Annotated in this window: 54 protein-coding genes and 1 tRNA gene (1 of these 55 running past the window's edge); 26 read left to right on the top strand and 29 right to left on the bottom strand. The window is 60.2% G+C overall.

What is annotated here, in order from left to right; translation table 11 throughout:
* A protein-coding gene (tatC, locus tag HMPREF3171_RS09655) for a twin-arginine translocase subunit TatC (protein ID WP_224212712.1) crosses the window boundary here: on the top strand, positions 1–354 show its final stretch. The gene continues 666 nt to the left of window position 1, outside the view; only the last 354 of its 1,020 coding nucleotides appear in the window; the start codon falls outside the window, past its left edge; the stop codon is at positions 352–354.
* A 5-nt stretch (positions 355–359) separates the two neighbouring features.
* Positions 360–3,122, top strand: coding sequence for a DEAD/DEAH box helicase (locus tag HMPREF3171_RS09650; RefSeq protein WP_070484784.1), 2,763 nt, complete (start codon positions 360–362; stop codon positions 3,120–3,122).
* On the opposite strand, the gene HMPREF3171_RS09645 is transcribed toward HMPREF3171_RS09650, so the two are convergent.
* Positions 3,109–3,660: a S1 family peptidase gene (locus HMPREF3171_RS09645; RefSeq protein WP_246815365.1), complete on the bottom strand. Its 552-nt coding sequence runs from the start codon at positions 3,658–3,660 to the stop codon at positions 3,109–3,111. The two genes, HMPREF3171_RS09650 and HMPREF3171_RS09645, sit on opposite strands and share 14 nt — an antisense overlap.
* A 23-nt stretch (positions 3,661–3,683) precedes the next feature.
* On the opposite strand from HMPREF3171_RS09645, the gene HMPREF3171_RS09640 reads away from it, so the two are divergent.
* The 6 genes from HMPREF3171_RS09640 to HMPREF3171_RS09615 are packed head-to-tail and all read left to right on the top strand — an operon-like array spanning position 3,684 to position 9,821.
* The gene (locus tag HMPREF3171_RS09640) at positions 3,684–4,796 is read left to right on the top strand and encodes a M24 family metallopeptidase (protein WP_070484782.1); all 1,113 of its coding nucleotides are present in this window, start codon (positions 3,684–3,686) and stop codon (positions 4,794–4,796) included.
* A complete protein-coding gene (locus tag HMPREF3171_RS09635) occupies positions 4,789–5,514 on the top strand; it encodes an SDR family oxidoreductase (protein ID WP_371327146.1) in 726 nt (241 codons plus the stop codon). The genes HMPREF3171_RS09640 and HMPREF3171_RS09635 overlap by 8 nt, the downstream gene beginning before the upstream one ends.
* A gap of 2 nt (positions 5,515–5,516) precedes the next feature.
* Positions 5,517–6,728 carry a lipase family protein gene (locus HMPREF3171_RS09630; RefSeq protein WP_070484780.1) on the top strand — a complete coding sequence of 404 codons (1,212 nt, stop codon included), beginning with the start codon at positions 5,517–5,519 and terminating at the stop codon, positions 6,726–6,728.
* A gap of 10 nt (positions 6,729–6,738) precedes the next feature.
* A complete protein-coding gene (locus HMPREF3171_RS09625) occupies positions 6,739–7,263 on the top strand; it encodes an FxsA family protein (protein WP_070484779.1) in 525 nt (174 codons plus the stop codon).
* Positions 7,264–8,808 carry an apolipoprotein N-acyltransferase gene (gene lnt / locus HMPREF3171_RS09620; RefSeq protein ID WP_070484778.1) on the top strand — a complete coding sequence of 515 codons (1,545 nt, stop codon included), beginning with the start codon at positions 7,264–7,266 and terminating at the stop codon, positions 8,806–8,808. It begins immediately after the preceding gene.
* Positions 8,809–8,834: 26 nt separating this feature from the next.
* A complete protein-coding gene (locus HMPREF3171_RS09615) occupies positions 8,835–9,821 on the top strand; it encodes a polyprenol monophosphomannose synthase (protein ID WP_070484777.1) in 987 nt (328 codons plus the stop codon).
* A gap of 4 nt (positions 9,822–9,825) precedes the next feature.
* Here the strand turns inward: HMPREF3171_RS09615 and HMPREF3171_RS09610 are convergent, their stop codons facing one another.
* A complete protein-coding gene (locus HMPREF3171_RS09610; protein WP_070423193.1) occupies positions 9,826–10,203 on the bottom strand; it encodes an RNA polymerase-binding protein RbpA in 378 nt (125 codons plus the stop codon).
* Positions 10,204–10,327: 124 nt separating this feature from the next.
* Between HMPREF3171_RS09610 and HMPREF3171_RS09605 the strand changes: the two genes are divergently transcribed.
* The 3 genes from HMPREF3171_RS09605 to HMPREF3171_RS09595 all read left to right on the top strand — a co-directional run bounded on the left by HMPREF3171_RS09605 (position 10,328) and on the right by HMPREF3171_RS09595 (position 14,400).
* A complete protein-coding gene (locus HMPREF3171_RS09605; protein WP_244268723.1) occupies positions 10,328–10,675 on the top strand; it encodes a hypothetical protein in 348 nt (115 codons plus the stop codon).
* 38 nt (positions 10,676–10,713) lie between these two features.
* Positions 10,714–11,379 (top strand): YceI family protein, encoded by a 666-nt coding sequence (locus tag HMPREF3171_RS09600; RefSeq protein ID WP_083292066.1) that lies wholly within the window; start codon positions 10,714–10,716, stop codon positions 11,377–11,379.
* A gap of 99 nt (positions 11,380–11,478) precedes the next feature.
* Complete coding sequence (locus HMPREF3171_RS09595) at positions 11,479–14,400, top strand: FAD-binding and (Fe-S)-binding domain-containing protein (protein WP_070484775.1); 2,922 nt, start codon at positions 11,479–11,481, stop codon at positions 14,398–14,400.
* Here the strand turns inward: HMPREF3171_RS09595 and HMPREF3171_RS09590 are convergent.
* On the bottom strand, positions 14,397–15,731 hold the full coding sequence (locus HMPREF3171_RS09590; RefSeq protein ID WP_070484774.1) for a class I SAM-dependent methyltransferase: 1,335 nt from the start codon (positions 15,729–15,731) through the stop codon (positions 14,397–14,399). The two genes, HMPREF3171_RS09595 and HMPREF3171_RS09590, sit on opposite strands and share 4 nt — an antisense overlap.
* A gap of 116 nt (positions 15,732–15,847) precedes the next feature.
* Between HMPREF3171_RS09590 and HMPREF3171_RS09585 the strand changes: the two genes are divergently transcribed.
* From HMPREF3171_RS09585 to HMPREF3171_RS09565, 5 genes are all read left to right on the top strand, one after another.
* Complete coding sequence (locus tag HMPREF3171_RS09585; protein WP_070484773.1) at positions 15,848–17,188, top strand: NAD(P)/FAD-dependent oxidoreductase; 1,341 nt, start codon at positions 15,848–15,850, stop codon at positions 17,186–17,188.
* Between the two features lie 245 nt (positions 17,189–17,433).
* Positions 17,434–19,551: a pyruvate formate lyase family protein gene (locus tag HMPREF3171_RS09580; RefSeq protein WP_070484772.1), complete on the top strand. Its 2,118-nt coding sequence runs from the start codon at positions 17,434–17,436 to the stop codon at positions 19,549–19,551.
* A 44-nt stretch (positions 19,552–19,595) separates the two neighbouring features.
* Positions 19,596–19,847: an autonomous glycyl radical cofactor GrcA2 gene (gene grcA2, locus HMPREF3171_RS12405; RefSeq protein ID WP_034999039.1), complete on the top strand. Its 252-nt coding sequence runs from the start codon at positions 19,596–19,598 to the stop codon at positions 19,845–19,847.
* Positions 19,848–19,850: 3 nt separating this feature from the next.
* Positions 19,851–20,726: a pyruvate formate-lyase-activating protein gene (gene pflA / locus HMPREF3171_RS09570; protein WP_070484771.1), complete on the top strand. Its 876-nt coding sequence runs from the start codon at positions 19,851–19,853 to the stop codon at positions 20,724–20,726.
* Positions 20,727–20,869: 143 nt separating this feature from the next.
* The gene (locus HMPREF3171_RS09565; RefSeq protein WP_070451536.1) at positions 20,870–21,943 is read left to right on the top strand and encodes a magnesium and cobalt transport protein CorA; all 1,074 of its coding nucleotides are present in this window, start codon (positions 20,870–20,872) and stop codon (positions 21,941–21,943) included.
* Positions 21,944–21,950: 7 nt separating this feature from the next.
* Here the strand turns inward: HMPREF3171_RS09565 and HMPREF3171_RS09560 are convergent, their stop codons facing one another.
* Positions 21,951–22,400 carry a PaaI family thioesterase gene (locus HMPREF3171_RS09560; protein ID WP_070484770.1) on the bottom strand — a complete coding sequence of 150 codons (450 nt, stop codon included), beginning with the start codon at positions 22,398–22,400 and terminating at the stop codon, positions 21,951–21,953.
* A gap of 50 nt (positions 22,401–22,450) precedes the next feature.
* Between HMPREF3171_RS09560 and gndA the strand changes: the two genes are divergently transcribed.
* From gndA to HMPREF3171_RS09530, 6 genes are read left to right on the top strand one after another with little or no spacing between them, the layout of a single operon-like run.
* Positions 22,451–23,917: an NADP-dependent phosphogluconate dehydrogenase gene (gndA, locus tag HMPREF3171_RS09555; protein WP_070451540.1), complete on the top strand. Its 1,467-nt coding sequence runs from the start codon at positions 22,451–22,453 to the stop codon at positions 23,915–23,917.
* Between the two features lie 27 nt (positions 23,918–23,944).
* Complete coding sequence (locus HMPREF3171_RS09550) at positions 23,945–25,294, top strand: DEAD/DEAH box helicase (protein ID WP_070484769.1); 1,350 nt, start codon at positions 23,945–23,947, stop codon at positions 25,292–25,294.
* Positions 25,295–25,311: 17 nt separating this feature from the next.
* Positions 25,312–26,685 carry a hemolysin family protein gene (locus tag HMPREF3171_RS09545; RefSeq protein ID WP_070484768.1) on the top strand — a complete coding sequence of 458 codons (1,374 nt, stop codon included), beginning with the start codon at positions 25,312–25,314 and terminating at the stop codon, positions 26,683–26,685.
* Entirely contained in the window at positions 26,682–27,734 is a 1,053-nt protein-coding gene (locus tag HMPREF3171_RS09540; protein ID WP_070484767.1) for a hemolysin family protein, read from the top strand. The genes HMPREF3171_RS09545 and HMPREF3171_RS09540 overlap by 4 nt, the downstream gene beginning before the upstream one ends.
* Positions 27,735–27,745: 11 nt before the next feature.
* The gene (locus HMPREF3171_RS09535; protein WP_070451546.1) at positions 27,746–28,609 is read left to right on the top strand and encodes a 3-methyladenine DNA glycosylase; all 864 of its coding nucleotides are present in this window, start codon (positions 27,746–27,748) and stop codon (positions 28,607–28,609) included.
* Positions 28,610–28,660: 51 nt separating this feature from the next.
* Positions 28,661–30,043 carry a vWA domain-containing protein gene (locus HMPREF3171_RS09530; RefSeq protein ID WP_070484766.1) on the top strand — a complete coding sequence of 461 codons (1,383 nt, stop codon included), beginning with the start codon at positions 28,661–28,663 and terminating at the stop codon, positions 30,041–30,043.
* A 74-nt stretch (positions 30,044–30,117) separates the two neighbouring features.
* Here HMPREF3171_RS09530 and HMPREF3171_RS09525 read toward each other — a convergent pair whose 3' ends face one another.
* From HMPREF3171_RS09525 to secA2, 5 genes are all read right to left on the bottom strand, one after another.
* Positions 30,118–30,693 (bottom strand): MerR family transcriptional regulator, encoded by a 576-nt coding sequence (locus HMPREF3171_RS09525; protein ID WP_070423253.1) that lies wholly within the window; start codon positions 30,691–30,693, stop codon positions 30,118–30,120.
* A 128-nt stretch (positions 30,694–30,821) separates the two neighbouring features.
* On the bottom strand, positions 30,822–31,403 hold the full coding sequence (locus HMPREF3171_RS09520; protein ID WP_070423208.1) for a bifunctional nuclease domain-containing protein: 582 nt from the start codon (positions 31,401–31,403) through the stop codon (positions 30,822–30,824).
* A gap of 5 nt (positions 31,404–31,408) precedes the next feature.
* Positions 31,409–32,161, bottom strand: a complete 753-nt coding sequence (gene ftsR / locus HMPREF3171_RS09515) for a transcriptional regulator FtsR (RefSeq protein WP_070423209.1) — start codon at positions 32,159–32,161, stop codon at positions 31,409–31,411.
* 52 nt (positions 32,162–32,213) lie between these two features.
* On the bottom strand, positions 32,214–32,639 hold the full coding sequence (gene odhI / locus HMPREF3171_RS09510) for an oxoglutarate dehydrogenase inhibitor Odhl (protein WP_070423210.1): 426 nt from the start codon (positions 32,637–32,639) through the stop codon (positions 32,214–32,216).
* Positions 32,640–32,722: 83 nt separating this feature from the next.
* Positions 32,723–35,014, bottom strand: a complete 2,292-nt coding sequence (gene secA2, locus HMPREF3171_RS09505; protein WP_070484765.1) for an accessory Sec system translocase SecA2 — start codon at positions 35,012–35,014, stop codon at positions 32,723–32,725.
* Between the two features lie 116 nt (positions 35,015–35,130).
* Between secA2 and HMPREF3171_RS09500 the strand changes: the two genes are divergently transcribed.
* From HMPREF3171_RS09500 to HMPREF3171_RS09490, 3 genes are all read left to right on the top strand, one after another.
* Positions 35,131–36,357: a bifunctional alpha/beta hydrolase/OsmC family protein gene (locus tag HMPREF3171_RS09500; RefSeq protein ID WP_083292057.1), complete on the top strand. Its 1,227-nt coding sequence runs from the start codon at positions 35,131–35,133 to the stop codon at positions 36,355–36,357.
* Positions 36,358–36,443: 86 nt separating this feature from the next.
* Complete coding sequence (locus HMPREF3171_RS09495; protein ID WP_070451554.1) at positions 36,444–36,785, top strand: YchJ family protein; 342 nt, start codon at positions 36,444–36,446, stop codon at positions 36,783–36,785.
* An 81-nt stretch (positions 36,786–36,866) separates the two neighbouring features.
* Positions 36,867–36,940, top strand: a tRNA-Pro gene (locus tag HMPREF3171_RS09490).
* Positions 36,941–37,001: 61 nt separating this feature from the next.
* Here the strand turns inward: HMPREF3171_RS09490 and HMPREF3171_RS09485 are convergent.
* From HMPREF3171_RS09485 to HMPREF3171_RS09475, 3 genes are all read right to left on the bottom strand, one after another.
* Entirely contained in the window at positions 37,002–37,892 is an 891-nt protein-coding gene (locus HMPREF3171_RS09485; RefSeq protein ID WP_342027963.1) for a 3-hydroxyacyl-CoA dehydrogenase, read from the bottom strand.
* A 46-nt stretch (positions 37,893–37,938) separates the two neighbouring features.
* Entirely contained in the window at positions 37,939–38,475 is a 537-nt protein-coding gene (locus tag HMPREF3171_RS09480; protein ID WP_070451558.1) for a gamma carbonic anhydrase family protein, read from the bottom strand.
* A gap of 87 nt (positions 38,476–38,562) precedes the next feature.
* Positions 38,563–39,507, bottom strand: coding sequence for a CE1 family esterase (locus HMPREF3171_RS09475; RefSeq protein WP_083292056.1), 945 nt, complete (start codon positions 39,505–39,507; stop codon positions 38,563–38,565).
* A gap of 46 nt (positions 39,508–39,553) precedes the next feature.
* On the opposite strand from HMPREF3171_RS09475, the gene HMPREF3171_RS09470 reads away from it, so the two are divergent.
* Entirely contained in the window at positions 39,554–40,336 is a 783-nt protein-coding gene (locus HMPREF3171_RS09470; protein ID WP_070484764.1) for a class I SAM-dependent methyltransferase, read from the top strand.
* 9 nt (positions 40,337–40,345) lie between these two features.
* On the opposite strand, the gene HMPREF3171_RS09465 is transcribed toward HMPREF3171_RS09470, so the two are convergent.
* From HMPREF3171_RS09465 to HMPREF3171_RS09385, 17 genes are all read right to left on the bottom strand, one after another.
* On the bottom strand, positions 40,346–41,032 hold the full coding sequence (locus HMPREF3171_RS09465) for a CE1 family esterase (RefSeq protein WP_070484763.1): 687 nt from the start codon (positions 41,030–41,032) through the stop codon (positions 40,346–40,348).
* An 8-nt stretch (positions 41,033–41,040) separates the two neighbouring features.
* The gene (gene der, locus HMPREF3171_RS09460) at positions 41,041–42,639 is read right to left on the bottom strand and encodes a ribosome biogenesis GTPase Der (protein ID WP_070484762.1); all 1,599 of its coding nucleotides are present in this window, start codon (positions 42,637–42,639) and stop codon (positions 41,041–41,043) included.
* Positions 42,636–43,340, bottom strand: a complete 705-nt coding sequence (cmk, locus tag HMPREF3171_RS09455) for a (d)CMP kinase (protein ID WP_070484761.1) — start codon at positions 43,338–43,340, stop codon at positions 42,636–42,638. The genes der and cmk overlap by 4 nt, the downstream gene beginning before the upstream one ends.
* On the bottom strand, positions 43,340–44,269 hold the full coding sequence (locus HMPREF3171_RS09450; protein ID WP_070423219.1) for a pseudouridine synthase: 930 nt from the start codon (positions 44,267–44,269) through the stop codon (positions 43,340–43,342). The genes cmk and HMPREF3171_RS09450 overlap by 1 nt, the downstream gene beginning before the upstream one ends.
* Before the next feature lie 45 nt (positions 44,270–44,314).
* Positions 44,315–44,869 carry an SMC-Scp complex subunit ScpB gene (gene scpB / locus HMPREF3171_RS09445; protein ID WP_070423220.1) on the bottom strand — a complete coding sequence of 185 codons (555 nt, stop codon included), beginning with the start codon at positions 44,867–44,869 and terminating at the stop codon, positions 44,315–44,317.
* Between the two features lie 36 nt (positions 44,870–44,905).
* The gene (locus tag HMPREF3171_RS09440; protein ID WP_070423221.1) at positions 44,906–45,724 is read right to left on the bottom strand and encodes a segregation and condensation protein A; all 819 of its coding nucleotides are present in this window, start codon (positions 45,722–45,724) and stop codon (positions 44,906–44,908) included.
* The gene (locus tag HMPREF3171_RS09435; protein WP_070423222.1) at positions 45,724–46,593 is read right to left on the bottom strand and encodes a ParA family protein; all 870 of its coding nucleotides are present in this window, start codon (positions 46,591–46,593) and stop codon (positions 45,724–45,726) included. The genes HMPREF3171_RS09440 and HMPREF3171_RS09435 overlap by 1 nt, the downstream gene beginning before the upstream one ends.
* Before the next feature lie 61 nt (positions 46,594–46,654).
* Positions 46,655–47,740 carry a hypothetical protein gene (locus tag HMPREF3171_RS09430; protein ID WP_246815362.1) on the bottom strand — a complete coding sequence of 362 codons (1,086 nt, stop codon included), beginning with the start codon at positions 47,738–47,740 and terminating at the stop codon, positions 46,655–46,657.
* Positions 47,741–47,752: 12 nt separating this feature from the next.
* Positions 47,753–48,673: a site-specific tyrosine recombinase XerD gene (gene xerD, locus HMPREF3171_RS09425; protein WP_070423223.1), complete on the bottom strand. Its 921-nt coding sequence runs from the start codon at positions 48,671–48,673 to the stop codon at positions 47,753–47,755.
* Complete coding sequence (locus HMPREF3171_RS09420) at positions 48,674–49,321, bottom strand: NUDIX domain-containing protein (RefSeq protein ID WP_070484760.1); 648 nt, start codon at positions 49,319–49,321, stop codon at positions 48,674–48,676.
* Complete coding sequence (locus HMPREF3171_RS09415; RefSeq protein ID WP_083279531.1) at positions 49,318–50,172, bottom strand: copper transporter; 855 nt, start codon at positions 50,170–50,172, stop codon at positions 49,318–49,320. The genes HMPREF3171_RS09420 and HMPREF3171_RS09415 overlap by 4 nt, the downstream gene beginning before the upstream one ends.
* 3 nt (positions 50,173–50,175) lie before the next feature.
* Positions 50,176–51,384 carry a putative cytokinetic ring protein SteA gene (steA, locus tag HMPREF3171_RS09410; protein WP_141743397.1) on the bottom strand — a complete coding sequence of 403 codons (1,209 nt, stop codon included), beginning with the start codon at positions 51,382–51,384 and terminating at the stop codon, positions 50,176–50,178.
* Between the two features lie 40 nt (positions 51,385–51,424).
* Positions 51,425–53,155 (bottom strand): DNA repair protein RecN, encoded by a 1,731-nt coding sequence (gene recN / locus HMPREF3171_RS09405; protein WP_070484758.1) that lies wholly within the window; start codon positions 53,153–53,155, stop codon positions 51,425–51,427.
* 9 nt (positions 53,156–53,164) lie between these two features.
* Positions 53,165–54,103: an NAD kinase gene (locus HMPREF3171_RS09400; RefSeq protein ID WP_070484752.1), complete on the bottom strand. Its 939-nt coding sequence runs from the start codon at positions 54,101–54,103 to the stop codon at positions 53,165–53,167.
* Complete coding sequence (locus HMPREF3171_RS09395) at positions 54,100–54,924, bottom strand: TlyA family RNA methyltransferase (RefSeq protein WP_070423228.1); 825 nt, start codon at positions 54,922–54,924, stop codon at positions 54,100–54,102. Before HMPREF3171_RS09395 ends, HMPREF3171_RS09400 begins: the two co-directional genes overlap by 4 nt.
* Positions 54,925–55,098: 174 nt before the next feature.
* Positions 55,099–56,082, bottom strand: a complete 984-nt coding sequence (locus HMPREF3171_RS09390; protein WP_070484750.1) for an HAD-IIA family hydrolase — start codon at positions 56,080–56,082, stop codon at positions 55,099–55,101.
* Positions 56,083–56,085: 3 nt separating this feature from the next.
* Positions 56,086–57,066, bottom strand: a complete 981-nt coding sequence (locus HMPREF3171_RS09385) for a hypothetical protein (protein WP_083292055.1) — start codon at positions 57,064–57,066, stop codon at positions 56,086–56,088.
* Positions 57,067–57,671 lie beyond the last annotated feature (605 nt).

Below are 57,671 nucleotides of genomic sequence, written 5' to 3'. Positions count from 1 at the left end.
TTGATCTTCATCTTCGCGGCCGTCATGACTCCGACACAGGATCCATTTTCCATGACGATCCTCGGTCTTTCTATAACGTTTTTGGTCGAGCTCGCGTTCCAGTTCTGCCGTTTCAACGACCGCAAGCGCAAGCGTGAGCGTCCAGACTGGATGGATCTTGACGACGAGCAGGGTTCCGGCCCGATCGACGCTCCGACTCCGGTTGGGTCTGCGAGCCCGATTGGCTCGTCGACAAGCATTAGGGCTGCACCAATCGAGCGCCCACAACCGGTACACCGTGCCCCGGCGACAAAGTCGAGCACCTCGCAGAAGCGAGGCTTCGAAAACGACATTGACTTTGGGGACGTACTGTAGGGGGCATGCTTTCCCCCGAGAACTCCACGCCGTTTCTGCAGGAATTCGCCGCAGCGAAGCCTTTCGATCTCGACGACTTCCAGATTGAGGCCTGCAAAGCCGTCGAGGAAGATCGTGGCGTGCTGGTTTGCGCGCCAACCGGCTCGGGCAAAACCATTGTTGGCGAGTTCGCCGTGTCCCTCGCCCTGCACCGTGGGACGAAGTGTTTCTACACCACGCCGATCAAGGCGCTGAGCAACCAGAAGTACAACGACCTCGTTGCCGAGCATGGCGAAGAGGCTGTCGGTCTGCTCACCGGGGACACCAGCATCAACGGCTCGGCTGAGATCGTCGTCATGACCACTGAGGTGCTTCGTAACATGCTCTACGCCGAGTCACCACAGTTGGATCGCCTGACCCATGTGGTGATGGATGAGATCCACTTTCTGGCAGATCGGGACCGTGGTGCCGTGTGGGAGGAGATCATCCTCAACTTGAGCGACTCGGTCAGCCTCATTGGTCTTTCAGCTACGGTGTCAAACTCCGAGGAGTTCGGCGAATGGCTGTCTACCGTCCGTGGCGATACAGAGGTGATCGTCTCTGAGCACCGCCCGATCCCGCTGAGCCAGTACATGATGGTGGGGCGCAAGATGTTCCCGCTGTTCGAACCCGGCACCGACGGGCGAGTCAACCGCTCCCTCGAGCACGCCATTGAGCGCATCGAGTCCGGCCATTCCAATGAGGGTCGCCGCGACTTCGAAGAAGGCCGTGGCTTCCGTTCGCGCTCCCGCAGCGGCCGTACCCGCGGCCAGGACAAAGTGCGTCCAGTAGGGCGCCCGGAGGTCGTCTCCGTCCTGCAGGGCCAGGACATGCTGCCCGCGATCGTGTTCATCTTTTCCCGCGCCGGCTGCGACGGCGCACTGTTCCAGTGCCTGCGTTCCCGCAAGGAACTGACGACTCCGGAGGAGCGCTCCGAAATCGAGCAGATTATCGACGACGGCGTGGAAGGCATTCCCGGCGAAGACCTTGAAGTGCTCAACTTCAAACAGTTGCGCACCGCTTGGATGCGTGGCTTTGCCTCCCACCACGCAGGTCTGCTGCCAGCGTTTAAGCACATCGTCGAGCAGCTCTTTGTACGCGGTTTGGTCAAGGTGGTCTTCGCCACCGAAACGCTTGCGTTGGGCATCAACATGCCGGCGCGCACGGTCGTGCTGGAGAAGATGGTCAAGTTCAATGGCGAGGCCCATGTCGATCTGACTCCTGGCCAGTACACGCAGCTGACCGGGCGTGCGGGGCGCCGCGGCATCGACCACATCGGCAACGCCGTAGTGCAATGGGCACCGGCGCTGGACCCCCATGCGGTTGCCGGGTTGGCCTCGACCCGCACATACCCGCTGATTTCGCAATTTCAGCCTGGCTACAACATGGCCATCAACATGCTGGCCATGAATGGGTTCGACGATTCGATTCGGCTTATCGAGCAGTCCTTCGCCCAGTTCCAAACGGACCGCTCCGTGGTGGGCGAGGTCCGTGACATTGAGCGCCTGCAGGCTAAGGTGCGGACGTTGCGCGAGAAGTTGGAGCGCGACATCTCCGCGTTCGCGCCGCCGTCCGAAGATCCCGCAGCGGAGCTTGTGGAGTACTCGCGGTTGCGTCGAGACCTCAACGATGCGGAGAAGAAAGCGCGCCGCGAAGCGATTGAGAACCGTCACACGGAGACGGTGAAAATCCTTGCCCGCCTTCAAGTCGGCGAGGTGATCGCGCTGCCAGGCAAGCGGAAGCCGGAACTGGCCGCTGTGGTGCAACCCGCGGCGAAGCAGCACGACCCGCGTCCCTGGGTGACCACAGAGCGCGGCTGGTCGGCGCGTATCGACGCCGCCTCGTTCCGCAACCCACCCATGGTCGTCGGCCGCATCAAGGTGCCACGTCACATGCAGCAACAGCCACGAAAACACGCGCGCAAGGTGGCAGACATGCTGCACCGTGGCCACTTCAACGCGCCGAAGCGACTGCGTGAGAAGGCAAGGACCCGTCCGAACAAGCAGGTGCTGGCGATTCAAGAGGCGCTTCGCAACCACCCGGTTCATCACTGGCCAACCCACGACCGCGAGCTTCTTGCCCGGACCGCTGAAGACATCGTGCGCGACGAACGCAAACTTGCCTCACTTGAACGCCGGGTCGACTCGTCGACTGATTCCCTCGGCCGAACCTTTGAGCGCATCATCGGGCTGCTCACGGAGATGGACTACGTCGAACTTGTCGACGGCGAACCGAACGTCACCGACGAGGGCGAGCGTCTATCGCGTATTCACAACGTCTCAGACCTTCTGGTCGCACAGTGTCTCAAGCGCGGCATCTGGGACGAGCTAGATCCAGCGGAACTCGCCGGTGTCGCATCCATGGTGGTGTTCGAAAACCGTCGTGCGACCCAGGGTTCACCGGAGGCGGCAACCGACGCGATGGCTGATGCGATGAACGACACCATGCGCATCTACGGCGAACTGGTGTCTGATGAGCAGCGCCATAATCTTCCCGCAACACGCCTTCCGGATGCCGGGTTTAGCCTGTCCATGCATCAGTGGACCGCGGGTGCTCCCTTGGGCTACGCACTCGCAGCTGCGGCAGAATCCGGCGCGGAACTGACACCTGGCGACTTCGTGCGCTGGTGCCGCCAAGTCATCGACCTGCTCGAGCAGATTAAGAAGACCGGCTACTCGGACCAGATTCGTGATAACGCCAACCGTGCGGTCGACGCGATCCGCCGCGGTGTGGTGGCTATCGGTAACTAGCGGGCAATAGCGACACGGTGGCGATTCGCAGGTTTCGGTTCATCGGATCCATGATGAGCGACTGCACTGCGAACAGCTTGCCGTGTGCAAAGACCGGCCCGCCAGAGTCTCCTTTGATCGCCGGGGGAGAGGCGTAGACTAAGCCCGCGGGGCGGATACGCGTGGCAAAGGACCGTGACGCGGAAAACGGCAGCTTGCCCAGGTAGAGGCCTGGCTTTCCCTGAGGAGTTTTCGCACGTCCGCCGAAGCCAACCGTCAGCGTCGATGCGCCGATCTTCGGAGGAGCCCCAATCTCAAGCAGCGGAGCCGATGAGCGTTCGGTGAGCCTTGCCAATGCAATATCAGTACCGGGAATCGGTGCGGCGGATTTGAGGCGGTACGTGGTGTCGTCGATACGCACACGCACCTTCGATTCATCCACACCGCGAAAGAAATGCGCACACGTGAGCACCGTATCGGGCGTGATCAGCGCGCCTGAACAGTAACTACGTCCAGGCATACTGATGCGGGCGATTGATCGTGCGAGGGATTCAGACACAGCAGCGATGGTATCGATCTACCATGGCCAGCATGACGTTTGATGCAAGTGTGTATGCGAAGCGCCGACAAATGGCTGCCGACTTGGTAAAGCAACGTGGCTTGAGCGGATTGGTGATCGGGACTGGTGCAGAGTTTGCCTACCTCACCGGCTCCTGGGCGTCCTCCCACGAACGCCTCACCGCCCTCGTCATCTCCGCCGATGGCGCGCGTGTCGTCGCACCGATGACAGACCTGCTTTCGTTGGGGCTCGACGGCGCGGACGACGTCGAGGTGATTGGCTGGCGCGATGGTGAGAACCCGTACCGCCTCGTTGCTGACTCGCTTCCGGATGGCCCGGTCGGTCTCGGCTCCTCTTTGACCGCCGACCACGTGTTCGCACTGCAGGCCCTGCTGCCACGTACAGATCTGGCTGAGACTGAGGTCGCGGAATTGTTCATGGTGAAAGACGCTGCAGAGCTTGAACAACTCGAGGCCGCAGGCAGGGCAATCGACCGTGTGCACGAACGTGCTGCGGAGCTGCTTCAGCCGGGCCGTACGGAACGCGAGGTCGCTGCAGAACTGAACGCGCTGATCCTCGAAGAGCACGAAACGGTCGCGTTCGTCATCGTCGGTTCGGGACCAAACGGCTCGAACCCGCACCACGACTTTTCGGACCGTGTGCTCGAGGAGGGCGACCCCGTGGTCGTAGACCTCGGCGGTGCGCTGCCATCTGGCTACCAATCGGACTGCACCCGTACTCACGTCGTGGGTGGTAGGAACAAGGCGAAGCCAGACTTCCTGGAGGCGTACGACGCGCTTCAGCGTGCGTTCCAGGCGGCCTGCGACGCAGCCCGACCCGGCATTACCGCAGGTGAACTCGATGCCGTCGCGCGAGGCGTACTGGAGGAGGCCGGCTACGGCGAGTGGTTTACCCACCGTCTTGGACACGGTATCGGATTGTCGGGCCATGAGCAGCCGTTCATCATCGCAGGTAGCGACGTCATCTTGCGCGAGGGAATGGCCTTTTCCATCGAGCCGGGCATCTATAAGCCAGGTGAGTGGGGCATGCGCATCGAAGACATCGTGACGCTGACTGCTACCGGCATGAAGACCTTTAACACCACTCGCCGCGACCTGGATGCAGCGCGTGGATAGCCCCGGAACAGTGCTCCTGCTCGGTGCTCGCAGCGACATCGGCGGCGAGATCGCTGTGCGCATCTGCAGTGGTCGTGAAGTTGTACTCGCAGCGCGTGGCAGCGATGGCCTCGACGACGTGAAACGTCGTTTGCTTGCAGCGGGCGCGACTGTTGTCCGAGCCGTTAATTTTGACGCTACCGACCTCGACTCACATCGCCGCATCGTCCGCGAGGCGGGGGAGGTCACGTCCGCCATCGTGGCCTTCGGCATTTTGGGCGATCAGGAACTGGCAGAGCGCGAAGAACGCGAGGCCGCTCGCATTGCCACGGTGGACTACGTGGCACAGGTCAACATGCTCACCGTCCTTGCCGACGAAATGGCACGCGGCGAGATCTTCGCCTTTTCTTCCATCGCGGGCTGGCGGGCACGGCGTGCGAATTATGTCTATGGCTCGACCAAGGCAGGCCTCGACGCGTTTTGCCAAGGACTCTCCGACAGACTCCACGGTACGGGTCTAAACCTGATACTGGCGCGCCCGGGCTTTGTCATCGGTGCGATGACTGAGGGGATGAAGCCTGCCGTCATGTCGGTGACCCCGGATGTCGTCGCAGATGCTGTCGTTGAGGCCGCAGTCAAGGGACGGAGCACGACGGTGTGGATTCCGCGTCGCCTCACTGTTTTGGCCACGATTATGCGCTTGGTTCCACGTCCAATCTGGCGTCACATGCCGAGGTAGCCATGGCGTCGTTGCTCCTTCCTCGTGTGCGCTCACTCGTCGGGCTCGGCCTTGACTTAGTTCGTCCTGCTCAACGAACCGGGCCCGATTTCGGCCGAGCTACCTGGCTTATGGGCGTGACGCCGGGGTCCCTTCTCGAGGCCGTACAGATCCGACCGGTAGGGGCAAGCGGGCTGCTGAACCCCTCAGACTCCTGGCGTATCGAATACGCCACGAGCGATACTCAAGGCCGGATCTTGTCCGCGACAGGCGCAGTGTTTCGCTCTCGTACGCCGTGGACGGGGAAAGGTGAACGGCCCACGATCGCGTTTGCGCCATCGACGCAGGGCGTTGCACGGCGTTGCGACCCCTCATATTCCTGCACCGTGGGCATCGGACCACGTATCAAGCCCATAGACTTGATCGCCGCGTATGAACAACCCGTAATCAACTTGTTCCTTGCAGCCGGCGCCGACGTAGTCATCACCGATTACCCACGCGACCCCGGGGACGATGTGGAGCTCTATTGCGACCATGTTGCAGCAGCACGCTCGCTCGCCGACGCGGTTCGCGCAAGCACCCACCTGGGTGTCGGTACGTCCAAACTCGGCCTGTGGGGCTTCTCCCAGGGCGGGGGAGCCGCCGCATCGTGGCTCGAGGAACCTGAGTACGCACCCGATCTCCAACTGCTGGCAGCTGTGGTCGCAGCTCCGCCAGTGGACATGGTCAGCATGCTCCATCACGTCGATGGCGCGCTTGCCTCCGTAGTGATCCTCTACGCGGTCGCGGGTCTCATGGCCAGCGACGACGCAATTGCTGCCGAGATTGCTCCGCACTTGAGCCCAAGAGGTGTTGCGGCCATTGCGAACGGGGCGCGCACGTGTGCTTTAGGGGCGGTGCTGCATCGCCCGTGGTCGCATACTCGATCTTGGACGAGGACCGGAGTGAGCATGGCATCTCTTCTCGACGACCTCCCGTTGACCAGCAGCCACCTCGACGCAACACGCCTAGGCAGCAAACGCCCGCTAGGCATTCCGATTCGTCTGTGGAGTTCGCCATACGACGACCTTGTCCCGCACTCAGATGTCGCAGCCTTGGCAGAGAGTTGGGGAGTGGAATTCCTCTCACGTACGGCCAGGCGTATCCGTGGCAGGACTGGCACGAACCACTTCGGCCCGTATTTTCTCTACGCTGCAACTGACGTGGGTTGGTTGCTCGATCGGCTCAACGGGTAGTCTCTGCCCCATGCCTGTGCTCCTGTTGTCCTACTTCGTTGTTGAAGCGATCGCGTTCTTTCTCGTCGCCAAGTGGATTGGTGTCGGCTGGGCGCTGTTGGCAATTTTTGCACTGATGATCTTCGGTGGCTTTGCCGCCAGCATGTCGCTTCGCAGTGAACTTACGCAGATGGCTCGCGGGCGAACCAGCCTTGGCAAGTTGGCTGGCGACTCCGCACTGTTGATGGCGGGTTGGGCGCTAAGCCTCGTCCCTGGCTTCGTGAGCTCGGTCATCGGCCTGCTATTAGTGTTCGGTCCGACACGAGCAATCGCGCGTCGTTCGATGACCAAACGCGCCCGTCGCAGCATGGAAGACCTCGGCGCGCGCCTCTACGAGGCCACCCCGATGTCGCAGTTCACCACCTCCTACGGTTCGTTTACCAATCCCAATCAGCCCTATCCGCAGAAAGGAGCGGATGCTGACGACGTCGTTATTGATGCCGACGAGTTGGAGGAATGGTTCCGCAACAGCGGCAATGAGCCGGGGGAGAAGTAGGTGACGGCCCTTACCCGCTTCCTCCGGTTCGTACTCGCGGCCTGCTCTGGCTGGCTGGTGTTCTTCTCGTACGAACCGCACGGACACTGGTTCTCCGCCATCGTCGGCATGTCTGTGTTCTATCTTGCGCTCATGCCGTGGCAACGCTGGCCGGGTACTGATCGTCCTTCCGCAGCCTTCGGCGGCCTACTGGGCTTTACGCAGGCTGCGTTTTGCTACCTCTACCTGCTGCCGTGGATCGGGGAGTTTGTCGGCGCAATGCCGTATGTCGCTTTGTCGATCTTCCTCGCGCTCTACGGCATCGCTACAGGTGTGTTTGGTGTGATCGTCGCGCGTTGGCGCTTCGGCTTCCTCGCGTTTGCGCTGATCTACCTTGCGGTTGAGTTTTGCCGCTCGTCGTTTCCTTTCGGCGGGTTTAGCTGGGTACGCCTGGCGTGGGGGCAAATCAATGGTCCACTAGCCGCTCTCGCACCTTGGGGTGGTCCGGCGCTAATCTCAATTGCTGTGGCGCTGGCAGGGGCAGGTCTCACCGTGGCCATCCTGCAGCGTGGGACGCAACGCTGGGCCGGCCTTGTAGCCGCAGTACTGCCCCTCGGTCTCGGCACCGTGGCGCAGATCGGGGTCAATAGCCCTACCTCGACAGTGGGCGAAGCAACCGTTGCCGCGGTACAGGGCAACGTCCCTCGCATGGGCCTCGATTTCAACGCACAGCGCCGCGCGGTGCTGGCCAACCACGTCAACGAAACGCTTGCGCTTCGCGACGACCTCCGCGCGCAAAACATGGATGTCGACGCCGTTTTCTGGCCAGAGAATTCCTCTGACGTCAATCCGTTCACCGACTCGGAAGCACGAGCGCTTATCGACGTCGCCGTGCGCGGCATCGACGCACCGTTGCTCGTTGGCACACTCACACGTGACGACGTTGGGTCCCGCAACACCATGGTCGTCTTCGACCCAAAAGATGGGCCAGGGGAGTACCACCACAAGCGGTTCCTCCAGCCGTTCGGCGAGTACATGCCCATGCGTGACTTTTTCCGGAGGTTCTCCGACATGGTTGACCTGGCTGGCAACTTCAAACCTGGTGACGGCAACGGTGTGGTGCACCTCGGCAACATCGCGGTCGGTGTGGCGACCTGCTACGAGGTGGCGGAGGACGAGGCTTACCGGATGGCGATTCGCAACGGCGCCCAGTTGCTCAGCACACCGACGAACAACGCCACGTTTGGGTTCACCGGAATGACGTATCAACAATTGGCGATGAGCCGCATGCGTGCACTGGAGACCGATCGCGCAGTGGTTGTAGTAGCCACCTCGGGTGTCTCCGCCATCGTCCATCCCGACGGCTCAGTATCGCAGCAGACGGAAATCTTCACGGCAGATCATCTCGTCGAAAAGCTGCCGCTGCGCGATTCTGTCACCCCGGCTGTGCGATTTGGAAAGATTCTGGAGTGGTTGCTTGTCGCGGCAGGGATCATGCTGATGGCTGTGGCAGGCGTTTCCGCACGTACCCGGGCGCACGGGTATGCTGCACCAAGGAATAAATAAGTGTGACAACGAGGAGACGTAGCACCGTGGCGAATACAACCCTGGTGATTATCCCGACCTACAACGAAGTGGAAAACATCCCGCTTATCGTTGGACGCGTGCTGGATGCCAACAAGGATGTGGACGTCCTTGTGGTCGATGACAACTCGCCTGACGGCACCGGAGCAAAGGCTGACGAGCTCGCAGCTACTCATGATGAAGTTCACGTGCTCCACCGCACCGGAAAAGACGGCCTGCTGGCTGCGTACCGTGCCGGCTTCGAATGGGCCCTTGAGCGCGAGTACGAGGTCATCGTTCAAATGGATGCAGACGGCTCGCATGCCCCTGAGGAACTCGTGCGTTTGCTCGACGCAGTAGCCAACGGCGCAGATCTGGCAATCGGTTCGCGCTACGTCGACGGTGGGGAAGTAAAGAACTGGCCGCGCAGCCGCTACCTGCTGTCCAAGCTGGGCAATGAGTACATCTCGATCGCGCTTGGCGACGATGTCAAGGACATGACCGCTGGCTACCGCGCGTTCCGCCGCGAAGTCTTGGAAGAACTCGACCTGGATGCGCTGTCCAACAAGGGCTACATCTTCCAGGTGGAGATTGCCCACAAGGTCGCAGACGCTGGATTCGGGGTTGTTGAAGTCCCCATCACTTTTGAAGACCGCAAGCTTGGCGAGTCGAAGCTGGACGCAAGCTTCGCTGCCGCATCGTTTGCGGAGGTAACCAAGTGGGGAGCGAAGGAAAAGGCTTCCTTCGTGGGCAACCTGGCGAGCGAAACCTGGCGACAGATTGAGTACGCTGCCGCCAACTCAAAGCTTGCAGATCTTCCAAATCGTGCGGCCAAGGCTCCGTCGCAGGTAGCTGACTTGGCTAACGAGGTTGCTTCCTTGACCAAGTACGAGCTTTCCGGCAAGAACCTGGATAAGGTCGGCCGTCGCGTTGCAGAAGGTGCCCAGACGGCAAAAGACCTGACGACGGAAACCGTGCGTCAGGTCCTTCACGTATTCAATTCCGGTTCGAAGTAGGGAATTAGCCTTCCTTCTGCGCGGCCTGCTCCTTAGCGAGCCGGGCCGCGGTGCGACGGCGCTTCCGGAGCTGCTCTAAGCGCTCCTCAAGCAGCACGTCGAGCTCCTCAATGCTGCGACGTTCCAGCAGCATGTCCCAGTGGGTACGCGGCGGCTTCGTCGGCTTCGACTCGACACCTTCGCCCTCCATGAGCGTGCCGGTCTGGCCGTTCTTGCACATCCACTCTTCGGGGATCTCAGCCTCATCGGCGAACGGAACCTCAAACACCTCACCATTGGGTGTTTGGTACTTCGCCATGCGACGCGGCGCGAGATCATGGTCGCGGTCAGTTTCGTAGCTCACGGCACCCATGCGGCTACCGCGTAGCACTCGATCAGCCATGTTGTCTCCATCCTTGTCGTCGTTATTGCCCGGTTGCCCAGCAATCGCTCAAGTATAACGGTCCACTAATTCGTTTTGTTCCCTGACCTCACCCGGGCTTGACACCTGTAATAGACTTGCCGCCGTGAAGATCAGGAAGCGGAGAGTAAACGAGACTACAAACGTTTGCGCGTGGTGCGGTAAAGAGATTGAAATCAACCAGGGGCGTGGCCGCAAGCGGAAATATTGCAGTTCTTCGTGCAAGCAGCGTGCGTATGAGCAGCGCACACTCCTTGCAGGTACGACCGTGGACCCTGACGCTGTGATTCTGAGCCGTCAGCGCGTCGCAGAGATCCGCGATCGACTTTACGAGTTGCGCTGTGCCGCTGAGGATATCCAAACTGCAGCGGCCGAAGGCGCGACGGCGGACGAGTTGCATTCGTTGTGTGACGAATTAGTAGGCTTGGTCCAGAAACTCGAAAAACTGAGGTGAGGTACGTGAAGACCAGCTCCCGTAATACGAAGCTGCTTATGATCGCAGTTTTAGCCTTTGCCATTCTGGCGCTTGCAGTGGCGTTCATCCCGTTGGGAAGGACGCTGTTTTTTAGTCACGGTGTCAAAACTGAGGGTATCGACGAGTCCAGCCTGAAATCCGCCACAACGGAAATTGACGGCGTCTGGGAGGTAACAAACAAGCCTGGACCCAACCAAACGTCTGCAGGCTTCACATTCGCCGAGGTGCTGCCAGGTGATCGCCGGACTACGTCAGGCTCGACACAAGGCGTTCGCGGTAGCGTGACTATCGAGGCGGGCACGCTGAAGGCTGGCGAGATTGTCGTCGACATGACAAACATTCGTACCGACTCTGATGTCCGCGATGAAAGCGTGCGACGCAAAATTTTCCATACGGACGATTTCCCGGAGGCAAAGTTCGTTGTCACCGAGCCAGTGGACCTTAGCAGCGTGCCAGAGGACGGGACGATGGGCACCGTAGACCTGACGGGCAACATGACCATCCACGGCGAGACGAACACGATCACGCAGACATTCAATGTCGCGCGCTCGGGCGATCAGCTGCTCGTCGCAGCAGACATTCCGATCAACCGAGAGGACTACGGAGTGAAGACTCCGGAGCTGGTGGCCGCAAAGATCGCCGAGGACGGCGAAATTAACGTCCGTCTGGATATGCGGAAGTAGCCCTATATAACGTCACCTGACGTTATATAAAGGATATTTGTCCGATAATGTACATTATGTCAAGTAACATTTGGTGGCACCACGGCGTAATCTGTCCACATGGCAAAGCTCCTCTCTCCCGATCCCCGCAGGATCCCCAAGCCGGTTTACGACGATTCCTACCCGGACGCTGTCAGTAAGCAATTCACTGGCGGCTCCGACCCGGAACTCGTCGCGGCGCTCGCAGCAATCGTCGGCGCGGACAATGTTCAATCACGCGTCTCAGATCTCGTGCGTTACGCCTCAGACGCTTCTCCGTACCGCGACATCCCGTCCGTGGTCGTTCAGCCACGCAACGCGCAAGACCTTTCCGCGCTGATGCGCTATGCCCGCCGTGCAGGTCGGACGCTGACGTTCCGCGCCGCCGGGACGTCGCTTAACGGCCAGGCGATGACGAACGACATCCTCGTCGATGTGAAGACCCACTTCGCCGGCATGGAGGTTCTCGACGGCGGCAAACGCCTTCGTACGTTGCCGGGCGTTGTGCTTGGCGACGCTCAAGCGGTCCTGCGACGCCACGGCTACATGCTTGGACCCGATCCCGGCTCGACCGCATCTGCTTGTATCGGTGGCGTCCTCGCTGACAATGCCGGCGGCATGCGCTGCAAGATTGAGCGTGATTCCTTCCACACCATCGATCAGGCTGAGTTTGTATTAACGTCTGGCGAGATCGTCGATACGCGCAAAGGCGACGACGCCTTCCGCAAACAGTGCCCTGAACTGCACAAACAACTCTCTGATTTCCGTGATCGATTGCGTGCTAACGAGACGCTAGTCGCTCGCCTACGCGCAAAGCTCTCCATCCGCAACACCAACGGCTTGCGCATCGATGCATTCTTGGACGAGGACGAGCCGGTCCGTATCCTCATGCGCTTGCTCGTCGGCTCCGAAGGCATCCTCGGCGTGTTTACCGAGGCTGAGATTCGCACCATCGAGTTGCCAAAGAAAAAGGCTGTGACCTGGGTGGTTGTACCCGACATCACTGATGCTGCCAACTATGTTGCACAGCTTGTCGACGCCGGCGCTGAAGCCTGCGAACTGCTCGTCTCCGATGTCATGCGCGGATCAGTTGGCCAATTTAGTGCTGCTCCTGCTGAATGGGCAGATATTGACCAGTCCACCGCTGCCCTGCTCCTCGAGGTCGGTGGCACCACCGAAGACGAGCTTCAGCAGGCCATTGCCGCCGCCGAGGCCGTGCTCGAAGGCGCGGAGCTGCTAGCACCGCTGCACTTTGAGACCGATCCAAAAAAGCAAAACGCCATGTGGCAACTGCGTAACGGCCTGTTTGGCCTGATCGGGCAAAACCGCCCGCAAGGCGCCGCGCTGATTACTGAGGACGTGTGCTTCCCACCTGCGCAGGTCGGCGAAGGCGCTGCTGAACTTATGGAGTTGCTCCGGCGCTACGGCTACCCCGAAGGTGTGATGGGACACGCACCCTACGGGAACCTGCACTTCTTTATCACCCCGGACTTCTCCAACCCTGAGGAGCTCGAGAAGTACTCGCGCTTCCTTGACGAGCTGGTTGAGTTGGTCGTCGACAAGTACGACGGCTCGATGAAGGCTGAGCACGGTACCGGTATCAACATGGCGCCGTTCGTGCGCCATGAATGGGGCGACGAAATCTGGAACCTGTTCTGGGAGGTCAAGGAGATGCTTGACCCGGACACCATCCTCGCGCCGGACGTGAAGTTGACTCGCCAGTCGGACATCCACCTGCAGCGCTTCAAGTCCTTTCCCAAGGTCGAGCAGGAAATCAATATGTGCGTCGAGTGCGGTTTCTGCGAGCCAGTATGCCCGTCACGCCACGTCACTGTTACTCCGCGTCAACGTATTGTGCTGCGCCGTGAGATGGCGCGTCAGCCGGAAGGCTCAGAGGTCTTGGGGGCACTGCGCGAGCAATACCAGTACGACGCGATCGACATGTGCGCTGCCGACGGAACCTGCGCTATCCCCTGCCCTGTTGGCATTGATACCGGCAAGGTAATGAAGCAACTGCGCGCAGCTCAGGCAACACCTGCAGAGAAGCGTGTCGCAACTGGGATCGCGAAGGGATACGGCGCGGTCGAGGCGTTGGGCCGTACTGCGGTATCTGGCGTCAATATTCTCGGGCCTGCGCTAGCCAATGCTGTCACCCAGGTTGGACGTGCACTCATCTCGCCCGAGCGCTTCCCCTCTGTGCCAGGGCCCATGCCGCACAAGGCACCACAGATGCCGGAAACCTCGCGCAGCGGTGCCGCAGCTGTCTACTTCCCTGCCTGTGTAAACCGTATCTTCGGCCAACCTGCTGGTTCCGCTGATCAGATTGCTGTGCCGCAGGCGGTTGTTGAACTCGGCCGACGAAGCGGAGCACCTGTGTGGATCCCGGAAAACGTTGACGGCGGTTGCTGTGGCATGCCGTTTTCTTCGAAGGGATTCGACGATGCATACCGTGCGAAGGCACTCGACCTGCTGGAGCGCATGTGGCAGTGGTCAGAGCAAGGCGCACTGCCTGTGATCATCGATGCAGCCTCGTGCACCCATACCGTGGTGGATTCCATGCCGGAGGTACTCTCCCCTGCTGATCTTGAACGTTTCGAGGCGATTCGCGTTCTCGACCTGGTGCAGTGGCTCGACGAAGAGATCATGGAGCACCTGCCCATCACTCAGGACCAGGGGCGTATTGCTGTCCACCCGCCATGCTCCGGTCAGCACCTTGGTACCACGGAAGCGCTCATGCGTGTCGCAGCTGCGTGTGGCGATGCGGAAGTGCCCGCTGGGGCGGCCTGCTGTGGCACAGCTGGCGATCGTGTGATGTTGCACCCTGAGCTGGTTGAGTCGGCGACTCGCGAGGAACGCGAGGGGCTCAATCGTGGCAATTATGCACGCTTCGTGTCAGCAAACCGCACCTGCGAGATGGGCCTACAGATGGTGGCCGGAAAGCCATTTGAGTCGATTGCAGTACTGGTCGAGCGTGCATCCCGACCGGAGGTCACGTTAGCCTAGCGACGGCCTCCGCGGTGGCGCTGCACCATCGTGACCTGCGCGAGGTCCAGCATTTCCAATCGTGCAAGGGCTTCGCGCAGGGCTAGCTGCCAAGTCCACATTCTGCGGAATACAACGTCGTAGCCATCCGCTGCGGCGTCGCGTAAGTGGGCGTCGAAGGCCATTCGCTGCAGCCTCAGCGATGCTGCGAGGTGTTCAGGTGCGGTTGTCACCGCAGTCACGCGCAATGCAGTGTGCTTATCGACGATCCGGGCAACGTCATCGCAACTCACAACGTTCATCCGTGGCCACGCATAACCGGCGGTTGAGGCCAACGCTGTCGCTGCACTCCGGGAATAGTTGTTCGTGCGGACAATTGTTTGCAGCACTACCTTGCCGCCCTGTGCGAGCATCTGTTCCGCAGATGCGAGATACGCGACCTGCTCCGGGTGCGGCATGTTCTCAAACGCCTGCATGCTCACTACTGCGTCGTACACCCCGCGACGCTGCCGTGCCAACGCTTCGATTTCGGCTGGGGAATCCAACACGTCAATGCGTGCAGCACCTTCAGCGCCACTGAGGATCAACTGTTCTTCAAGACTTTTTCTCACGCGGGCGTCAAAGGTAACCACATCCAGGGTGCAGCGTCGATCAAGTGCTTCCGCAGCCACCGCTCCTCCACTGCACGGCATCTCAAGCAAATGTGTGCTGGGCCCGGCAGCGGCGGCGTCGAGAAGCATCGAAATGCTCCTGCGTTGCGCATCAGCTAGGTCATCGCGATGAGCGTCAAGTGGAGCGCCGATTTCGGTGACGTCGACGAAGTGGTGCCCTGGCTCGTTTCCTCGCCCTGCCCCCGGAGTGTGGGACTTCATCCGCGTGCGCTGAGTCGTCGGCACACCCGTGCCAAAGTGTCCCTGTGCATGCGTTGCGGTGCCACCAGCAAAATGCTGCACCAGATCCGGAGGTAGCTCCCCGATCACCCCAAGGGGTGTGCGACCGTGCTTCGGAGCAGACACGCGTGCTGGTGACGGCCTGTACCCCGCACCGATCAGCGCCTGGAGTGCATCTACAAGCCCTTCGGACGTCGAGGTCACCCACTCGCCTGCCATATAACTTTCAGCAAGGCCAGTCCACCCACGCGCAGCGATACGCTCAAACATGTCCGCGGATTCCACGGTGAGCGCTGCATCGTCTCCTTCTAGAGCAAGTTCTGCTTTCGCACAGGCACGAGCAAATGTCGCCTCAGCGATCTTCGTGCGCAGCGCTCCTCCACGGGCCCTGGGTACCGCAGCAACAGCCGGCCAGGCCGCGGCGTCGATGGAACTTTTGCGTGCGCGGGAGATATCGGCCATTTCACAAATGCTAGTGGCCAAGAACCTGCTTCTGCGGTACGCCACGGCTCAGATAAAATGCGGCGCGTACTATATAGGCGTTGCACATATAAAAATTCAACCGAGGAGAGATATTTATGGCCTCTACGGTCATTCGCCCAGACGGAAACCGCCATCATGTTGTCATCATCGGCGCTGGCTTCGGTGGCGTCAACGCAGCCAAGGAACTTGCGGATGCTGATGTCGATGTGACCCTGATCAACAGCACCAACCACCACCTTTTCCCGCCACTGCTCTACCAGGTGGCAACCGGCCTGATGTCCTCGGGCGAGATCACCGGTGACATCCGTCAGATGTTTGCTAACCAGCAGAACGTCCGCATCGTTCGTGGCACTGTTGAGACCATCGACGTCAAGGGCAAGACCGTCACCTCTGTTGAAAGTGGCAAGGAATACACCTTCGGCTACGACTCCCTCATCGTCGCCGCTGGTGCTGGCCAGTCCTACTTTGGCAACGACCACTTCGCCGAGTTCGCGCCGGGCCTGAAGACCTTGGATCACGCGTTTGAGATCCGCGCACGCCTCATTGCAGCATTCGAGCGTGCAGAACTTGCGGAAACCGCAGAAGAGCGCGATCGCGCTCTGACCTTCGTCATCGTTGGTGCTGGCCCGACCGGCGTCGAGCTTGCTGGCCAGGTTGCGGAGATGGCGCACCGTGCCTTCACCTCGGGCCGATACTCCTTCAGCACCGAGCAGTCGAAGATTTACCTGCTTGATGGCGCACCGCAGGTGCTGCCTCCATTTGGCAAGCGCCTGGGCAAAAAGGCACAGCGTGAGCTTGAAAAGGCCGGCGTCACCGTGATCCTCAACGCCATGGTGACCAACGTTGATGCGGACTCTGTCACCTACAAGGACATGAAGACCGAGCAGGAAACCACGATCCAGACTCCGACCAAGATCTGGTCCGCTGGTGTTGCGGCTTCCCCGCTGGGCAAGCAGGTCGCAGACCAGATCGGTGTTGAAGCGGACCGTGCTGGCAAGGTCGCTGTTAACGCGGACCTTTCCGTCGGCGACGAGTCCAACGTCTTCATCGTTGGCGACATGATGAATCGCGACCGTCTGCCAGGTGTGGCCCAGGTTGCAATCCAGTCCGGCGCTTATGTGGGCAAGGTCATCAAGAACCAGGTCGAGCACGATATCGCTCCGGAGGATCGCGCTCCGTTCGAGTACTTCGACAAGGGCTCCATGGCGATCATCAACCGCTTCAATGCTGTGGTGAAGATGGGCAAGGTCGAGATCACCGGCTTCATCGGCTGGCTGATGTGGCTTGGCGTCCACATGTCCTTCCTCACCGGCCGCCGTAACCGCATTGTGGCTGCCAACGAGTGGACGATTAACGCGTTCTCCCGCACCCGCCACAACCTGGCTGTCACCGAAGGCCAGCTGGAGAACATCCACCTGGAAAACGGTGAGAAGTAAGCGTTCGTAGCGCCCCCAACTTCCCCGGCCCTTCGCCCTCAACGAGCGCAGGACCGGGGTTTTTGCTACTCTCCACCCCCGAAGACTTTGTGTGACCAACACCACCCCAAACGTATTACCTATAGTCGGAAAACTTCTTTATACTCTTAGGTAAGCGGCAAGCGCTTTAAAGAGACTGTGTTTGGGAATGGGTAAGCGCAGCCGCATGAAGACCACTAGTTATCTATGTGAAAGATCGTGCAACTGTGACTGTTTCTACAGAGCCGCAAATCCAGAACAAGGCGTGGGAAGGTTTCACGCCAGGACCGTGGACCGAGCACATCGACGTCCGCGACTTTGTTCAGCGCAATTACACCCCGTACGACGGGGACGCATCCTTCCTCGAAGGCGCAACTGAAAAGACACTGCGCCTCTGGGACTACCTGGATAAGAATTACCTCGCCGTTGAGCGCGAGCGTCGCGTCTACGACGTAGACACTGACACCCCGGCCGATATCGACGCCTTCAAGCCCGGATACATCTCCGAAGACGACGACGTCATCGTCGGCCTGCAAACCGACACCCCAACCAAACGTGCCATGATGCCTAACGGTGGCTGGCGCATGGTTGAGCAGGCCATCAAAGAGGCCGGCAAAGAGGTCAACCCGGAGGTGAAGAAGATCTTCACCCACTACCGCAAGACCCACAACGATGCCGTCTTCGACATCTACACCCCGCGCATCCGCGCAGCACGCTCGTCCCACATCGTCACGGGCCTGCCGGACGCCTACGGCCGTGGACGCATCATCGGTGATTACCGTCGTGTGGCGCTTTACGGCGTTGACTACCTCATCGAGCAAAAGCAGCTGGCCAAGGATGCGTCTTTGGAGAAGGGCTTCTCCGAGCACTGGGCACGTTACCGCGAGGAGCACGCGGAGCAGATCAAGGCACTCAAGAAGCTAAAGAAGATGGCTGAAGACTACGGCTTCGACATCTCCGGCCCGGCAACCAACGCCAAGGAAGCTGTGCAGTGGACCTACTTCGGCTACCTTGCCTCCGTAAAGAGCCAGGACGGCGCCGCAATGTCCATTGGTCGCCTCTCCCCGTTCTTGGACGCATACTTCGAGCGTGACCTAGCCAACGGCACCTTGACCGAGGTTGAGGCGCAGGAGATCATCGACGCGCTCGTCATCAAGCTGCGCATCGTGCGCTTCCTCCGTACAGAGGACTATGACCAGATCTTCTCTGGTGACCCGTACTGGGCAACCTGGACCGACGCTGGTTTCTCTGAGGACGGCCGCCACCAGGTCACCAAGACCGCCTTCCGTCTGCTGCAGACGCTGCGCAACCTGGGTCCTGCTCCGGAGCCGAACATCACCATCTTCTGGGATCCGGCGCTGCCGGAGGGCTACAAGGAGTTCTGCGCCGCGATCTCCATCGAGACCTCTTCGTTGCAATACGAGTCTGACAAGCAGATCCGTGACCAGTGGGGCGACGACGCCGCTATTGCGTGCTGTGTCTCTCCGATGAAGGTTGGCAAGCAGATGCAGTTCTTCGGCGCACGCGTTAACGCTGCGAAGGCACTGCTCTACGCCATGAACGGTGGTCGTGACGAAGTTACCGGCAAGCAGATAACTGACGGTGACCACAAGCCGATCGAGGGCGATGGCCCACTCGACTTCGACGAGGTCTGGCAGAAGTACGAGGAGATGCTCGACTGGGTTATCGGTACCTACGTCGAGGCTCTGAACATCATCCACTACTGCCACGACCGCTACGCCTACGAATCCATCGAGATGGCACTGCACGACTCCGACATCGTCCGCACCATGGGCTGTGGCATCGCTGGCCTTTCAATCGTTGCTGACTCTCTGTCCGCGATTAAGTACGCGAAGGTCGCACCGGTGCGCGACGAGACAGGCTTGATCGTCGACTACATCACCGAGGGCGACTTCCCGTTCTACGGCAACGACGATGACCGCGCGGACGACATTGCCGCAACCGTGGTCCACACCGTGATGCAGAAGATCAAAGCGATCCCGATGTACCGCGACGCTATTCCGACCCAGTCGGTACTGACCATTACCTCTAACGTGGTCTACGGCAAGGCAACTGGTTCGTTCCCGTCCGGGCACAAGGCCGGCACTCCGTTCGCCCCAGGTGCGAACCCGGAGAACGGCGCAGACAATCACGGCATGGTCGCTTCGATGCTGTCCGTGGGCAAGCTCGACTACAACGACGCATTGGACGGCATTTCGCTGACCAACACGATCACCCCGTCGGGCCTGGGCCGTAACAAGGAAGAGCAGATCACCAACCTGGTTGGTGTTCTCGACGCCGGCTTCATCATGGACAACGCCGATGCGGTAGTTAACCCCGCCTAATCAGACTTTCCCACTCACCTATTCACTCCGAAGGAGACGACATCATGACCACCCCTACTTTCGACGAGCGCCTCGCTTCCATGAAGGCTTCCCGTTCCGCGAACAACATGGACTCTGGCCTGTACCACGCCAACATCAACGTGCTTGACGAGTCCACGCTTGAGGATGCAATGGAGCACCCAGAGAACTACCCGAACCTCACTGTTCGTGTCTCTGGCTACGCCGTGAACTTCGTGAAGCTGACCAAGGAGCAGCAGCGCGACGTCATCTCTCGTACCTTCCACCAGGGCGCGTAGTTTATGGCCCAAGACGGAACGAGCGGCGTCGTCACGCTATCGCCTGAAGCAGGCGAGCGCGTGCGCGGCGTCGCTGCCGGTTTAGGCGGACTTTCCACCGACGACCTTGAGATCACTCGCCCAGAGTTGTTTGAGGCTCGCCGCACTGGCGAGATCGGCCTCATCCACTCTTGGGAACTGGTCACTGCCGTCGACGGACCGGGCACCCGTATGACGATTTTCTTGTCGGGCTGCCCACTGCGGTGCAAGTACTGCCACAATCCGGACACGATGGAAATGAAGGAAGGCACACTCGAGCGTATCGACGACGTCGTGCGCCGCGTACTGCGATACAAGCCTGTCTTTAACGCTTCCGGTGGCGGGCTGACCCTTTCAGGCGGCGAACCACTGTTTCAGATCGCGTTTACACGACGACTGCTCAAGGCAGTGCATGACGCTGGTGTGCACACCACAATCGACACTTCTGGTTACCTTGGTGCACGCTTGACCGACGAGGACCTGGACAATATTGATTTGTTCCTCCTCGACGTCAAGTCCGGTGATCCTGACACATACGAAAATGTCACCGCGCGCCAATTGCAGCCAACCATCGATTTTGGTGATCGACTGCACGAGAAGGGCAAACCGGTCTGGATCCGGTTCGTTGTAGTCCCAGGTCTGACCGACGCTGAGGAAAACGTGCAGCGAGTCGCCGATATCGTCGCGCGTTGGAAGAGCACCGTAGAGCGTGTGGAAGTACTCCCCTTCCACAACATGGGCGCGGACAAGTGGGACAAAATCGGCCTCGATTACGAGTTGCAGGACGTTACTCCCCCATCTGCCGAATCTGTCGAGCATGTGCGAGAGGTCTTCCGCTCGCGGGGGTTGACGGTGTTTTAACCCTAGGATCACCCCCGTTAGACATTGGGGTGCGCACGCGTAATATCACCTTTGATATCCGTGCGCACCCATTTTTGTGTGCTCATTCATCCTGGGCTTTGCCGTGTTCGGCCTGCCCTACGACGTGAAAGGGGGCTAAAGCTATGCCGCCACGTATTTCAATTCCAGGACAGCGTCCTAAGAAGGTGCAGCCCCCGTCTGTGAACCAAATCCCGGTGCCTGTCGAGCGTCAGATCGACTTTTGCCGCGTTTTTGTCGACGGCAAACGCCAGCCGGGAAATGTGCGCATGACTCACGCACTTGAGGTGGCAGAACGCTACGAGAACGCCTTTGTTTGGTTGTCGCTGAAAGAGCCGACTACGGAGCAAATGGAGCGCGTCGCTGAGATCTTCGATATTGAGGACCTGGTTGTGGACGATGTTGTCGCAGCACATCAGCGACCGAAGGTTGAACGCCACGACGAGCAGTTGTTCCTGGTTGTGCGTTCAGTGTCGTATCGTGACGACGAAGAGGTGTCGGACGCCCGTGAAATCATTTCCACCGGCGAAGTACAGATGATTATCGGCGAGAAGTTTGCCATCACGATTCGCCATAATGTCCGTCTCCCTGACCTCACCAACAAGCTCGAGGACGAAGAAGAGCTAGCGCTGCTCGGGCCTTCCGCTGTGGCGTGGGCGGTATCTGACTATCTGGTAGACAACTACCTGAAGGTCGCGGATTTCCTCGAAAGCGACGTCGACGAGCTGGAAAACGAAGTGTTTACGCCACGTCGCACGATCAACATTGACAAGATCTACACCTACAAGCGTGAGATTTTGGAGATGCGTCACGCGATCGACCCACTGTCGCCAGCGCTTCGCAACGGGTTGACGAACAACAAGGACTTTATGCGTAAGGCTCTGCGTACCTACTTCCGCGACGTCCAAGATAACTCCACGATCGTCAGCGACCGTCTTTCAGGCTTCGACGAACGTCTCACGTCCCTGCTGGACGCGTCGGTAGCGAAGATTACGATGCAGCAGAACTCTGACATGCGTACGATTTCGGCCGTTGTGGGCATGGCGGCGGTGCCGACGTTGGTTGCCGGAATCTACGGCATGAACTTCGAAGTCATGCCAGAGCTTGGCTGGCGTTACGGCTACCCCGCTGCACTTCTCGCAATGTTCATTGCTATCTCGGTGATGTGGTGGTGGTTCCGCAAGAACCACTGGCTTTAATCAGCCACTATTTGCTCAGGATCATCAGTTTGAGGTTGGTCACAGCGACCAACTTCTCCTCGCAGTACATGTTCACGCGCCACAGGTGGGTGCGGGCACCGATGTGGACCGGCTCCGCGGTGGCGTCGATACGCTGCCCCGCGCGCACGCTGCCCAGAAGGTCGGTGGAGTTGCTCATCCCCACTGCAGGCTGTGCGCTAGCTGCCACCGCCGCAATTGACCCCATGGTTTCACCGATTGCGCAGTAGACACCGCCGTTGACGATACCGGTTGGCTGCAGATGCTCCGCAGTTGCAACGAGGTGTGCATCCATCCGGTCTTTTGAGCAGTAATCCAGCACTAGCCCGAGTCGTTGGGCGAAATCAACGTTGAGATTGTTGATCACAGCGAGTTCTTCTTCGCTCAACGGCGTGTCGAGCACTTCGTTGTACAGGCGAAAATCGAATTCTAGGTTCATGCTCGTCGATGATACGGATGATCTGTCCTCAGCCACGTAGAATTCGCACTATGACTGCAGATGCTTCAGAACCTCTTGCTCAAATCGGTGTCGTCGGTATGGCAGTAATGGGCTCAAACCTTGCCCGTAATTTTGCATCGAAGGGCCATACCGTCGCTATTTACAACCGCTCACCAGAGAAGACGCGGGCGGTTATCAACGAGTATGGCCACGAGGGTAACTTCATCGCCGCCGAGACCATCGAGGACTTTGTCGCATCTCTGCAGCGCCCCCGCAAGGCAGTGATCATGGTGCAGGCCGGTGCAGCAACTGATGCGGTCATCGAACAGCTCGCTGATGCGATGGAAGACGGTGACATCATCATCGACGGTGGCAATGCCCTGTTCACCGACACGATTCGCCGTGAACGTGAGATGGCCAAGCGCAATCGCCATTTTGTCGGCGCGGGTATTTCCGGCGGTGAAGAAGGTGCGCTGCGTGGCCCGTCGATTATGCCGGGTGGCCCAGTCGAATCCTGGGAGACACTTGGACCACTCCTCGAAGACATTGCTGCAAAGGTCGATGGCACCCCGTGCGTGACCCACATTGGCCCGGACGGCGCTGGCCACTTTGTCAAGATGGTGCACAACGGCATCGAGTACGCCGACATGCAGGTCATCGGCGAGGCGTACCACCTGCTGCGTTACGCAGCAGGCCTGGAGCCTGCGGAGATCGCCGACATTTTCACTGAATGGAACAAGGGCGATCTGGATTCCTACCTCATCGAAATCACCGCGGAGGTGCTTCGCCAGGTCGACGCCCGCACCGGAAAACCGTTTATCGACGTCATCGTGGACGCTGCCGGCCAAAAAGGCACCGGACGGTGGACCGTCAAGGAGGCACTGGATCTTGGTGTACCGACCACAGCTATTGGCGAGGCAGTGTTTGCCCGCGCGCTGTCGTCGGCACTTGCACAGCGCGAGGCCACGACGGAAGCCGAACTTCCGGCGGGCGAGTTGAGTACCCTCGAAGCACTCGGCGTGGAGAAGACTGCGTTTATCGACGATGTCCGCCGAGCCCTGTACGCCTCCAAGTTGGTCGCCTACGCGCAAGGTTTCGACGAGATTAACGCCGGGTCCGCCGAGCACAACTGGGATATCAAACCGGGCGATCTCGCACGTATTTGGCGCGGTGGCTGCATCATTCGTGCGAAGTTCCTCGACCGCATTACCGAGGCCTACGAAAACGATCCGAATCTCCCGTCGTTGTTGCTCGATCCGTACTTCACCGGAGAACTGCAAAAGGGCCTGGTAGACGCATGGCGCCGTGTGGTTGTCGTCGCTACGCAGCTTGGACTCCCAGTGCCGGTGTTCGCTTCCTCGTTGTCCTACTACGACTCGCTGCGTGCCAAGCGGCTGCCAGCAGCACTGATCCAGGGACAGCGCGACTTCTTCGGTGCACACACCTACCGCCGCGTGGACATGGAAGGCACCTTCCACACCACCTGGTCCGGCGAGCGGGAAGAGTTGAGCTACTAAAACAACGACGCGCGTACACTGATCTGAATGACTACATTCGCCGACCTCGGCCTACCCCGTGAAATCGTCGCCACGCTGAAAAAGCAGGGCATCACGGAGCCCTTCCCTATCCAAGAGGCGGCTATCCCCGATGCCCTTGCGGGCCGTGATGTTCTCGGGCGGGGTCCAACAGGCTCGGGCAAAACGTTTACGTTCGGTTTGCCTATGCTTGCCCGTCTCGTTGGAGCCCCATCACGCCCGGGTCACCCGCGAGCGCTCGTGCTTGCGCCGACGCGTGAACTTGCAACGCAGATTCGCGAGCGTCTCGACGACTCCGCTGCCGCCCTCGGCCTACGCGTCCTCGATGTTGTCGGTGGCGTGAACATCAATAACCACATTCGTGTGTTGGCCTCCCCAGTCGATCTCCTTGTGGCTACCCCAGGCCGCGCCGAGGATCTCATCAACCAGAAGAAACTCTTCCTGGATCAGGTGGAGGTCACTGCTCTGGACGAGGCCGATCAGATGGCCGACATGGGTTTTTTGCCACAGGTACGCAAGCTGCTCGACCGCACTCCCAAAAACGGTCAGCGTTTGCTGTTTTCCGCCACACTGGATGGCGACGTGCAAAAGCTCATCGACCGCTACATGCACAACCCAGTGACGCACTCCACTGCGCCGGTGGAGGCCGCTGTGGACACCATGGAGCATTTCCGACTTTTGGTCGGTGGCCGTGAGCAACGCAATGAGATCGCGATGCAGATCGCCGCACGTGACGGCAAGACCATCATGTTTATGCGCACGAAACACGGTGTTGACCGTCAGGTGAAGAAGCTGCGACGTGTCGGCATCAATGCCCAGGGGTTGCACGGCGATAAAACCCAAGGGGCGCGTACGCGTGCCTTGGACGGCTTCAGCGACGGCACCACCCCGGTGCTCGTCGCTACTGATATTGCCGCACGCGGTATCGATGTCGACGACGTCTCGCTTGTCGTCCACGTCGATCCGCCAGCCGAGCACAAGGCGTATTTGCACCGCGCAGGGCGCACCGCCCGTGCTGGCACGTCCGGCACAGTGGTCACGCTCGTCATGGACGAGCAAGCTAAGGAAGTCGCGCAACTGATGCGCAAGGCAGGCGTGAAGGCTCCGGAGGTCAGAGTGGCTCCAATGTCGGAGTCGTTGGTTACGATTACAGGAGCACGTGTCGCAGATGGAAAGCCATTGCCTCCGCCGGGGGCTCCGAAGCAGGCTCCCCGTGGTGGTGGCGGGCAAGGTTCCCGCGCTGGGCGTCGGTCGTCGCAACGATCGAGCCGCGCTGGACGTTCCCGTTCTACACGTGGGCAACGCGGCAACTCGCAGGGTCGTCGTGGAGAGAACAAACGAAGGAGTAACGGCCGCTAAGGCGCAGATCAACACACATGGACATATTCATATCCATACTTTCTCTTCTGGCGTTCGTATTGCTGACAGCCTCTACCGGGTTGTTCGTCGCAATCGAGTTCGCCATGACGGGGCTCGAGCGCTCCACAATCGATGCCCACGTTAAACAACGCGGGGATGCTACAGCCCGCGCTATCGCGCGTGATCACGCGAATCTTTCGTTCGTCCTCTCAGGCGCCCAGCTCGGCATTACGGTGACGACGCTGGCGGCAGGTTTCCTTGCCGAGCCTGTACTCGGTAAGTTCTTCACCCCTGCGTTGGAGGCCGTCGGACTTAGTGCGTCGGCCTCAACCACTGTCGCACTTATTTTGGCCCTTGTCATCGCAACGTTTTTGTCGATGGTTTTCGGCGAGCTTGTACCGAAAAACATGGCTATTACGGACCCGCTGGCGACAGCTCGCGTGGTCGTGCCACCGGTGCACTGGTTTAACACGGCGATGAAGCCGTTTATCAACCTTCTCAATACCTCCGCTAACTGGATTGTGCGCAAGATGGGTATCGAGCCTGCCGACGAGCTTGCCTCGGCCCGCTCTTCTCAGGAGCTTGGCGCCATGGTGCGTTCGTCGGCAGAGGCTGGTGGTTTGGATGCTGAGACCGCTGCAGTGATCGGTCGATCACTGCGCTTCGGCGAGACCACAGCTGAAGAGGTGATGACGCCGCGTTCCACCATCGACTCCCTCGACGCGGAGGATACTGTTGTCGACCTGATCGCACTTGCTCGCGAAACTGGGCGTTCGCGTTTCCCAGTGCGGCGTGGCGATCTCGACGACACCCTCGGAGTCGTCCACATCAAGGACGCATTCTCCGTGCCACCCGACGAGCGTGCGACCACACAACTTGCCACGCTTGCCCGGCGTGTCCCAATCGTCCCGGGCACGCTGGACGGCGATTCCGTGCTGAACCGGGTGCGCTCTGCTGGTTCGCAGGTCGTGCTTGTTGCCGATGAATACGGTGGCACCATGGGCCTGGTTACCATCGAAGACCTCGTTGAGGAGATTCTTGGCGAGGTGTACGACGAATACGATGACCGCGAAAGCGAAAAGGACTTTGTCCGTTACGGCACCTCATGGGAGGTTTCCGGGCTCGTGCGTCTCGACGAGCTCGAAGAGCGCCTCGCCTACACAGCACCCGACGGCCCCTACGAGACGTTGGGCGGTCTGATCATGGCAACACTCGGTCGCATCCCGGAGGTTGGCGACGAGGTCGTCCTGCGCGAAACGTTCGGTTCGCTACAGGAGGAGTTCCAATCAGCCGGTGCCGGATCATGGCTTGCCCAGGTCACCGCAATGGACGGCCGCCGTGTGGATAAGGCGATGCTACGCCCGATTACCCCTGAGGAGGCCAACCGATGAGTATCTGGCTCGCTGTTGTCCTGATTGTCGCCCTCCTCGCTGCTAACGCATTCTTTGTTGGAGCCGAGTTCGCTCTCGTATCCTCGCGCCGCGACCGTCTCGAGTCACTCCAGGCCCAAGGCAAAACCAAAGCCCAGGACGTGATGTACGCAACCGAGCACCTTTCCATCTACTTGGCTGGTGCGCAGTTCGGCATTACTGTGGCCTCGCTGATATTGGGCAAGGTTGCCGAGCCGGCGATTGCAAAATATCTGGAGGAGCCGTTCCTCGCGCTGGGTGTACCGGCAGATATTCTGCATCCAATTTCGTTCGTTATTGCGCTTGCATTCATTTCTTTCCTGCACATTTTGTTCGGCGAGATGGTGCCGAAGAATATTGCCATCGCGGGGCCTGAGCAATCCGCAATGTGGCTGACCAGACCGATGACGGTTTGGATGAAGCTAACCCGCCCCGTGCTGGAAGCACTTAACTGGGTGGCTCGTAAGACGTTAGCTGCGTTCGGTATCCAACAGCGCGACGAGTTGGATTCCACTGTCGACCAGGAGCAGTTAGCCACAATGATTCAGGAGTCTCGCAAAGAGGGGCTCCTGGATGCCGAGGAAACTGTCCGTTTGGCAAAGGCGTTGCGTCAGGATTCCCGCAGCCTCAACGAGGTGCTCATCCCGCTTGTAGAGGTAAAGACGATCCCCTACGACCCGCGCGGCATCCGTCTTTCGATCATCGAGCAGGCAGTGCAAGACACCGGTTTTTCACGCTTCCCGGTACTGATCAGCACTGGATCCCTGGCGGGCTACCTGCATGTGAAGGACATTCTGGACTTGATGGAGACAGATGAGAAGGATCCACGCGTGCCGCTTTCACGCATTCGACCGCTCATCACAGTCGACGGCCACGAGTCAATGGACGACGCTCTTACTTTGCTGCACCGACGTTCAGCGCACATGGCGGCAGTGCATGAGAACGGCCGCCTCGTCGGGATCGTCGCCCTCGAAGACCTCATCGAGGAATACGTGGGTACGGTGTCGGACTGGACACACGAAAACGAATAGTTAGCGTGCGTATGACCACAACCCTGCAACCTGAGGAATATCTCGCACGCATACACGAGCACGAGCAGCGTGCGGCTCCTTGGGCGGACGCCCGTGCGGCTCGGCGTGCGCATGGCGAGTACCACCCAGTATGGGACTTCCTCTTTGAGTACTACCCCGTTCGCCCATCGCATTTGAAGCGCTGGCATCCAGGGGTTGGGGTCGCTCTCGCGCAGGCTGCGGATACACCGCAAGCGTCTTGGCGCGACTACGTCACAGCACCTGACGGAACCGTGTCCTTGAATCTAGGCCTTTTCCTCCAGCATCGACGCAATGATGTGGAGATGGTTGGCCGGCTGCTGCGTGCCGTCGATACGCGTCCTGCTCACTTTGATTGCTTCGGCATGCACGAGTGGGCGATGGTGTATAAGACCGACCACCCACGTCACGATTTACCACTTCGCCTTGGAGCAGAGGGCACCAACGACGTGGTTGAGTCTCACCACATCAAGTGCTCACATTATGACGCGTTTCGTTTCTTCACCCCTGCAGCGCGCCCGCTGAATCTGACTGTTCTTACTCGCGAGTCTCAGCCTGATCACGACCAGGCTGGCTGTGTACATGTCAGCATGGATCTGTACAAGTGGGCGTTGAAGTTAGGACCGCTGGTACCAGGCGAACTTTTCCTGGATTGCTTTGAACTTGCGGCACGGGCTCGGCGCTTGGATATGGAAGCGTCGCCATACGACTGCCGAGAGTTGGGCTTTGATGTTGTCGCGGTAGAAACCGCTGAAGGTAAAGCGGAATACGTTGCGCGTCAACGGGCATTGTCTCAAGCCGCCGCTCCGCTGCGCGCCAGGCTTGTCGCGACCGTAGAAGCTGCGTTGGACAGCTAAGCTCGGAGCAGGTTTTCTCAATCGTTCGACGTTGAAGGGGCTACGACCACAATGGCTAGGCACGCAAGCGGTAAAAACAATTTCAGGCTAGCGGGTTGGCTTATCGCCCTGCTTGTCGCTCTCGCTGTAGCTGCAGTGCTTGCAGTGGTTTTGTGGCAGCGCGACGGCACCGACTCGAGCGCTGCAGCTCCTGATTGCGTATCCGGTGATCTGGTTCTGCCGGTCGCCGCTTCCGATGAGAAAGTGGGCCGTGCACTTATCGACGACTACGCAGCCGCCAACCCCGTTGTCCGGGACTACTGCATCAAGCCGCAGTATGTTGACTCGATCAAGGAAGCAGCAGTCTATATCGCTCCGAATACCTCGATTACGCATACTGCGTTGAAGTCGGCTGAGCGCACTGCAGCGGTTGCTGACCCCCAAGCCGTCCATAGTGAACCTGTAGGAGTCGCTGGCACCGAACAGGTGAAGTTGGAGGACGTGAAGACCGAGTCTGTGCTGTTCCCTGTTGAGGAAGAGCCTGAGGCTTCCGCGTTGGTGGCGGCAAAGGTCGCCGGCAACGACAATGATGCTGTGAAGGCCCTCACCGATCAGCGTCTGGGTAAGCTGGCGGACTTCGCAGGAGCAGACGGCAAGCTTGTGGCGACTGCGAAGGACAGTGTTCCGGAAGGTCTTTCATTTACCTCAGTCGGCGCAGACATTGTTTACGCGGCGATCCCATTGAACCAGAACGACACAGTAAACGAGGATCAAGCGCGCGCTGGCCAGGACTTCGCACGTGCCGCAGCCGAGAAGTTCGATGGCTCCGAGAAAGATCAGCCGGTGATTTCGGATCTGGTCTGGGCTGCTGCCCTGCCTTCTGGTGGAGAGAAGCTCGGCGATCAAGCTGAGGCTGCAAAGGTGATCGAGCCGGTCAACACGTTGTTCCTGCTTGACACTTCTGAGGCAATGGCGCCGTTTATCGAGCCAGCCAAGGACGCGATTGGCAACACCGCGCTTGAACTTGCCGGTGCAGGGAAGGAAGTAGGTCTGTGGAACTACTCCTCACCGCTGACCCCTGGCGTGGTGAATGGTTTCCGCCAAAACATCTCCGTCTCCCCTGACGCGGAGTCGGTCAACGTGGCAGTGCGTCGCTTCCTTGTCGGCGGAGTCCCCCAGACCCGCGAAGCACTCCAGGCTGCGGCTGCTACATACGGCAACGCAAATGCGCCAATGCGAATTGTGCTCGTTACCACCGGCACCGCTGATGCCGGAGATGACGCAGCATTTATTGACGGCTTCCGGCAGGCAGCGGGCAACAACCTGGACCTGACTGTGGTGCGCGTCGGAGAAGGCGATCCGGATGCGGCACTCGAGCAGATCGCCAAAAAACAGGTCGATGCCAAGACTGCAGAGAACATCGCGGATGCGGTGAAGCAGGCCGCAGGGTTCTGACGACTAACATCGGCGAGCAACAAAGGCCCGGACTGGAGGGAGTACCCAGCCCGGGCCGTTGTTGTGTGGCCTGTTTAGGAAGTCTTGCGACGACGGCGATCAGCCAGTTCGTCGAAACCAATGACGTTTGGAGCGTCGATCTCTTCCTCGACGCGCTCGGAAGGGAACGCGGAGATAGTGCCGGTGAGTTCCTTCATAATCTGCGGCACCGCGATGCCGAACACGCCCTGGCCGCCGCCAAGGAGGTCGATGATCTCTTCGTTGGAGCGGCACTCGTAGACGGTTACACCGTCGGAGACCAGGGTGATTTCCGCAATGTCGGAGACACCGCGGTCACGCAGCTTATCCACCGCGAGGCGAATGTTCTGCAGGGAAATGCCGGTGTCCAAAAGACCCTTGACGATCTTGAGTACTAAGATGTCCTTGAAGGAGTACAGACGCTGGGAACCAGAACCCTTTGCGCCACGGATCGACGGGCGAACGAGCCCAGTGCGTGCCCAGTAATCCAGCTGACGGTAGGTGATGCCTGCGACCTGGCATGCGATCGGTACGCGGTAGCCCACTTCGTCGGACGGGCCGACGTCGAAAAGCGATTCCTGCACCGCAGCCGAGGTGGTCTCCTGCTCGCCTACCTGGTTGAGATCGTTGATACTCACGTAATTACTCCCATGAAAGTTATATGAGGGCCTGCTGACTATTAAATGCCAAGCATAGGACCTGGGTCAAGAGTTTCACGCGCAACACGCCGAACTCTCAACCTCAACTTTACACTGAGACTTTATTTCGCCTCGTCTGCCCCATCGTCCCCATCAGTATCAGGAGTATCACCGGTGTCGAGGTCATCCACACCAAGATTGCGCATGAGCTCTTCAAAATCAGCGTCAGCCTGGGCGTCGCCGCTTGCTGAAACAGATTCCTGAGGATCAATGACCTTGAGTTCAGCACCAAGAAAACGCTGCGCGTCTTCCGGCGAAAGGTAGATCGATGCCTGGCTTGCTACGAGGTCATCAACGCTGAGTTCGTGGTCTAATTCAAGCGCAAGCAGAAGCGCGTCACTCGCCCGCAGGTCCAGTTCAGAGCCGTCCGCAAACGACACGGTTGCCATAAACATGCCCTCTAAGTACGAAGACAGCTCAATGGTTTCTACTGTTTTTCCGGTGTTGCGAATCAGATCCACAACGGCATCTATGGTGCGGGGGCGGATTGGCGACCAACCTGAAAGCCGGGCAGCCAATTCCCCACCCTCATGCGTTGGTACCCAGACAGGAATGCAGCGGCCGTTAGAGGATCGCTGCAGCAATGCGCAAAGGTATTGCTCGGGACCGACGGGGTACACCCCGACCAGCTCGACTGCTTCCATGACGACTAGTTGCCGGACTGCTTGCGCAGTTCGTTCTTCACCAGCGAAGCGTGCAGCGAGACCACCAGAGCGGACATCTGCTGGCCAATCTCTTCTGCTTGCTGCTGTGCATTGACCTTGCCGGACTTTGCAACCGGTTCGGTGACCTGACCGATCATGTCAGCCTGACGAGCAGCAGCGGTACGCAGCGTCTTCAGATGACGCGAGTCCAAGCCGAACTCAGCCAGGGACATTGCGGTAGTGACAGTGCGGACATCGTCGACATTGAACAGGCCTGCCGCGTCTGGGGTGATGAGGCCTACCTTGATGTATTCCTCAACCGTGGACTGCGAAGCCTGAGCCTGTTCCGCAACATCCACGTCGGTCAGGCGCGTCGGTGCTGGGGCCCGGAAGTTCTCTGGAGAGATCATCGGCTCAGCATCGTTTGCAGTCAGGATCGCGGTGACCTGGCCGGAATCCATGGCCTCGAGCTGTTCGCGGATCACCTTCAGCGGGAGGTAGTTGTCACGTTGGGTGACCAGAATGTAGCGCAGGCGCTCCACGTCCTGATCAGTAAAACGGCGGTAGCCCGACGCCGTGCGCTGCGGTGTGATCAGTCCCTCGGATTCGAGGAAACGGATCTTGGAGACGGTCACGTCCGGAAACTCAGTCCGCAAACGCTCAAGCACAACACCAATCGACATGGTCTTTGCCGGTTTGTTGGGCTTGGCTTGCTTCGCGGCCGTCTGCTGCGGTGCGGTTTTGCGGATTGCGCTCACGTGATCGTGCTCTTCTTCTCGTGGGACGTCGGGCTAAGGATGAACGGAAAGCTTAGGCTTCCGCGGTGATGAATACGAGTCGGAACTTGCCAATCTGGATTTCATCGCCATTGGTCAGCTGCTGCGTGTTTCGCGGCTCGCGGTTGACGTAGGTGCCGTTGAGCGATCCGACGTCGACAACCTCGTAGCCATCCTCGTTGGCGCGGAACTCGGCGTGACGACGAGACACGGTCACGTCATCGAGGAAGATATCCGCCTCTGGGTGGCGGCCTGCCGTGGTCGACTCCTGGTCGAGCAGGAAGCGTGCACCAGCGTTCGGGCCACGCTTGACGACGAGCAGCGCCGCACCTTCGGGGAGGTTTTCAGTTCCTGCTGCGGAATCCACAGATGCCGCGGCACCAGATTCCATCTCCTTGAGCAGGTCTGCTCGGAACACCGAGGTGGTTTCGACCTGGTTCTGCGGCGTGTTGTCGCTCATGACTAACTCCTTGACTATCGAGTCGAGATTGAGAACTTCTGCAATAGTACCGCCCAAGTCGGGATTGGGTGGTGTTTAGTGACTTAACGGAAAATATTGCCGATGCCACTAATGACCGAATTGCCTGACCCGGCAAGCGGATTATCCGAAACCATGTAGGTCCATGTGGCGCTTGGACGCTTCCATCCTGCATCAGCAAGATGCGCCCCGGATTCATCGATATCCACGGTGTTAAAGGTTTCTACTGCTTGGTCAACCGCACGGTTGGCGAGGTCTTTGAACTCGCGCACAGCAATACGGTGGTACTCATCGATCGGGGTCTCGCGTGCGATAGCGCGAAGGTGAATAGATTCACGGACATCGTCCATCAGCGCGAGGTGTTCGGACCACTCTGCGTCGAGATGGAACAGCATGATTTCGCGCGCTGCTTGGTCGAGAGCCGGCTGCGGTAGGTGCGATAGTTCGGCGGCGCGCTGCGGGGAGCGCTCAGAGAGTTCTCGCCACGCTGTGTCAGTATCCAAAATGGTGGCGCGACGCTCGTCGAGAATGTCGCGGTGGTCTGCGAGAAGCTTGTTGTACTTCCACGTCTGGGAGTGGATCTCCAACAGTTGGCCTTCGGTGACGCGCTGGCAGTGCTCAACGAACTGCTGGGCTCGATTGCCGGTGAGGCGCCCATCCGGTTCAGGCTGCGCGGAGAAGGATTCGTCGGCCCCTCCGGTGGTGATGATGTCGTCGTCAAGGGAGACGAAGAACAAGCTCAAGCCTGGATCGCCCTGGCGCCCTGCACGGCCGCGAAGCTGGTTGTCCAAACGCGCGGTGCGGTGACGTGCCGTGCCAATCACGGCGAGTCCGCCGAGGGCGGCAACTTCGGCATGATCGTTTTCGTTCGCACCGCCGAGACGGATGTCGGTGCCGCGACCGGCCATCTGGGTCGAGACGGTGACACGTCCGATGTCGCCGGCTTCTGCGATGATGCGTGCCTCTTCTGCATCGTTTTTCGCGTTGAGCACGTTGACGTCGATGCCACGCGCCTCGAGTGCTTCCGCGAGCGCTTCAGATTCGGCCACATCATGCGTACCCACGAGCACCGGCTGGCCAGTGTGGTGGATGTGCTCAATCTCGTCGACAATCGCCGCGTTCTTATCTGCCATGGTGGCGTAGATCCGGTCTGCCTCGTCGAAACGCTTGAGCTCGTTGGCTCGGTCGATAACGGAGACGTGCAGGCCGTAGAAACTGCGCAGCTGGTCGGTCGCCTCGACGGCGGTGCCGGTCATGCCGCACACGAGCGGGTAGCGGCGCATGAGCGCCTGCAGGGTGATCGAGTCTAGGATGCGCCCGCCCTCGGACACGTCGAGGCCTTCCTTCGCCTCGACCGCAGCCTGCAAACCATCTGGCCAGCGCTGGAGCTCAGCGACGCGGCCACGTGAGGCGTCGACAAGTGCGACCTTGCCGTCTTCGACGATGTAGTGGACATCGCGGATCAGCAGCGCCTTAGCGTGGAGCGCCAAGTTCACGCGGACCAGTGTGGTGCCGATGTTCTCGTCGGAATACAGCGAGTCGATGCCCAGCAACTGCTCGATTTTCTGTGCACCTTCGTCGGTAAGAAACGCGTTGCGCCCATCCGAATCGATGGTGTAGTCCTTGTCCTCCACCAGGTGCGAGACGGCCTCAGTGATCTGCCCGGTGGCCTGTTGGGCGCCTTCGGAGCCGGCGAGGACGAGTGGGACCAGGGCTTCGTCGACAAGCACACTGTCCGCCTCATCGACGAGGGCAACATCTGCCGGCGCCTGCACCGTCTGGTCGCGGGAGGTGATCTGGTTGTCGCGCAGGTGGTCGAAGCCAATCTCCGTCACCGGGGCATAGATGACGTCGCAACGGTAGGCAGCGATGCGCTCTTCGCGTGTCGACGACTCCGTCACCGCAGCCACCGACAACCCGAAAAACTCCACGAGCGGGCGCATCCACTCCGCATCACGGGCGGCAAGGTAGTTGTTCACCGTGATCAGGTGGACGCGCTTTCCCTGTAGTGCAAAGCCGGTCGCGGCCATCGCGCCGACCAGGGTCTTGCCCTCGCCGGTGGCCATCTGGATCACGTCGCCTTCGAGTAGGCGAAGCACCGCTTGGTTCTGCACGTTAAACGGAGTCATGCCGAGCGTGCGTTGCGACGCAACGGACAACCCGGCGAGGAAACGCGGCTTGTCCTTGACTTCCCCATCGGTGACGGCGGCGCGGACGGTTTCGGCGAGCGCGGTGTCGTCGAGAAGCGAAAGCTCCTCAATGAGCCCATGTGCGTCGGCGACGACAGCCTTGGACTTCTTATTGTTGCGCTCCGCCGTGGAGCCCATGGCTTTCCAGAACCAGTCGAATTTGCCCATAAGGCTTAAGGATAATGCGGTTTGACGCAACGTTCCGCTGAAGGGGTGCGCCAACGTGCGAAATTGATGGTGACACGATTACGCTGATGGTCAAAATTAAGGAGGGAAGCCAAACCATGCTGTCTATGAACGTGAAAGTCCCCTCGTCAACGGGGAAAATGATGGCAGGCACCATCGACCGACCGGACGGGCCGGCCCAGGCATACGCGATCTTCGCGCACTGCTTCGCCGGGTCCCGCCACACGCCGGGCGCATCGCGCATTTCCAAGCGCCTGACCGAGCACGGCATTGCCACGCTTCGGTTCGACTTTCCGGGCCTCGGCCAGTCTGAAGGCGAATTCAAAGACACGTCGTTTTCGCAGAACGTCGACGACATCGTCGCCGCAGCGCAGTGGCTGGAGGAGAACTACAAGGCCCCGCAGCTGCTGATGGGCCACTCCCTCGGCGGCGCGGCTGCGCTGAAGGCAGCAACCCGCCCTGAGCTGAAGAAGATGCTCAAGGCGGTGGCCACTGTGGGCGCGCCGTTCGACCCCGCCCACTCGGTGCTGCACTACGCACATTCCATCGGCGACGCCGACATGCACGGCTCCGTCCCTGTCACCCTCGGCGGGCGCGAACTGATCATCTCGCGCGAATTCCTCGAAGACCTCGCAGAGACCAACCCAGAGGAATACCTGCCGAAGTTGCGCAAGCCGTTGCTCATCGTGCACTCGCCTATCGACGTCACCGTCGGTATCGACAACGCGCAGAATATTTTCACCAAGGCCCGCTACCCCAAGTCGCTTATGACGCTGGACAAGGCAGACCACCTACTCACCCGCGAAGGCACTGCACAACGCGCTGCAGACATCATCGGGTCCTGGGCCGTGCAATACCTCCAGCCACTGTTTGTGCCAGCGAAGACCACCGACGACAACGCGGTGTCCTACTCTGCCCGCGGCACGAAGTACGGCGACGTGGTGCGCACCTCTAACCGCGCCATCACCACGGACCGCTCGAAGAACACCGGAGGCAAGGGCCAGGGTGTCACCTCCACAGGCCTGTACATGTCCGCGCTCGCCGTGTCCTGCTCCCAGGCAGTGCGCGAGGCAGCCAAGGGCATGTCGCTTGACGACGTCCGCGTGGAAGTCAACCACAACGGCGACGGCACCTTCACCCGCCTGATCACCCTCTACGGCGACCTGACCGATGACCAGGTAGAAACCCTGCGCGCCGCCGGTGCCGCGTCCACTGTCGACGGCTACGTGCACAAGGGCGCCATCGAAACCACCGCCGAGACCGCTTCGCTGGAGCGTCGCCGCCGCCAGAACCAACTCCACCGCGCAGAACGGCTGGGCAAGTAATGGCTGACGTTCAAGGCTCTGGGGGCGCTGCTGACACCGAAGGCCTGTGGTCCGAAGTACGAGGGCTTTGCCGATGCGGGCTTGGCATGCCATATGAAGCCTGCTGTGGCCGATACATCTCCGGTACTGCGAAAGCCCCCACCGCTGAGACCCTCATGCGGTCGCGCTACACCGCGTTCGTCATCGGCGACGGTGACTACATCGCCCGCACCTGGGCACCGGAAAAGTTGCCCGCCGGCCTCGACGTGAATCCTGAAGGCGAGCCGTTTACCCGCCTGATCGTCCTGGAAACCGAAGGTGGCGGCCCCTTCGACACCGATGGTGTCGTGGTCTTTGAAGCCCACTACCCCGGCGGTTCCCTTCGGGAGCGCTCCACTTTCGAACGGCGCGACGGCGCCTGGGTTTACGTCGACGGCGTAGTTCGGTGACCAGCCAGTTTTGGGGCAGCATGACAGTGCTGTAATATGCGACAAGTTGCCACAATTGCAGCAATGCAAACGGTAACGGATCGGGCTGTGGCGCAGTTTGGTAGCGCACCACACTGGGGGTGTGGGGGTCGCAGGTTCAAATCCTGTCAGTCCGACAAAACACCCCTGGGGCTGCGGCGATAAACGCTAGGCCCCAGGGGTATTTGCGACTGTAGGTTAAGACACGATCTTGCCGTTCGCGTCGTAGGTGTAGAAGCCCTGCCCAGCTTCCAGGCCGGTCCTACCTTCTGCGACCATCGGCTTCAGTGTCGTCTCAACGAAATCCTTCTGCCACTGCGGGGCGTTCTCGTTGGACTCGATCACGGCGACCAAGGTGCGCACGCCGACGAGGTCCATGATCTCAATCGGCCCGCGCGGGGAGCCGGTGGAGTTACACCAGTCGCGGTCGATGTCGACGGGGTCAGCGATGTCGTGGTGCAGCAGGTACATGCCGGCACTGAGCAGCGGCACCAGCAGGGTGTTCAGCACGTAGCCGGGCTGCTCGCGCTTGAGCGGGACCGGTACCATGTTGATCTGCTCCGCAAACTCCACGAGTTGGTCCACATACTTCGGGTCAGTGCCCTCGTGAGGCATGATCTCGGCGGTGTTCTGAATCCAGATGTGGTTGGCAAAGTGCAGTGCCAAGAAGCGCTCCGGCGCACCCGTCGCGTCCGCGAACTTGCTCGGCATGAGCGTCGACGTGTTGGTGGCAAAGACGGTGGTCGCCGGGGCGTACTGCCCCACTTCGGCCCACACCTTGCGCTTGAGCTCGAGGTTCTCCGGGATCGCCTCGATGACCAGGTCCGCGTTCGCTAGCGCTTCCTTAAGGTCCGAGGTCTGGGTGAGGTTTTCGTGCGCCGCCGCGATGGTTTCGTCGTTAGCGGACTCGAGCTCCACCTTCATTTGCTCACCGATGGCGTCGAAACGCTGTTTGCCGGCCGCGAGTGCCTCCTCGTTAATGTCGTAGGACACTACCTTCTTGCCCGCGAACGCAGAGCAAAAAGCGATCTGCGCGCCCAGGACACCTGCACCAAGTACTGTTACGTTATTGAATGTCATGCCCGTCACGCTACTCCTGTTTATGTGACTTTCACAGCAGTTCTAGTGTGAAGTTTTACGCAAGCGACGCCCGGTCCACCGCCATGAGACCTGTCGCTGCCCGCCGGCCCAGCTCCACGTAATACGCCGCGTGCCTCAACCGCGCCTCAAAGGTGTCCGACTCGAGTGCGCGCTTGACCTTTGCCGGCACACCTGCTGCAAGAGAGAACTCCGGCAACTGCTGCCCCTCCAGTACCACTGCCCCGCCGGCGATGATGCTGCCCTTGCCGATGCGCGAGCGTGACAGCACCGTTGCATTCATCCCGATCAGGCAGCCTGGCTCGATGTGGCAACCGTGGATCATCGCAAGGTGGCCGATTGTCACGTCCTCTTCGAGCACTGTCTCCCCATCCGTATCCACATGCAGGACTGAGCCGTCTTGCACGTTCACACGTGCACCGATACGGATTGCGCCCACATCGCCACGGATGACCACGCCGGGCCAGATGTTGGCGTCCTCGCCTATCTCAACATCGCCGATAATCGTCGCCTCATCAGAGATGTACGCCGATGGATGAATCTTGGGGGTTTTGCCCTCGAAGCTATAAATCATGCGTTCCAGTGTGCCGGAATTGCCCAACGCGTGGCACTGAAAAGTGCGTAACCGCGCCTGTTCGGGTGCTCGTCGTCAAGCAGTGCGCTACTGCTGCGTCGCCCGGCCGAGCCGGAAGAACTTCAGCATGGCGTCGGTGGCGAAGCCTTTCGGCACCGTCCCAGATGAGTCGCCGGCGCCGCCTGGCCACACGTGGGGGCCATTTTCGATGCGGTAGTGGGCAAGTTCGGCGTCGCAACCTGTCCACGCCTCGCGGATAACGCCAGGGGCTACCTCAATGTCTTCGTGGCGGGCGTCGCAGTGGTTGCGCGACGCGGACTCGTGAAGCATTTCCTCCACCGAGTTGTATGCCGTGGCGTGGCGTTGCCCGCCGTTGTAGGCAATGACATTGTCGCCCGTGCTGTGGAAATCGACGTGCATCATCGGTATCTGGGAACAGCCTGCAGAAACGCGTTGATAATAGGCGCCTGCAACCGTGGCAATGCCTGTGAATGCCTGTGGTCGTTGGCAACCCACAAACGCGGCGAAGCCCCCACCGTTTGAGAACCCCGCCGCAAAAATACGGGAGTGGTCGACCGAAAATTCGCCTTCGAGCGCGGCGAGGACGGCGTCCACAAACGCAAGGTCTTGTTGCCCAGAAGTCGAGGCGTACGGTGCAGGCGCCCAGGCAGAATCTTTGCCGTCGAGGTACGCCACAATGGCGTCTGCGGCATCGAGCCCGGAGTTTTTCCGGATCTTTTCGGCGTCTTCCTTATAGCCGTGGAACACGAAGATCACTGGCAGACGGTCACGCTGACGCGCTCCCGCAGGGGTAGAGACGATGTAGTCGCGCTTCAACCCACCTGCGGTGATGTTGCGATGTTCGCTGCCTGGTGGCCCCCATGGTTCGACCTCGCGCACGTCGTCCGCAGCGGGCAGTGCTTTGGTTGTTACCCCGGGTTCCTTGACGCTTCCGTCCCCTCCGGAGCAGCCGGTGAGTACGAGCAGGACTGTGGACAACGCCGCCGCGGTGACGGTTGAAACTTTGCCCATTACGTCTGCTGCTCCGGATAAAACACGACAGGTAGATTAGTGCATCATGCCAATAAGCGGAACACAGCCAGGTCCGAGCAAGAAGTCGCAGCCGACCTTTCGTGACCGCGCTCACCAACACACCGCGGCGAGTGCGTTTGTGCGCGATGCGGATCGCTACCACGACGCGCGTCCGTCGTATCCTCGTGAGGTTGCCGAGTTGTTCGACGGCGCCGATGTCGTGTGCGACGTCGGCGCCGGCACTGGGAAATTAACGCAGTTGCTTATCGACGACCACCGCACCGTCTACGCCTGCGACCCCTCCCCCGACATGACACGCGTACTCCATCACCAGTTGCCGGAGGTGCCTGTGTGGCGGGCGACGGCGGAAGCGACGGGGCTCGCGGACAATGCCGTCGATGCGATCGCGTGCGCACAGACCTGGCACTGGGTAGACCCGGCAGAGGCCAGTGCTGAGGCAGACCGCGTCATTCGCGATGGCGGATCTCTCGTTTTGTGTTGGAATACGCTCGCGGTACATCACCCTTGGGTGCTGCGGCTCAGCCGCATCATGCACTCGGGTGATGTGCAGCGCGAAGGCTTCTACCCCACCGTGCACGCCCCGTGGCAACTCGAGCGCGAGGTTCGCACCGAGTGGGTGGACCAGATCCCGGTCGAGCATTGCTTCGAGCTCATGGCAACACGCTCGTACTGGCTGAAAGCCTCCAAGCGCACCCGAGCAAAGATGGAGGCGAATCTGACGTGGTACCTCTACGAGCGCCTCGGGTTCGATGAGGGACAGATCATCCCGCTGCCCTACCGCACGGACGCGTTTGTGTACCGGCGATAGAGCGGGCTGCTAAAACAAATCGGTCCGCTTCTCAATCCCGAAGAAGTCGAAGATCTCCTCGGTCACGTCGATGCCACGATGCGCAGCCCACGGTCCGGTAGGCCACTCGTGGCCCATGCCCTCCACTCGGTGGTGCAGGGTACGAGCCTTGTCGCCATTGCGACGCTCAAACGCGGCAACCACTTCGGGAGCGCCGAGAATGCCGTCCTCAGCGGGGCTGCCGTATCCCGGCCGGACCTCGCCGTTATATGGCACTACGTCGTCGTGGGTGCCGTGGATGTTGAGGTAGTCCACCGGCTCGGCTGCCTCGATCTGCGCCTCGGTGCAGCGCACAGCCGCAGACACAGAGGCAACACCCGCGAAGGTATCGCTGAGCGTCGACAAGTAGACCGCGAGACCGCCACCATTGGAGAAACCGACAGCATAAATGCGTTCGGGGTCGATGTCGAAGTGTTCGCTGGTTTGGGCGATGATGTCGTCGATACGCGCCTTGTCCTGCTCAATCGTGTTCAGCGCATACGGCGCAGGAGCCCACGCCAGACCGGCACCCGTCGGCGCAACGACCACTGCGTTGGCCTGCACGAGGCCGGTACCGCCGAGGAAGTTCCGCCCATTATCGCCACGACCGTGCAGCGCAACAATCAGGGGCAACGGCCCCTTCGGATCTGAGGGCGCGGAATAGACCGTCGAGTCCATAGTCCTGCCTACTTCTTTCCGCGACGCTCACGCACACGCACCGCGATGCGCACCGGAGTGCCGTGGTAGCCGAACTGCTCGCGGAACTTGCGCTCAAGGTAGCGGCGGTAACCGCCATCGAGGAAGCCCGTGGTGAACAGAATGATTGTCGGCGGGCGCGTCGTCGCCATGGTGGCAAAGAGCAGCTTGGGCAGACGGTTGTTCTTCATCGGAGGCGGGTTCGCGGCAATCGCCTCACGCAGCCAGTTGTTGAGCTGGCCGGTAGAGATGCGCTTGTCCCAGTTCTCCAGCGCTTCCTTCATCGCTGGCTCCAGGCGGTGCAGACCACGACCGGTGTCCGCGGAAATGTTGAGCTTGGTTACCCACTTCAACTGGCCCATGGTCAGGTCGAATTCGCGGTCGAACTCGTAACGACGATCCTCGTCCATCAGATCCCACTTGTTAAAGCAGATCACCATGGCCTTACCGGCTTCGAGCACCATCGAGATCACGCGCTGGTCCTGCTCGGAGATCTCCTGGGAGGCGTCGATGAGCACCACACACACTTCAGCGGCCTCGATCGTGCCGCGAGTGCGCAGTGATGCGTAGTACTCGTGGCCCTGGGCGTTCTTAACTTTCTTCCGCAGGCCGGCGGTATCGATGAACGTCCAAAGGTCCTCGTCCAACTGCACCAACTCGTCGACCGGGTCGACGGTGGTGCCGGCGACGTTGTCCACGACAGAGCGATTGGACTTGGTCAGCTTGTTCAGCAGGCTGGACTTGCCCACGTTCGGGCGGCCCACAAGTGCAACACGTCGCGGGCCCTGAGTGACCGACGCGGCAGCACGCGGAACCTCGGGGAAGTTGCGCAGGATCTCATCGAGCACGTCGGCACCGCCGCGGCCGTGCAGCGCAGAGACCGGCCACGGGTCGCCAAGACCCAGCGAATAGAACTCGGCGACCTCGCCCCACTGACTGTCGGACTCAAACTTGTTTGCAACGAGGATGACAGGCACCTCAGCGCGCTGCAGGTTGCGGGCCATCACCATGTCTGTCTCGGTCACGGTGGTCTTTGCGTCGACAACCATGACGATGACGTCCGAGGTCTCCATGGCTGCCTCGGACTGGCGCGCGATCGAGGCGTGGATGCCCTTTGCGTCCGGGTCCCAGCCACCGGTGTCCTGCACCCAGAAACGACGTCCGTTCCACTCCGCCATGTAGCTCACACGGTCGCGGGTCACGCCGGGATGGTCCTCCACAACTGCTTCACGACGACCCAAGAACCGGTTTACCAGCGAAGACTTACCCACATTCGGGCGGCCCACGATAGACACCGTCGGCAACGCTTCCTTTACCACGTCCGGGCGGATGATGCCGTATTCGGCTTCGATTTCGGCCCATTCTTCGTCGGTGTAGTCGTCGGTCTCGTCGCCAGCATCGGTATCGTCGCCGAAGTCGGCCTCGCTGAACTCCGACTCATCGAAGTCCTCGAGGTCGTCGTAGTACTCAGCGTCGTCCGCATCGACCTCATAGGCTTCAAGGTCGTCGTAGCCAGAGGCATCGATGCCGGGTTGGATGAATTGAGTCTCCGGCTCGAGACCGTCTTCAATGTTCTTCTTGTCGCTCATCGTGCGCTCCTTTCCACCACGGCAGTCAGCGCAGCGAGCACCTCATCCGGGGTCATTTCAGACGTATCCACGATCTCGGCGTCGTCAGCGGGACGCAGCGGGCTGGTCTTGCGTGACGAGTCCGCCTCGTCGCGCCGCTTCACATCCGCCAACACTGCATCAAAGTCCACGTCACGGCCAGCGGCTACATCCTGATCGAAGCGACGCTTCGCACGTACTTCAGCGCTTGCCGTCATGTAGACCTTTGCCGGAGCATCCGGCAACACGACAGTGCCGATATCGCGGCCCTCCACGATCGCGCGGCCGGCCTCGCGGGCCAACTTGCGCTGCAGTTCCACAAGGTTCACGCGGACCTGCGGGATCGCAGAGACCGCAGAAACGTGCTGGGTGACTTCCGGTCCTCGGATCTCGCGGGCAACATCCTCACCTGCAAACAACACTGCGGTGGAATCCGGATCGTCGGATACCTCAAGCGGCAGATCAGCGGTCGCCTCGATCACCGCATCCGTATCAACCGGGTCGACACCAGCGCGCAAGACGGCCAGGGTGGCAACGCGGTACATCGCACCCGTATCCACATACTTCGCGTCGAGCTTCTTCGCTAACGCGCGACACATCGTAGATTTACCGGTGCCGGACGGGCCGTCCACTGCGAGAATCAGCCCGCCGTCAGCCAAGTTGGAAATCTTCTGGTCTGCCATTACATCCCCACCGCCTTGTACAGCGACGCAAGCTCGGAGGAATTGAGCGCACGCATCATGCCTGGCTTCATCTCGCCGAGCTGGACCGTGTGGAACTTGGTGCGAACCAGTCGTTGCACCGGGAAGCCAGCTTCCTTCAGCATGCGGCGCACAATGTGCTTACGGCCTTCGTGGAGCTCCACTCGGATGATCGACTGCCCATTGTGGACATCCACGATCTGGGCGTAGTCGGCCTTCGCGGGGCCGTCGTCAAGCTCAATGCCCTCCTTGAGCTGCTTGACCAGCGCATTGTTCGCCTCACCCAGGACAGTGGCCATGTAGGTCTTCGACACCTCGTACTTCGGGTGCATCAGACGATTCGCCAGTTCACCGTCGTTGGTCAACAGCAACAGGCCCTCCGTGTTGGCGTCGAGGCGTCCCACGTGGAACAGACGCTGACCCGCGGCGGTGCGCTCCGAAAGGTAGGAGCCGACCGAGGTGCGGTCAAGCTCATCCTTCATCGTCGAGTGCACGCCACGCGGCTTGTTAAACACGAAGTATTCGTGCTCCTCGTTGACGTTGATGCGCTCCCCGTCCACGCGAATGATGTCCACGTTCGGGTTAACACGCATGCCTTGCACGTTGACGATCTTGCCGTTGACCTCAATGCGGCCCTGGTCGATCATGGCCTCTGCGTGACGACGAGACGCCACACCTGCCTGCGCCAACACCTTCTGCAGGCGGATCCCCTCAGTTTTGCGGGTCTTATCCTGCGGGTTGTCGTCCCACCAGTTGTCATCCAGCGGGTGGGGCTCATTCTTCGCGGCATTTGCGCGTCGCTTGTCCAAACGGACATTCTGCTTCTTTGCCGGCTTCGCGTACGAGATGTAGAACGTTTCGTCCTTCTCGGGCTTGTCCGGTGTGCCGTCTCGGCGAGCGGGAGGAGTCATGTTTCCTCAATTCCTTTTCAGTCGTATGCGGTTTTTGGGCCGATCCTACCAGGCATCTTCGATTGCATCGATGTCCGGAAGCAGTGGCGCAAGGTCAGGAAGGCGCTCAAGCGAGTCAATGCCCAGAAGTTCGAGGAACAGCTCCGTCGTCACATAGCGGTGTGCGCCAGATTCTTGCTCAGGATCAACCTCCGCAATCAAGCCGCGCAGCGCAAGGGTGCGCATGACGCCATCAACATTGACCCCGCGCACTCCGGCAACCTGCGAGCGCGTCACCGGCTGGCGGTAAGCAACCACTGCGAGCGTCTCCATTGCCGCGCGCGAGAGTTTCTTCTGCGTGCCGTCGAGCAAGAACGCCTCGACCGCATCGGCATTTTCGGGCCGGGTATACAGCCGCCAGCCTTCTGCGGTCTCACGCAAATCAATGCCACTGCCACGGGTGTCGAGTTCTCGCGACCACGCGCGAAGGTGATCCGACACTTCCGCAGTCGTTGCTCCGAGCGCACCCGCGAGGTCCTCCACAGACACCGGCGTATCGACGACCAACAGCACCGACTCAATCCGCGAACGCAACTGCGCAACCATCGGCATGTCTTCCATACCGCCGAAGTGTAGCTGCCGGTACTGAATCGGCGCCTAGTTCCAGTTCGACGCCGCAACGACCGCCGGATCGACCTCAAGCCCGGTCCAGGACACGTCAAGTTGGCCAAGCGCTTCGGGCTGCTCTGTTTCCACCGCTCGGGCCTTGTACAACTCCAGCAGGGCGAGGAACCGGCCGACCACCTCCATGGACCTCGTGCAATCGCGTGTCAGTGCGGCGAACGTCATCCAGGTACCTGAGCCGGCGAGCTTGAGTGTATCCAGGATCTTGCCCGCCTGCTCAGGCACGGACACAGCAACGGCGTGCAGGTGGTCAGTGCGTACTTCCTCCGGCGGCTTAGGCCGGAAAACACTGGCCGCAAGTTCCGCGAAACTCGCCGCTGTATGGCCGAGTTCCACCGGAGGCAAAAGGTCCACGAACCGGGGCTCCATGGATACGGCACGCGGGTGTCGTCGATTAGCAGATGCTTGCCACGTAGCAAACTGGTCAGCAACCTGCTGATATGCGCGGTACTGCAGAAGACGTGCGAACAGGAGGTCCCGGGCCTCCAGAAGGTCGTAGTCTTCCTCCAGGTCATGATCACCACGTGGCAACAGCCGCGCAGTCTTCATGTCCAACAAGGTGGCCGCGACCACGAGGAACTCAGTGACCTCGTCAAGCGACTCCGTCTGCCCCAACGCACGGGTATACGCAATGAACTCGTCGGTCACCTCGGCGAGCGCAACCTCGGTCACGTCGAGTTTCTTCGCCTGAATCAAGCTGAGCAGCAGATCAAACGGCCCCTCGAAGTTATTCAGCGCGAGGGTAAAGCCCGTGATCTCCGGCTGGGGGTACTGCTCAGGTGCCTGGGCCACTAGCTAGTGCGCTCCAACACCTCAAGGGCCAGATTGCGGTACTGTTCCGCACCTTGCGAGTTGGGAGCCCACGTAATAATCGGCTCACCCGCGACCGATGTCTCCGGGAAACGCACGGTACGGGTAATCACGGTGTCGAAGACGCGGTCGCCGAACACCTCAACTACACGATCCATGACCTCACGGGCGTGGGTCGTGCGACGATCAAACATAGTGACAAGGATGCCCACGATGTCCAGGTCGAAGTTGATGCGGTCGCGCACCTTTTCCACGGTATCGGTGAGCAGCGCGAGACCTCGGAGCGAGAAGTACTCACACTCCATGGGGATGATCACGCCCTGCGAGCACGCCAACGCATTCACAGTGAGCAAACCGAGCGACGGGCCACAGTCCAGGATGATGAAGTCGTACTCCCCGCGCACGGGGCGCAGCGCACGAGCAAGCGTGTGCTCGCGGCCGACTTCGTTGACCAGCTGAATCTCAGCCGCAGACAGGTCAATATTCGCGGGTACCAGATCAAGCCCGGACACGTTTGAGCGCTTGATCGCCGCGTGAATGCTGGCAGTGTTGTCAAACAGCAAGTCGTAGACCGTGACCTGATCCTCCTCATAGGACACACCAAGGCCAGCGGAGAGTGCACCCTGCGGGTCGAGGTCTACCAGTAGCACCTTGCGCCCTTGCTCTGCCAAGCATGCACCGAGATTGATAGTGGACGTGGTCTTACCCACGCCGCCCTTTTGGTTCACCATCGAGATGATGGTTGCGGGACCGTGCCGCTCAAGCTCCTTCGGCTTGGCAAACTCACGCCACGGCCGACCCGTCAAAAACGTCTTCTGGTCAGCCGCGTCAAACAGCGCCTCGTCCGCCATGGCCGATCCTTCCCTCGATCACGTCTAAACCCTTGACTGCAGTCATCTTACAACGCTGTGATTAGACCTGCCCACGGCTTCGCTTCCGAAGGAAGATAATCAGCAGCGCAAGTGCCGCGATAAGCGCACCACCACCAATGATGAGCGGGACAAGATCACCTACCGACGAACCCGAGTCAACGCTATCGCCTTGACCTTTGTTGTCTGCTCCCGCATACGGGTTTTCTTCATCCGTTTCGGCAGCCTGCTCAACCGGAGCATTCGTCGACGTAATCACCGCGACAAACGTCGCCGCGCCGTTCTCCACGACCTCCATAATGAACGGGTTGTCAGGCGTCTCGCCTTCCGGGTACGTCAGCGTCAACGTGCGCCCTGCGACGTTCACGTCACGCTTGACCCCTTCGATGATGTTGCCGTTGACATCGAGGTAACGCAGCTTCGCATTCGACGAGTCGTAGTTGGCATACTTCATCAAATCGCGCGCCTTACTCAGGGGCACTTTGACGACGATCTCGTTGCCGTGAATCTCTCCCTCGAAATCGAGCCGCTTCGCATCCGCGGTGTCCGCCTTTTCCGCTGGCTTACGCTCAGGGCGATTGACGGCGCCGCTGCCACTGCCTGCACCCGCACCGGATCCGCCGTTCGAGGCTTCACCGTTTGCGTCGCCACCGCCGTTTGCGCCACCGCCACCGTTGTCTTCGGCGTGGCCTCCACCACCGTGGTGCTCGGTGTTTTCTCCAGCGCCACCGCCCGCAATTTCGTCTGCATCAGTTGCCTGTCCGCCGCCCACAGCGACGAGGTTAACTGTCGCCGTGTAACCGCCGGCGCTCGCAGGCACTGCTGCGGTCGCGCCCTCTTCCGCTGGAGCGGTCACCGACACCGACGTGCCATTGGATGTGACCACCCAGCCGCCTGCGGAGTAATTCACATCCACCGGCACGCCCACATCAACCGTCGTCGTCTGCCCCGCAGGCACGGTGATCTCCGAGGGAATCATGTTCGCCACTGCATCCGGGCTTAACCCGCCCGGGATCTGCGCCGAGGCAGGGTGTGCTCCCACACCTCCGCCAAGCCCCACGGCAAGCAGCAGGGCTGCCGGCACCGCAAGTGTTGCGCGACGTGCTCGTGCAAATGTGTACTCACTCATAAGCGCAAAAGCTTACGCACGTGGATGCGAACTACGCCAAACCTCGCGCAGGCTATCTGCTGTGACATGTGTGTAAATCTGCGTAGTCGTCACTGAAGCGTGCCCCAACAATTCCTGCACGGAGCGCACATCTGCGCCACCTTCCAGCAGATGCGTGGCAAACGAGTGCCGCAGTGTGTGCGGGGAGATCTCTTTGTCTATCCCCGCACGCTCCGCAGCCTGCTTGATTACAGTCCAGGCGCTCTGGCGAGTTAAGGCTCCACCGCGCCTATTCAAGAACAACGCGTGTGACTTCCCGGTGGCGAATACGGGTCTGCCTCGCACGAGGTACGCCTCGATCGCATCTTGTGCATGCCGGCCGAGCGGGACGAGGCGCTGCTTACTTCCCTTGCCAGTCACGGTCAGAATGCCTTCAGTATCTATTGCGGCTGTCGCATCATCGACGCTCAGATCAAGCACCTCAGAAACTCGCGCACCTGTGGCGTATAGCGTTTCCAACAGCGCCTTGTCGCGTAGGCCGAGGGGCTGTTCGGTCGGGCAGGCATCGAGAAGCGTCGCCACCTCCCCAATGCTCAAAGTGTCGGGTAGCTTCTCGCCAGCTGACGGTGGGGAAACTTCGGCAGCGGTATCTGCCGGCAATACGCCTTCTTCTACGCCAAAGCGGTGCAAGCCTCGGGCGACAGTCAGCGCACGCGCAGCCGAAGATGCCGCGAGGGGGCGTGCGCCGTCCACCCCGCGGCGCAAGTCAGCAACGTACGCCTCTACATCGGTGGCACTGACTGTTGCCAAGTCGCTTTTCCCAGCGGCTGCCAACCATCGTGTGTACCGGTTGACGTCGCGGGTGTAGTTACTCAACGTGTGAGGGGAGACTCCCCGCTCAACAGCGAGATGCTGCAACCAGCGCGCAGCTAGTTCGTCGGCTTTTACCGCCATCTAGATGCGCTTCATATCCGGCACGATGCCACGCTCGGCTCGCCGCTTCGGCAGCGATTGCGGGCGCAACTCGAATGGCTCCGACACATCACGTGACTGCGCTTTACCCTCTGCGACGCGGCAAGCAGCCAAAATGCCGCCCACGGCGATTGAGTTCACAATCTCGCCTCGAAGCACCATTTGTGCGGCCTCGCTCAGTGGCACCCACCGAAAGTCCATGTCGGCTTCTTCGTCCTCGGCGTCCGGGCGTTCCACCTCGCGCAGTTGCTTTGCGACAAATACCCGCACCGCCTCTTCCGCAAACCCCGGAGACGTCACCAAATCCACCAGCACGCCCCACTGCTCAGCCTCGAGACCGGCTTCCTCAACCAGTTCGCGCTTCGCGCATACCAACTCGTCTTCTTCGTACATGTCCAGAAGCCCCGCAGGCAGTTCAAGCAGCCGCTTGCCTACGCTGTGCCGGTACTGCTCGACGAGCGCGATGCGCCCGTCGTCGTCAAGTGCAACTACTGCCACTGCGCCGAAATGCTCGACGATCTCACGGTTAACTGGCTTGCCACCCGGCATGACCACACTGTCGCGGCGCACAGCGATGATTGGGGCGTCGATCAGTACCTCGGAGGACTCGACGGTAAATTCGTGGCTCACTCTGCCACCGCCAGCACTGAAGAAATCCTGCCGGACTCGTAGCTCACGTTGCCTACCGTTGTCACGCCGCGCAGTTCCTTTGGCGCGATGTCTTGACTAGTCAGCACGGTTTTGCCTGCATGGCCAAGTGCTTCCGCAAGGTCCTGCACCAGCTTCGCACCGAAGTCTCCGCCGGCGTCACCGGAGGCGCCATCCACAATCACGACAGCCTCCGCGGGCACGATCTCACCTTTCGTCTCGACGAAACCGGATTGTTGCAGCGTGTCAATTACGATTTTGCGATCCGAAGCCTGTGCTGGCGCTTCCTTCGTCTCAGGGTCGATCAACATAATCGACGCCAACGACTCACCCGCATGGGTGCCCGGTGAACGGTTCTCCACGCTCAACTGCGCACCGGACGGCAACGTCGACGCAATCACCGTGGACAACTCGTCGGCAGAGTTTTGCGACGTAAACTTCTCTGTCAGTTTCAACTCACCAGCATCGGAAGCGCCCGCCGCGTTGAGCAGCCACCGCACGGAATCAACATCGATATCGGCGGCCGTATGCGTACGCACGATAGCGACCGGCACCTCTTTGAGCGCTCCAGAGACGATGGACACCGACTCACTGCCCAGAAGAGCATCGGCAGCATCAAGCCGCTGCTGCGCTTCGCTGCTTTCCTTTGTCGGTTCCTCGGCTCCATCACCATTCGCGTTCCGGTCGATGTCGCTGAGAAACGCACCATTGAACAGATCCGGGCCGCCAGGAATAGCCGGCGCGAGTACCGAGGCCCCCAACACCACGCCGAGAGCTAACCCCCAACACAGACCAGCAGTGACAAGCCCACCCGTCCCTTTTTGCTTTCCCACGGTTTACTCCCCTTCCCCTGCCGGAATCCAGCCGCGCACCGTGTTGGCAACTGTGTCCCAGGTATTGACCAGGTTGTCGGCGAACGTCCCATTTCCGCCAAGCCCAACGACGAGAATGACGGCGGCAGCAGCGACCAGCAGGCCGAGTAACGCCCAGGCCCATGCGACACCGCTGGTGGATTCGACTGCGTAAAGATTCTCAATAACCGTAGAATCAACAACCTTGCGGCCGGCCTTCAAGCGAGCAAGCAACGCAGCCGGATCGGCATTCGCCGGGTCCGTGAGCATCCCGTCCAACTCCACCGGCTCGCCTACGGTGACAATCGTCTCCGCATCATGGAACGCAGCAAGCAAGATCGCGAGGTCTGTCGGCGAATCAGTCGCTGTTGGGAACGTCATCGCACCCACACCCAAGTCTTGGATACGCTCCAAGCCGGGCGCGTAACCGTCTGGGTCAGCCGGCAGAATCACCCGTGCTTCAGAACGCAAGTTCTCCGACGCGACATCCGCGGGGTCACCGACAATGAAGTCCGCGGCATAACCCATCTCTGCCAGCGTGTTCGCGGCGCTTCCCACACCAATGATGACCGGGGTGTACTCCCGCATAAAGTTACGGATGCCTGCCAGACGGCGCCGCGTGTCATCTCCTGGACAGACAACAACGACCTTGCGGTCCGCCATTGCGTCGCCAAGTTCGGGTGCGCCGACACCGTCGATAAGCAACGGCGCTTCCGAGTGGATGAACTCAATGGTGTTGCCGAAATAGGCTTCCATGTTCTCCACGAGACCTTGCTGTGCCTCAGCGAAGGAGTTGTCCACCTGCTCACGTGTGACACGCTGTGCAACACCGACGTCTTTCCTTCCGACGGTGATCGTCCCCTCTGGCGTGACCGTGACCTTCTTGCCGTCGCGGATCTTCTCGCGAACAGCGGCGTCGGCCACTTCGAAGATCGGAACGTTGGCGTCGAGAAGCAAATGCGGACCGAACGTCGGTAAGGATCCAGTGCTGTACGGCGCAAGATTGATCACCGCAGCAGGACGGCGGGCAATGAGCTGCTCTGCTAAACGACGCTGCATGTCCGGCGCATCCACAATCGCAATATCGCCCTCATGCAGGCGAGCAAGGCCTTTGCCTTGCGGTGTGCAGTCGCGCAGCGTACCGCGCAATTCCTGCGCGGGCGCTTCCCCAGTTCCAACAGTCATAGCGACCATTGTGCAACGTTGACCTGCCAGAACTGTGGAGGCGCGCGGGCTACGCCCGCATTTCCTCCACTTCGCGCTGCGCACGCTTGAACAATTCTGCCGCGTGGGCACGCCCTGTATCCGAATCATCAAGGCCCGCCATCATGCGCGCGAGCTCCTCAATCCGCTGCTCGTCAGTCAGATTGCCCACACCCGACGTCACCGCCTCGTCGCTCACGTCCTTTGACACATGCAGGTGCGTGTTCGCATACGCCGCAACCTGGGGCAAGTGCGTAACGACGATGACCTGATGCCTCAACGCCAACCTCGCCAAACGGCGCCCAATCTCCACCGCAGCACGTCCACCGACACCAGCGTCCACCTCATCAAAGACCAGCGTGCCGCCCGCCGACGACTCCGAAAGGATCACCTCAAGTGCCAGCATGACTCGTGAGAGCTCACCACCAGATGCGCTCGTGGCCAACGGCTTTGGCTCCAACGCGCTGTTCGGTGCGAGCGTGATCTCCACAGCGTCCGCACCATCGCGGCCAAACTTGGCCTCCGCCAGCTCGACGCGCAGCTGCGCCTTCGGCATGGCAAGCCCGTGAAGCTCTTCCGTCACCGCCTCCCCGAGGTTTTTGGCAGCCTTGTTGCGTGCCTTGGTCAACGCTGCCGCTCGCTTTTTTAGTTCGGCTTCAAGATCAGCAACGCGGCGCTTCAGCTCGTCGATAGCTTCTTCTGACGTATCAATCTTGCTCAGCCGTTTCCCGGCCTTCTCTCGCCACGCCAACACACCCGCGATGTCCGGAGCATATTTTCGTGTGAGCCCCTTGAGTTCCTGTTGGCGCTGCAGAAGGCGCTCTAGCTCATCCGGGTCGGTCGGAAGATCTGCGGTGAAACTACCGAGTTCCGCAGACACATCCGCAAGCACACCGGCGACCTCCCCGAGGCGCACACCAAGCTCCCGTAACTCCTCGTCACTAGCTCCTACCAACGCCGCCTGCGCCCTGCCAACAAGGTCTGATGCAGCTTCTTCCGCCTCTGCGCTGTAGCCGCCGACGGCTTCAGCACCATCAATTGCCACCAGCGCGGTCTGGGCGGCCTCACGCAGCGCATCAACATCCTGAAGACGGTTAATGGTTGCAACGAGATCGGCATCTTCGCCGTCTACGGGTGCAACTGCGTCGATTTCCTCGATTGCAAACCGCAGCCGGTCCATCTCCTGTGCCAACTCAAGGCGTTTCTCGGTGCGGTCCTTCAGATCTTTCGATGCCTCGCGCCACTGGACATAAACATCGCGATAGGAGGAGAGCTTCTGAGCGATCGCCGGTTCGAACCGGTCCAACGCCGCCAGCTGCTGTTCCGGCGCGAGAAGCCTCAACTGGTCGTTCTGGCCATGAATCGTGAGCAGATGCCCAGCAAGATCACCCAGTGTCGCGGCCGGAACCTTTCGGCCTCCTAGGTGAGCGCTCGATCGCCCCGTCGCTTTCACAGCACGTGAGACGACGTATTCGCCGTTTTCATCAGGCCCTGCACCAGCGCCCTCTGCAATCGCATGCACGGCGGACAATGTCGATTCCGGCAGATCTGCGATGCTGAGCGCGCCTTCCACCACAGCTTCCTGCGCCCCGGTTCGAACTCGGGAGGCATCAGCGCGGCCTCCTGTCAGCAGCCGCAAGCCAGTTACAACCATGGTCTTACCTGCACCGGTTTCACCGGTGAGCACCGTCAACCCAGGAGCAAGCTCCGCCGAGGCATGACGGATCACGCCCAAGTTCGAAATCGCGATCTCTGCGAGCACTCTGCCTCCTTACGCATCAACGCCGCGTACACCACGACCCGTCCGCGGGCCGCGCCAGCCGGATACCGGCAGCCGGAACTTATCCACCAGCCTGTCGGTGAACGGTTTGTCGTCCAAGCGTACCCACCGCACCGGACGCGACCCCCTACTTACTTCAACCCTCGAACCAGGAGGCACCGGGATGCGACGGAACCCATCCATTACCGCCATGGCACTCGACGTCGTGTGTTCTGACTCCACAGCAACCGTCGAGCGCGGCGAGACAACAAGTGGCTTTGCAAACAACGCATGTGCGTTATTCGGCACCACCAGCAACGCATCGAGTTCTGGCCACATCACCGGACCGCCAGCAGAAAACGCATAGGCTGTGGATCCGGTCGGTGTGGCCACCAGTACGCCATCGCAGCCAAACGACGACACAGGCCGAAAATCAACCTCCAACGTGGCATCAAGCACCCGTGTACGATCCAGATTCTCCACGCTGCATTCATTCAGCGCCCAATCCGTCCCAACAACCTGCCCCTCTTGGTCGATGACTGCCACGTCGATGGTCATTCTGTCGACAACGCGGTACGTCTTATCGACGACCTGCCTCACCGACTCCTCAAGACTCTCCGCGTCACCTTCTGCGAGGAACCCGACATGTCCGAGGTTGACTCCCAACACCGGAATATCCTGCGCCCGGGCATGCTCTGCTGCGCGCAGAAATGTTCCATCTCCGCCGAGCACCAGCACCAGCTCGCAGCCAAGCGCCGCATTGTCGTCAGCAGCGGCACGTGTCAGCCCACTGAGCACCGGATGCGTCTCAATCGCATCCATCTGTGCCTGTTCAAGCAACCGCACCGTAATGCCGGCTTCCTGGAGCATCTCCGCAGCCCTCGCCGCGGACGCGATATTCGACTCGCGGAACAAGTGCGGAACCAACAAGATCTCACGCTCAGCCGTCATTGCGGCCCCTCCTTCACGGCCTTTTGGACTGCGGCGGCGAGGGAATCGTCGTCAAGCATTGCCTCGCCTCCATCCTTTACAAGCCACAGGAAGTACTCCACGTTACCGCTCGGCCCTGGCAGAGGCGACGCAGCCACCCCACGCACGCTGAGCCCCAGCCCCTGTGCGAACTGGGCGACATCAACAGTGACTTCTTCGCGCAACTCCTGTGAACGGACAACGCCACCAGAGCCTAAACGGTCCTTGCCAACCTCAAATTGAGGCTTGACCATCGGCAACAAGTCAGCGCCATCCTCAAGACATTCCACCAGTGCCGGCAACACCAGCTTCAACGAGATGAAAGACAGGTCGCCGACCATCAGGTCCGCGAGTCCACCCATCATGTCCGGCGTCAGGTTTCGGATATTCGTCCGATCGAGCACCCGCACCCGCGGATCGTTCTGCAAGCGCCACACGAGCTGACCGTAGCCAACGTCCACGGCAACAACCTCACGTGCGCCGTTTCTGAGCAACACATCTGTAAACCCACCTGTCGACGCGCCAGCATCCAGCGCCCTACGCCCTTCGACGCTCAGGCCACGTGGCCCGAAGGCTTCCAACGCTCCAAGTAACTTGTGCGCGCCACGAGACGCCCAGTCATCAATGTCCTCGACATTGACGCGTATCGACGCCTCTGGCTCTACCACCGTCGCAGGCTTCGACGCCACAAACCCACCGACCTCGACACGGCCCTCCTTGATCCACGTTTGAGCCTGCTCGCGCGAACGTGCAATCTTGCGGCGCACAAGCTCTGCATCCAAACGCCTCCGTTTGGGCGGCATTAGCTGTTCCTTTCTTGCAACGCATGCCCCAGTACCGCATGCGCGCGCGTCAGTGCGTCAACCTCATCGGCAAGCGATTCAGTATCTTCCGCGAGAATCGCTTCAAACTGTGACGTGACCTCCTCAGGCGTTGTATGCGGCGCCCGCGGATCCCTGGGCATGGGTGGCTTCATGTCACCACCACTGAGCTGTAGCAGCTTCAGCAGCCTCTGAGTTGGGCCGCACAAACTCCGGTGGAGTCTCCATATGCCACGCGACCTCCAAAACCGTGCGCAAGGCCTGAATCGGTGTCGCACCATCCTTGCCGTAGCTCAAAATGATGTCGTTACCGTCGATTCGCGCAGCGAAACCGCCCTGCGGTCCCGGGAGCAAAACCTCTGGGTTCTCGTTGAGTCCGCGCATATCCTCCGCAATAAACTTCGGTCGCTGCTCCTTGGGCGCCTCCATAAGCGCCAACGGGCCAGAAACACCGGTAAGCACGTGCAGCGACGGAATCCCCGCCGCAACGCCACCTGCAATATCAGTATCTAGCCTGTCTCCCACGGCAAGCGGACGCTTCGCATTCATGCGTTCAGAAGCCTGAATGAACATCGCCGGCCCCGGCTTGCCCGCGCTTTCCGGAGTCACACCTGTCGCCGATGTCACCGCAGCAACCATCGAACCATTGCCGATCATCAACCCACGCTCCATTGGCAAAGACGTATCCAGGTTTGACGCAAGATAGATTGCGCCCCGCTGAATTGCCAACGCAGCTTCCGACAACTGCACCCAACCGGTCTCCGGGTTGTGGCCGTGCAGCACCGCCTTCGGATTCGCATCTGCACTATCGACGACGACGTAACCCGCATCGTCGACAAGCTGCTTAAACGACGGCGCGCCAACCACAAGAACAGGATCTCCGGGGACGAGGTGCGCCTCAGCCATCGACAACGCAGCCTGTGCTGAAGTGATCACGTCTTCGGTCTTCGTATCGAGGCCAATCTTGCCCAGCATCGCAGCCACATCCGCTGCGCTACGCGACGCATTGTTCGTCACATACATAGCCGGAATCCCCGACGCCGTAATGGCCTCTACAGCGTTTGGAATCGCCACTCCGCCATTCCACACAGTGCCGTCGAGGTCAAGCAGGAGAGCGTCGTAGTTATCCTTCAGCGCCATTGTCTAGTCCAATTCTGCGGCGCGCTCCGCCGCATCCGTGAAACCATCCGTATCAATCTTCGCAGCGTGTTCAAACCACGTCTTGGCCTCACCACGCTGGCCAGTCGCAAGAAGGGCATCAGCATATGCGTAGGAAAGACGCACTTGCTCAAATCCCTGCGAATCCAAAGAAGGATTCATGCGCTGCAGCGTCGCAAGTGCAGAATCGTGCTGACCGAGATCATGGCGTGCGCCGGCAAGCACAATCGCCAATTCGATCTTCCCCGCTTCGTCCAATTCATTAGCTTCAGGGCTACGACCAAGTTCAAGCGCCTTCTGAGGTCGGCCCAAGCCACGCTCCGCATCAGCCATCACAGCTAGCAGCCCCGGGCCACCAGACATCCGCCGCGCCGCACGAAGTTCTGAAAGCGCTTCCTTCCACTCACCAGCGCGATATGCAACTACGCCAGCAGTCTCACGGACAACGCCGACACGACCAGCACGGTTCTTCGCGGCGCGGGCGTGCTCAAGTGCGAGCTTCGGATCGTCTTCCAGGAGATCAGTAGCCATCAGCATGTGCTGTGCAACGCGTTCCGCATTGTCCTTGGAAAGCACCTTGAGGTCCTGCAGCACAGACGGGTCAAGGTCGTTAATATCCAGGCCCGACGGCAAGTCAGGTTCGCGCTCCTTCTGCGCCATCCGTTCCTCGCGGTATCCCTCACGATATGGGTTCGAGCGATCGTGGCGGACACGGTTGTCCTGCCCGCCGTGGCCCGGGTGGCCGCCCTTACCGTGGGGCTTGCCACGGCCGCGGCCACCACCGTGACCGCCGCGTTTATTGTCGCCGCGTGCTCCACCGTAGCGATCCTCGCGACGTCCGCGCTCTCCGTCGCCAAATTCACGACGACCACGAGACTGCCCGCGGTTATTCCTACCGCGACGGTCTCCGCCACCACCATAAGAACGTTGACGTCCCTGGTTATCTCCGTTGCCGGCCTCTGCCATGGAATCCCTCCAATTCGTATCCAAGCCATTATAGGGATGCTCAACACAGTTATGCTGATCCCCCTCAGCCGAGCGGACTTGGCGAGCATTCGACTCCGTAATGGGCTATCAAGGATTCATTCTCCGCATTGCGGTTACGTCCCTCTCCTGGCTGTGCTGTATGCAAAACCCGACGTCATATCTTTCGCTGACTTGGGCAGAGTGTAAAACGCCGCGGCCGTGAAGCTTCATTTTGCATTTACTGCTGCGTGCTGGTGGCTCTAGTCGAGTCTTCGGTGGCGTGAAGTCGCTTCGCTCCGCATTGCGGACAAGTGGGTAGACACCAACTATTTCCTTGTATCGGCTGGGCTACTTTTCCAAGAGCGCCGCCGCTGGCATCGACTCCGTGCTCCGCATTGCGGACTAATGGGTGTACGCCAACTATGCAGTGGCATAGTGACGCCCGCACTGTTCCCGCTCCGTATTGCGGGCTGGTGGGTGGGCACCAATGTTGCTGTTGTCGGCGACAACAATCATGTGGGTATACGTGAAAACACCCAAAGTGCAACGTGGGTGTTGTACTTTGGGTGTTTGTGTGTGAAGTTGTTGGGTCGGCGGTAACCTAC

The organism is Corynebacterium sp. HMSC08F01, assembly GCF_001807545.1.
Classification (GTDB): Bacteria; Actinomycetota; Actinomycetes; order Mycobacteriales; family Mycobacteriaceae; genus Corynebacterium; species Corynebacterium coyleae.
This window is presented reverse-complemented; position numbering and strand designations above follow the sequence as displayed.

Coding starts and splice junctions, on each gene's coding strand:
- HMPREF3171_RS09390 (WP_070484750.1), bottom strand. CDS start 56,082: ATGGCGCTGAAGGATAACTACGACGCTCTCCTGCTTGACCTCGACGGC.
- HMPREF3171_RS09470 (WP_070484764.1), top strand. CDS start 39,554: ATGCCAATAAGCGGAACACAGCCAGGTCCGAGCAAGAAGTCGCAGCCG.
- HMPREF3171_RS09465 (WP_070484763.1), bottom strand. CDS start 41,032: ATGGACTCGACGGTCTATTCCGCGCCCTCAGATCCGAAGGGGCCGTTG.
- HMPREF3171_RS09650 (WP_070484784.1), top strand. CDS start 360: ATGCTTTCCCCCGAGAACTCCACGCCGTTTCTGCAGGAATTCGCCGCA.
- HMPREF3171_RS09430 (WP_246815362.1), bottom strand. CDS start 47,740: ATGAGTGAGTACACATTTGCACGAGCACGTCGCGCAACACTTGCGGTG.
- HMPREF3171_RS09625 (WP_070484779.1), top strand. CDS start 6,739: ATGCCTGTGCTCCTGTTGTCCTACTTCGTTGTTGAAGCGATCGCGTTC.
- HMPREF3171_RS09610 (WP_070423193.1), bottom strand. CDS start 10,203: ATGGCTGATCGAGTGCTACGCGGTAGCCGCATGGGTGCCGTGAGCTAC.
- HMPREF3171_RS09600 (WP_083292066.1), top strand. CDS start 10,714: ATGATCGCAGTTTTAGCCTTTGCCATTCTGGCGCTTGCAGTGGCGTTC.
- der (WP_070484762.1), bottom strand. CDS start 42,639: ATGAGCGACAAGAAGAACATTGAAGACGGTCTCGAGCCGGAGACTCAA.
- HMPREF3171_RS09385 (WP_083292055.1), bottom strand. CDS start 57,066: ATGGCAGAGGCCGGCAACGGAGATAACCAGGGACGTCAACGTTCTTAT.
- HMPREF3171_RS09495 (WP_070451554.1), top strand. CDS start 36,444: ATGCCATATGAAGCCTGCTGTGGCCGATACATCTCCGGTACTGCGAAA.
- HMPREF3171_RS09400 (WP_070484752.1), bottom strand. CDS start 54,103: ATGACGGCTGAGCGTGAGATCTTGTTGGTTCCGCACTTGTTCCGCGAG.
- HMPREF3171_RS09545 (WP_070484768.1), top strand. CDS start 25,312: ATGGACATATTCATATCCATACTTTCTCTTCTGGCGTTCGTATTGCTG.
- HMPREF3171_RS09630 (WP_070484780.1), top strand. CDS start 5,517: ATGGCGTCGTTGCTCCTTCCTCGTGTGCGCTCACTCGTCGGGCTCGGC.
- HMPREF3171_RS09565 (WP_070451536.1), top strand. CDS start 20,870: ATGCCGCCACGTATTTCAATTCCAGGACAGCGTCCTAAGAAGGTGCAG.
- HMPREF3171_RS09480 (WP_070451558.1), bottom strand. CDS start 38,475: ATGATTTATAGCTTCGAGGGCAAAACCCCCAAGATTCATCCATCGGCG.
- HMPREF3171_RS09540 (WP_070484767.1), top strand. CDS start 26,682: ATGAGTATCTGGCTCGCTGTTGTCCTGATTGTCGCCCTCCTCGCTGCT.
- HMPREF3171_RS09590 (WP_070484774.1), bottom strand. CDS start 15,731: ATGGCCGATATCTCCCGCGCACGCAAAAGTTCCATCGACGCCGCGGCC.
- HMPREF3171_RS09595 (WP_070484775.1), top strand. CDS start 11,479: ATGGCAAAGCTCCTCTCTCCCGATCCCCGCAGGATCCCCAAGCCGGTT.
- xerD (WP_070423223.1), bottom strand. CDS start 48,673: ATGGCGGTAAAAGCCGACGAACTAGCTGCGCGCTGGTTGCAGCATCTC.
- scpB (WP_070423220.1), bottom strand. CDS start 44,869: ATGGAAGACATGCCGATGGTTGCGCAGTTGCGTTCGCGGATTGAGTCG.
- odhI (WP_070423210.1), bottom strand. CDS start 32,639: ATGAGCGACAACACGCCGCAGAACCAGGTCGAAACCACCTCGGTGTTC.
- pflA (WP_070484771.1), top strand. CDS start 19,851: ATGGCCCAAGACGGAACGAGCGGCGTCGTCACGCTATCGCCTGAAGCA.
- HMPREF3171_RS09530 (WP_070484766.1), top strand. CDS start 28,661: ATGGCTAGGCACGCAAGCGGTAAAAACAATTTCAGGCTAGCGGGTTGG.
- cmk (WP_070484761.1), bottom strand. CDS start 43,340: ATGGCAGACCAGAAGATTTCCAACTTGGCTGACGGCGGGCTGATTCTC.
- grcA2 (WP_034999039.1), top strand. CDS start 19,596: ATGACCACCCCTACTTTCGACGAGCGCCTCGCTTCCATGAAGGCTTCC.
- steA (WP_141743397.1), bottom strand. CDS start 51,384: ATGGTCGCTATGACTGTTGGAACTGGGGAAGCGCCCGCGCAGGAATTG.
- secA2 (WP_070484765.1), bottom strand. CDS start 35,014: ATGGGCAAATTCGACTGGTTCTGGAAAGCCATGGGCTCCACGGCGGAG.
- HMPREF3171_RS09475 (WP_083292056.1), bottom strand. CDS start 39,507: ATGGGCAAAGTTTCAACCGTCACCGCGGCGGCGTTGTCCACAGTCCTG.
- HMPREF3171_RS09535 (WP_070451546.1), top strand. CDS start 27,746: ATGACCACAACCCTGCAACCTGAGGAATATCTCGCACGCATACACGAG.
- HMPREF3171_RS09640 (WP_070484782.1), top strand. CDS start 3,684: ATGGCCAGCATGACGTTTGATGCAAGTGTGTATGCGAAGCGCCGACAA.
- HMPREF3171_RS09560 (WP_070484770.1), bottom strand. CDS start 22,400: ATGAACCTAGAATTCGATTTTCGCCTGTACAACGAAGTGCTCGACACG.
- HMPREF3171_RS09550 (WP_070484769.1), top strand. CDS start 23,945: ATGACTACATTCGCCGACCTCGGCCTACCCCGTGAAATCGTCGCCACG.
- HMPREF3171_RS09450 (WP_070423219.1), bottom strand. CDS start 44,269: ATGACTCCTCCCGCTCGCCGAGACGGCACACCGGACAAGCCCGAGAAG.
- HMPREF3171_RS09520 (WP_070423208.1), bottom strand. CDS start 31,403: ATGGAAGCAGTCGAGCTGGTCGGGGTGTACCCCGTCGGTCCCGAGCAA.
- HMPREF3171_RS09585 (WP_070484773.1), top strand. CDS start 15,848: ATGGCCTCTACGGTCATTCGCCCAGACGGAAACCGCCATCATGTTGTC.
- HMPREF3171_RS09395 (WP_070423228.1), bottom strand. CDS start 54,924: ATGCCGCCCAAACGGAGGCGTTTGGATGCAGAGCTTGTGCGCCGCAAG.
- HMPREF3171_RS09500 (WP_083292057.1), top strand. CDS start 35,131: ATGCTGTCTATGAACGTGAAAGTCCCCTCGTCAACGGGGAAAATGATG.
- gndA (WP_070451540.1), top strand. CDS start 22,451: ATGACTGCAGATGCTTCAGAACCTCTTGCTCAAATCGGTGTCGTCGGT.
- HMPREF3171_RS09435 (WP_070423222.1), bottom strand. CDS start 46,593: ATGGCGGACGAGGCGCTGTTTGACGCGGCTGACCAGAAGACGTTTTTG.